General features: G+C 44.2%; 36 protein-coding genes (1 of these 36 only partly in view). 21 read left to right on the top strand and 15 right to left on the bottom strand.

The genetic code is table 11. From position 1 onward, the window contains the following. Positions 1 to 2,353, bottom strand: the 5' portion of a protein-coding gene (locus tag JV36_RS0110735; protein ID WP_152561586.1) for a PilZ domain-containing protein. The gene continues 260 nt to the left of window position 1, outside the view; the window shows 2,353 of its 2,613 coding nt (coding positions 1–2,353); it begins with the start codon at positions 2,351 to 2,353; the stop codon falls past the left edge of the window. A 184-nt stretch (positions 2,354 to 2,537) separates the two neighbouring features. On the opposite strand from JV36_RS0110735, the gene radA reads away from it, so the two are divergent. After that, entirely contained in the window at positions 2,538 to 3,908 is a 1,371-nt protein-coding gene (radA, locus tag JV36_RS0110740) for a DNA repair protein RadA (protein ID WP_032096915.1), read from the top strand. Between the two features lie 24 nt (positions 3,909 to 3,932). On the opposite strand, the gene JV36_RS0110745 is transcribed toward radA, so the two are convergent. Next, complete coding sequence (locus tag JV36_RS0110745; protein ID WP_032096916.1) at positions 3,933 to 4,340, bottom strand: PilZ domain-containing protein; 408 nt, start codon at positions 4,338 to 4,340, stop codon at positions 3,933 to 3,935. A 284-nt stretch (positions 4,341 to 4,624) separates the two neighbouring features. Further along, positions 4,625 to 6,292 (bottom strand): energy-dependent translational throttle protein EttA, encoded by a 1,668-nt coding sequence (gene ettA, locus JV36_RS0110750; protein WP_032096917.1) that lies wholly within the window; start codon positions 6,290 to 6,292, stop codon positions 4,625 to 4,627. Between the two features lie 418 nt (positions 6,293 to 6,710). On the opposite strand from ettA, the gene lpxD reads away from it, so the two are divergent. The 10 genes from lpxD (at position 6,711) to JV36_RS0110800 (ending at position 15,413) form a co-directional block, all read left to right on the top strand. Further along, positions 6,711 to 7,739, top strand: a complete 1,029-nt coding sequence (gene lpxD, locus JV36_RS0110755; protein WP_032096918.1) for a UDP-3-O-(3-hydroxymyristoyl)glucosamine N-acyltransferase — start codon at positions 6,711 to 6,713, stop codon at positions 7,737 to 7,739. A 199-nt stretch (positions 7,740 to 7,938) separates the two neighbouring features. After that, positions 7,939 to 9,195 carry a serine hydroxymethyltransferase gene (gene glyA / locus JV36_RS0110760; protein WP_032096919.1) on the top strand — a complete coding sequence of 419 codons (1,257 nt, stop codon included), beginning with the start codon at positions 7,939 to 7,941 and terminating at the stop codon, positions 9,193 to 9,195. A 99-nt stretch (positions 9,196 to 9,294) separates the two neighbouring features. Beyond that, complete coding sequence (gene nrdR / locus JV36_RS0110765; protein WP_032096920.1) at positions 9,295 to 9,744, top strand: transcriptional regulator NrdR; 450 nt, start codon at positions 9,295 to 9,297, stop codon at positions 9,742 to 9,744. 14 nt (positions 9,745 to 9,758) lie between these two features. Continuing rightward, positions 9,759 to 10,898, top strand: a complete 1,140-nt coding sequence (gene ribD, locus JV36_RS0110770) for a bifunctional diaminohydroxyphosphoribosylaminopyrimidine deaminase/5-amino-6-(5-phosphoribosylamino)uracil reductase RibD (protein WP_152561587.1) — start codon at positions 9,759 to 9,761, stop codon at positions 10,896 to 10,898. A gap of 20 nt (positions 10,899 to 10,918) precedes the next feature. Beyond that, complete coding sequence (locus JV36_RS0110775) at positions 10,919 to 11,581, top strand: riboflavin synthase (RefSeq protein WP_032096921.1); 663 nt, start codon at positions 10,919 to 10,921, stop codon at positions 11,579 to 11,581. Between the two features lie 20 nt (positions 11,582 to 11,601). Beyond that, positions 11,602 to 12,702, top strand: a complete 1,101-nt coding sequence (gene ribBA / locus JV36_RS0110780; RefSeq protein ID WP_032096922.1) for a bifunctional 3,4-dihydroxy-2-butanone-4-phosphate synthase/GTP cyclohydrolase II — start codon at positions 11,602 to 11,604, stop codon at positions 12,700 to 12,702. A gap of 276 nt (positions 12,703 to 12,978) precedes the next feature. Continuing rightward, a complete protein-coding gene (gene ribH, locus JV36_RS0110785; RefSeq protein WP_032096923.1) occupies positions 12,979 to 13,452 on the top strand; it encodes a 6,7-dimethyl-8-ribityllumazine synthase in 474 nt (157 codons plus the stop codon). A gap of 12 nt (positions 13,453 to 13,464) precedes the next feature. Then, entirely contained in the window at positions 13,465 to 13,887 is a 423-nt protein-coding gene (gene nusB, locus JV36_RS0110790; RefSeq protein WP_032096924.1) for a transcription antitermination factor NusB, read from the top strand. A 45-nt stretch (positions 13,888 to 13,932) separates the two neighbouring features. Then, positions 13,933 to 14,898, top strand: a complete 966-nt coding sequence (gene thiL, locus JV36_RS0110795; RefSeq protein ID WP_032096925.1) for a thiamine-phosphate kinase — start codon at positions 13,933 to 13,935, stop codon at positions 14,896 to 14,898. Positions 14,899 to 14,912: 14 nt separating this feature from the next. Next, entirely contained in the window at positions 14,913 to 15,413 is a 501-nt protein-coding gene (locus tag JV36_RS0110800; protein WP_032096926.1) for a phosphatidylglycerophosphatase A family protein, read from the top strand. Positions 15,414 to 15,569: 156 nt separating this feature from the next. Here JV36_RS0110800 and dxs read toward each other — a convergent pair whose 3' ends face one another. Genes dxs through xseB form a run of 3 tightly spaced genes read right to left on the bottom strand, consistent with a single transcriptional unit; the run spans position 15,570 to position 18,643 of the window. Then, positions 15,570 to 17,447, bottom strand: coding sequence for a 1-deoxy-D-xylulose-5-phosphate synthase (gene dxs / locus JV36_RS0110805; RefSeq protein WP_032096927.1), 1,878 nt, complete (start codon positions 17,445 to 17,447; stop codon positions 15,570 to 15,572). 32 nt (positions 17,448 to 17,479) lie between these two features. Beyond that, positions 17,480 to 18,370 carry a farnesyl diphosphate synthase gene (locus JV36_RS0110810; protein WP_032096928.1) on the bottom strand — a complete coding sequence of 297 codons (891 nt, stop codon included), beginning with the start codon at positions 18,368 to 18,370 and terminating at the stop codon, positions 17,480 to 17,482. A gap of 30 nt (positions 18,371 to 18,400) precedes the next feature. Continuing rightward, positions 18,401 to 18,643: an exodeoxyribonuclease VII small subunit gene (gene xseB / locus JV36_RS0110815; RefSeq protein WP_032096929.1), complete on the bottom strand. Its 243-nt coding sequence runs from the start codon at positions 18,641 to 18,643 to the stop codon at positions 18,401 to 18,403. Between the two features lie 518 nt (positions 18,644 to 19,161). Between xseB and pomA the strand changes: the two genes are divergently transcribed. Then, positions 19,162 to 19,923, top strand: a complete 762-nt coding sequence (pomA, locus tag JV36_RS0110820) for a flagellar motor protein PomA (RefSeq protein ID WP_032096930.1) — start codon at positions 19,162 to 19,164, stop codon at positions 19,921 to 19,923. Then, complete coding sequence (locus JV36_RS0110825) at positions 19,923 to 20,852, top strand: flagellar motor protein MotB (protein ID WP_032096931.1); 930 nt, start codon at positions 19,923 to 19,925, stop codon at positions 20,850 to 20,852. The genes pomA and JV36_RS0110825 overlap by 1 nt, the downstream gene beginning before the upstream one ends. Positions 20,853 to 21,116: 264 nt before the next feature. Here JV36_RS0110825 and JV36_RS0110830 read toward each other — a convergent pair whose 3' ends face one another. From JV36_RS0110830 to JV36_RS0110850, 5 genes are read right to left on the bottom strand one after another with little or no spacing between them, the layout of a single operon-like run. Then, positions 21,117 to 22,376, bottom strand: coding sequence for an SAM-dependent methyltransferase (locus tag JV36_RS0110830; RefSeq protein WP_032096932.1), 1,260 nt, complete (start codon positions 22,374 to 22,376; stop codon positions 21,117 to 21,119). 3 nt (positions 22,377 to 22,379) lie between these two features. After that, positions 22,380 to 23,126 (bottom strand): DUF1365 domain-containing protein, encoded by a 747-nt coding sequence (locus tag JV36_RS0110835; protein ID WP_081926604.1) that lies wholly within the window; start codon positions 23,124 to 23,126, stop codon positions 22,380 to 22,382. 5 nt (positions 23,127 to 23,131) lie between these two features. Next, positions 23,132 to 24,397 carry an NAD(P)/FAD-dependent oxidoreductase gene (locus tag JV36_RS0110840; RefSeq protein WP_032096933.1) on the bottom strand — a complete coding sequence of 422 codons (1,266 nt, stop codon included), beginning with the start codon at positions 24,395 to 24,397 and terminating at the stop codon, positions 23,132 to 23,134. Positions 24,398 to 24,419: 22 nt separating this feature from the next. Further along, a complete protein-coding gene (locus JV36_RS0110845; protein ID WP_032096934.1) occupies positions 24,420 to 25,139 on the bottom strand; it encodes an SDR family NAD(P)-dependent oxidoreductase in 720 nt (239 codons plus the stop codon). Then, the gene (locus JV36_RS0110850; RefSeq protein WP_442853189.1) at positions 25,136 to 25,588 is read right to left on the bottom strand and encodes a nuclear transport factor 2 family protein; all 453 of its coding nucleotides are present in this window, start codon (positions 25,586 to 25,588) and stop codon (positions 25,136 to 25,138) included. The genes JV36_RS0110845 and JV36_RS0110850 overlap by 4 nt, the downstream gene beginning before the upstream one ends. Before the next feature lie 343 nt (positions 25,589 to 25,931). Here JV36_RS0110850 and JV36_RS0110855 point away from each other — a divergent pair, with 343 nt between their 5' ends. The 3 genes from JV36_RS0110855 (at position 25,932) to JV36_RS0110865 (ending at position 27,936) form a co-directional block, all read left to right on the top strand. Then, on the top strand, positions 25,932 to 26,507 hold the full coding sequence (locus tag JV36_RS0110855; protein ID WP_032096936.1) for an LON peptidase substrate-binding domain-containing protein: 576 nt from the start codon (positions 25,932 to 25,934) through the stop codon (positions 26,505 to 26,507). A 126-nt stretch (positions 26,508 to 26,633) separates the two neighbouring features. Further along, positions 26,634 to 27,245, top strand: coding sequence for a sigma-70 family RNA polymerase sigma factor (locus JV36_RS0110860; RefSeq protein WP_032096937.1), 612 nt, complete (start codon positions 26,634 to 26,636; stop codon positions 27,243 to 27,245). Beyond that, complete coding sequence (locus JV36_RS0110865) at positions 27,238 to 27,936, top strand: ChrR family anti-sigma-E factor (protein ID WP_032096938.1); 699 nt, start codon at positions 27,238 to 27,240, stop codon at positions 27,934 to 27,936. Before JV36_RS0110860 ends, JV36_RS0110865 begins: the two co-directional genes overlap by 8 nt. 81 nt (positions 27,937 to 28,017) lie before the next feature. Here JV36_RS0110865 and JV36_RS0110870 read toward each other — a convergent pair whose 3' ends face one another. After that, a complete protein-coding gene (locus JV36_RS0110870) occupies positions 28,018 to 28,785 on the bottom strand; it encodes an outer membrane protein assembly factor BamD (protein WP_032096939.1) in 768 nt (255 codons plus the stop codon). A 185-nt stretch (positions 28,786 to 28,970) separates the two neighbouring features. Between JV36_RS0110870 and rluD the strand changes: the two genes are divergently transcribed. The 4 genes from rluD (at position 28,971) to dld (ending at position 35,388) form a co-directional block, all read left to right on the top strand. After that, positions 28,971 to 29,954: a 23S rRNA pseudouridine(1911/1915/1917) synthase RluD gene (rluD, locus tag JV36_RS0110875; RefSeq protein WP_032096962.1), complete on the top strand. Its 984-nt coding sequence runs from the start codon at positions 28,971 to 28,973 to the stop codon at positions 29,952 to 29,954. Positions 29,955 to 29,958: 4 nt separating this feature from the next. Beyond that, positions 29,959 to 30,834 (top strand): peptidoglycan editing factor PgeF, encoded by an 876-nt coding sequence (gene pgeF, locus JV36_RS19095; protein ID WP_034331607.1) that lies wholly within the window; start codon positions 29,959 to 29,961, stop codon positions 30,832 to 30,834. A 99-nt stretch (positions 30,835 to 30,933) separates the two neighbouring features. Then, positions 30,934 to 33,510 (top strand): ATP-dependent chaperone ClpB, encoded by a 2,577-nt coding sequence (gene clpB, locus JV36_RS0110885; RefSeq protein WP_032096940.1) that lies wholly within the window; start codon positions 30,934 to 30,936, stop codon positions 33,508 to 33,510. A gap of 174 nt (positions 33,511 to 33,684) precedes the next feature. Continuing rightward, complete coding sequence (gene dld, locus JV36_RS0110890; RefSeq protein ID WP_032096941.1) at positions 33,685 to 35,388, top strand: D-lactate dehydrogenase; 1,704 nt, start codon at positions 33,685 to 33,687, stop codon at positions 35,386 to 35,388. Between the two features lie 115 nt (positions 35,389 to 35,503). Here dld and prsT read toward each other — a convergent pair whose 3' ends face one another. The 3 genes from prsT to xdp1 (JV36_RS0110905) form a co-directional block, all read right to left on the bottom strand. Further along, positions 35,504 to 38,317, bottom strand: a complete 2,814-nt coding sequence (prsT, locus tag JV36_RS0110895) for an XrtA/PEP-CTERM system TPR-repeat protein PrsT (RefSeq protein ID WP_032096942.1) — start codon at positions 38,315 to 38,317, stop codon at positions 35,504 to 35,506. 102 nt (positions 38,318 to 38,419) lie between these two features. After that, the gene (gene xdp1 / locus JV36_RS0110900) at positions 38,420 to 39,259 is read right to left on the bottom strand and encodes an exosortase-dependent surface protein XDP1 (RefSeq protein WP_052010268.1); all 840 of its coding nucleotides are present in this window, start codon (positions 39,257 to 39,259) and stop codon (positions 38,420 to 38,422) included. A 168-nt stretch (positions 39,260 to 39,427) separates the two neighbouring features. Beyond that, on the bottom strand, positions 39,428 to 40,318 hold the full coding sequence (gene xdp1, locus JV36_RS0110905) for an exosortase-dependent surface protein XDP1 (protein WP_032096943.1): 891 nt from the start codon (positions 40,316 to 40,318) through the stop codon (positions 39,428 to 39,430). Positions 40,319 to 40,540: 222 nt separating this feature from the next. On the opposite strand from xdp1 (JV36_RS0110905), the gene pssA reads away from it, so the two are divergent. Next, complete coding sequence (gene pssA / locus JV36_RS0110910) at positions 40,541 to 41,350, top strand: CDP-diacylglycerol--serine O-phosphatidyltransferase (protein WP_032096944.1); 810 nt, start codon at positions 40,541 to 40,543, stop codon at positions 41,348 to 41,350. Positions 41,351 to 41,609: the final 259 nt, after the last annotated feature.

Here is a 41,609-nt window from a genome sequence, read left to right on the forward strand (position 1 = left end):
TTGCATACATAGTGACGTAATTTATTTCTGTCTGCAGCATTGATAGGTCGGGTTTGCCTGTGGTGGTAAGCATCACGTGTATGGCAATAAATTGTCCTCGATTCATTGCCTCTTTAATGAAATTTTGTCGCTGTGTGTTGCTTTCAAATTTGTGAGAGTAGCGAGGAATAATAGCCATGCGTGAGTCTTTTTGACTATTGTCAAAAGAGACAAACAGCTCTTGTCGCAACGGCATATTTTCTAGTTTTACGGTTTTTACGCCGCTTTGCACAAAGGGGGAATCTTGCTTTCGATCTCGAAATAAAAATTCCAGATTTACTTTGCCTCGCTCTGCGTACTGCGTAGTAAGAAGCGTGACTCGCTCATCTTGTTTCCCAATGATGCCCGCTTGCGGCGTATACCTAACGCCTTCTTTGCTCATAAGAAAAGAAAGAGAGGTCGCATTTCTAGCATTAATACAGCGAAGAGCTTGCCCCATACCCGGGATCTCTTCTTCGTCAGACTCCGCATGCAGGTTTGCTTTGTTTTTCTTTATAAGCTCTTCAAAAAAGCTGCGTGCCGTTTTACCTTCATCACCCGGTGCTGCTTTCAAATGCAGAATGTTCTTATCTACATTGTGATAAATGATTTCGTACTGTAACTGCATGACGTCAAACGAAGTAGTAATGGCTTGAAGGCGAGGGAATGCGACTTCAACCCGCCCCTCTAAACTACCGGCGTACTCTTTTGTTAACTCTACTCGAAGGCCTAAACCATGAACTGAGATATCTTCGCTGACACCTTTATGAACGGTGTCATCACCATTGAAACGCGCCTCTATATGAGTTCGTAATCGATAGCGACTCTCAATTCTTAACTCTTCATTTTTGAATCGCACAACTTGAATGTCAGCGGGAGGACGGTTTCGGGGGTGACCAAAGTTACGCAAGTGCGAAAGATTGTCTCGATTAAACGTAAAATCGTTGTAAGTTTCTTGCCCTGTTATCGATGTAACATCGGTAATATGGGCAAGGTAGCGCAAATTTTTAAGCTTCGACATAAGCCTGGCAGAAAGCGGGGTATTGAGCTTCTTTACTTTACTCCCAACAGAATCTGGGATGGAAAGGGGGATATGCGCCTGTTCCGGTACCATAGTGGTAAGCGCTATCTTATACACTCTCCAGCTCGCTTTTTTAGAGCCGAACCCCAAGAACACTTGTTTAAGTAGGTCTTTTTGCATTAACTCTTCAAAAGAGGCCGAATAAAAATACACTTTACTGTTTTGTAGATGGGTAAAGCTGTATACAAAGCATTCTCTTACTTCTTCAGACTTCTGCAATAGGCGTTTGAGTCGCTCTTGAGTCAGCAGAAAGTTTAATCGGCAGTTGTCTTCTTCATCCTGCCAGTATTGTAACGTTTCTCGGTTTACCTCGTTCATCATGGCAAAACGGGGCACCAAGGTTTGATTCACAACGTCGATATAAATCGGTAATGTTGGGCTGCGCGGTGAGAAATACTGTTCAGAGGTTTTACTGGTTATCGCTTCGATAGTGTTATTCATATTCACTTTATAGCGACGCTTGTTGCCGTGAATAAAACTTTCTAAAAATTGATCAAAGCTTTTGTTTGGATGGTCTGAATCTCGCTGCAATGCGAGGTAGTTTACGTCGTTTTTGGTGGAGATTTTTACCAGCTTGTACGCAATCCCGTTTTTCTTATCCATCGTGAACTCACTTTCGAGTCCTCTGAAGTAGATAAAAAGTAGTTCACCTTTCTCAAAAATGGTGTCTTTCGATAGTTTGACCTGCAGACCCTCAAGAGAAATGTCCACACTGAGGCCGCGCATTGATTCGTTATATTTATTAAATATCTCTACCGCCACAGCGAAATTCATTCGTTCTGTATTGCGCTGTCGGTAGTCTAGTAAGTTAACGGTGGGGACTTTAAATTGCTCTAGCACTGCCGAGCGTTTCTTTAATTCTGGTCGTGTTTTTTCTTCACGCTCTTGAGCAACCTCTCGTTCTTGCATTAAACGAAAGTTATTTTCAGTGCTTTGCACGGCTTCATAAACACCGTAGGTATAACGGCCAAAAATTCGTAGCTGTTCTTCAAACTTGTCGACGGCAATATCGTCCATGTAGTGATTTCTACCTTCATGAGGATATTTCTTACATTTACCGTCCACGTGTCCACGCAGGTCAATAGTGCGCATGCAAGGTTTTGCAAGACGCTTTACTTCCATTTTAATCAGGAAGCGCTTTTCTTTTGGAATGTCAGAAGCTACTTGCAGTAAAACTTGGTTGAACTCAGGCTCGTTCACCATAGGTTTTAACTGTTCGATTATGTCAGCGTACTGGGCTAAGTCTTGACTCATCTATGCGCAACTTTGTTGTTTACGTTTTTCATTTTAGTTTTTATCGGCCGTGGTAGAAAAGACCTTAACCTTTGAATTTCGCGGGTAAGTCCATTTTTCATCTTTAAATTCAAGAAGCCTTGTACTTATTCCAAAGCCGTTTAATGATAGAATACTCTTTTTAAGTTGTGGATAAAACTGGAAAATGGCAAAACGTAAAACTGCTTATGTGTGTTCAGACTGCGGTGCGGAGTTTCCTCGTTGGCAGGGACAATGCACAGAGTGTAAAGAATGGAATACCATCAGCGAGTTTGTAGTGGCTAGCGCCAAAGAAAATACGCGTCAAGTAAACGCTGGGTACGCGGGTCAAACTGCGGCAAAGATTGAAAAATTAAACGCCATTGACCTAGAAGCGCTGCCTCGTTTTTCTTCAGGTTTTAAAGAGCTGGACCGCGTTCTTGGCGGCGGTATTGTTCCAGGAGCAGCAATGCTAATTGGTGGCTCACCCGGAGCAGGAAAAAGTACGCTTTTACTTCAGGTTATGTGCCAAATGGCGAAGACTGAGAAGGCACTGTATGTGACCGGTGAGGAATCGCTACAGCAAGTTGCCATGCGCGCTAAGCGTTTGTCCTTACCCGATGACAACTTGATGATGCTAGCCGAAACCAACGTCGAAACAATTTGTGAACTAGCACTGACTGAAAAACCCAAAATAATGGTTATCGATTCGATTCAAGTTATGCACGTTGCAGACGTTCAATCAGCACCGGGTAGCGTGTCTCAAGTTCGAGAGGGAGCAGCCTATCTAACCCGCTTTGCCAAACAAAATCATATCGCCATGTTTATCGTTGGTCACGTGACAAAAGATGGCAACCTTGCAGGGCCTAAAGTGCTCGAGCACTGTATTGATAGCTCCATGATGTTGGAAGGGGAAAGCGATGGGCGTTATCGCACCTTGCGCAGCCATAAAAACCGTTTTGGTGCGGTCAATGAGCTGGGCGTTTTTGCGATGACTGAAAAAGGCTTGAAAGAGGTAAAAAATCCGTCTGCCATATTTTTAAGTCGTGACGAAAATGAAACTCCGGGCTCTAGCGTTATGGTTATCTGGGAAGGCACCCGTCCATTACTTGTAGAAATTCAAGCGCTGGTAGACTATTCACAAATGTCTAATCCAAGGCGGATTGCGGTGGGCCTTGATCAAAACAGGCTGTCGATGCTACTTGCCGTACTTCATCGCCACGGCAACGTTCAAATGAACGACCAAGATGTGTTTGTGAATGTAGTGGGGGGGGTAAGAGTAACAGAGACCGGTGCCGACTTGGCTTTGCTATTAGCAATGATTTCAAGCTTTAGAAATCGCTCGCTGCCTAACGATCTTATTGTCTTCGGCGAAGTGGGGCTAGCGGGTGAAATTAGGCCTGTTCCCAACGGCACCGAACGCATCATTGAGGCTGCAAAGCACGGATTTAAACGTGCGATAGTGCCAAAAGCTAATATGCCGAAGCAAGCCATGCAGGGCATGAAGGTAATACCGGTAGCCCGTTTGTCAGAAGCACTAGATGCGTTGGAACAGTAAGATAAGGTCTATCTAAAATTAGTGTTAATTAGCGTGTTCATAGACAGCATTGACCAACGCATTGAGATCTTTTTCATCAATGCTGTCATCTGGGCTATTTAAACTAATTAAACGTCGCAGGGCACTGACGCAATTTATGTCCATTTGTGACACCTTACATCCCAAAGACACCTTCGACTTGCGGCTATCTGAGTGTCGATAAAGCTGTTCTATATACAGAGTGATGAGAGGGCTATCCTCGTTGGCCCTAAAGTTAGCCACGTATGGGTCATGACTATCGAAAGGCAATTTAGCCAGTTCAGTTTCACTAGCGAGGAGCTTGATCCCTTGTAGGGATACGTCATGAACAATGACATCTATTTCGCTATCGTTGTGGGCAAGCTTTCCCGGAACATTTAATGCAACCCTTTGAAATTGGCGCTTATCTGTCATGCTCTCTTATCTCTTTAAGTCCTATTAACCCCAGTATTAGCGAATAACGGCGGGTTATCAACGTAAAGAAATAATAATTTGCGAGATGACGTTCATTTTGGCAGCTAGTAGGTGTGTCGTAACGCAAAAAAGGCCCTCTGTTTGAAGAGGGCCTTATCGTTACTTAAAACTGTAAAGTGTTACTTAATGCTGTTTACTGATGCTAATGAGTTAATAGCTGCGTTGTCAGCGTGCTATTAACGCACCATTACGTTTATCAGCGTTGTTCACAACGATGTTATTAACTACTTAGACATGCGCTTGTACTTCAAGCGGTGAGGTTCCACAATATCTTTACCAAACTCTTGCTTGAGCCATGTTTCATAGTCGGCATAGTTACCCTCAAAGAAGTTAATATTGCCTTCGTCACGGTAATCCATAATGTGAGTCGCTACTCTGTCTAGGAACCATCTATCGTGCGAAATAACCATCGCGCAACCAGGGAACTCCAACAAGGCATTTTCAAGTGCACGTAACGTCTCTACGTCTAGGTCATTCGTGGGCTCATCCAGTAGCAACACGTTCCCGCCAGCTTTAAGTAGCTTTGCTAAATGGACTCGGTTACGCTCACCACCTGACAAGTCTTTGATAAACTTCTGCTGGTCGTTACCTTTGAAGTTAAATCGGCTGCAGTAGGCGCGACTGGCAATTTCGAAGTTACCAATTCGAATGATGTCTTGATCATCCGAGATTTCCTTCCATACCGTGTTGTTTTCATTCATGTGGTCACGGAATTGCTCAACGGCGGCAATGTTGACAGTATCGCCCAGCTCGATGCTTCCCGCATCAGGCTGCTCTGCACCCGTTAGCATTCTGAACAGGGTAGATTTACCCGCACCGTTTGGACCAACAATCCCGACGATGGCGCCCTTTGGAACGCTGAACGATAAATCGTCAATAAGCACGCGGTCGCCATAGGACTTTTTAAGGTTTGATACATCAATAACCTTATCGCCTAAACGTTCACCAGGTGGAATGAAGAGCTCGTTTGTTTCATTTCTCTTTTGGTAATCACCCGTCGAGAGTTCTTCAAATCGCGCCATACGCGCTTTGCTCTTGGCATGGCGACCTTTAGGGTTTGAGCGAACCCATTCAAGTTCTTGTTTAATACTCTTTTGACGAGCAGATTCAATGCGTTCTTCTTGCTCTAGTCTGCTCTCTTTTTGCTCGAGCCACGATGAATAGTTGCCTTCCCATGGAATGCCTTCACCACGGTCAAGTTCTAATATCCATCCAGCTACATTATCTAAGAAGTACCTATCATGGGTAATGGCTACCACAGTGCCTTCGTAGTCGTGTAAGAAGCGCTCTAGCCAGGCTACAGATTCTGCATCCAAGTGGTTAGTGGGCTCGTCTAATAGCAGCATTTCTGGCTTTTCAAGAAGTAGGCGACATAATGCAACCCGTCGACGTTCACCACCTGATAGCTTGGTTACATCAGCATCCCACGCAGGAAGTCTTAATGCATCGGCAGCACGCTCAAGCACGTTTTCAAGGTTGTGCCCATCTTTGGTAGCAATGATCGCTTCAAGTTCACCTTGCTCTTTAGCCAAGGCATCAAAGTCGGCGTCAGCGTCTGCATAGGCAGCATACACCTCGTCAAGGCGTGTCAGTGCATGCTTAACATCGGCTACGGCCTCTTCAATATTGCCGCGAACGTCTTTGGTTTCATCAAGACGAGGCTCTTGCGATAAGTAACCTATCTTCAATCCAGGTTGAGGACGCGCTTCACCTTCAATATCGGTATCGATACCTGCCATGATACGCAAAAGTGTTGATTTACCTGCACCGTTTAGACCAAGTACGCCAATTTTTGCGCCTGGAAAAAAGCTGAGAGAGATATTTTTAAGAATTTGTTTTTTCGGTGGCACAATTTTGCCAACGCGATGCATACTATATACGTATTGAGCCATGCTCTAACCTCGTTTAAACGCGGTGAAAAATCAGATGATTATGATTTGGTGATAAAATTGGGTACTAGTGTACTCGCAACACTATAGCGTGCGCTAGTCTGTAACGCCATGGAAGTAAGCGCTTGATGCTTTTTTGCGCGTTCAGCATGCAAGTACAGAAAAAGGCATCGGAGCACCCCGGTATTTAGGATAAACTTGGTAATATATTTGCGAATTTACGATAGCTTGCAAGGTCTGCATAAGTTTACAACCCAAGCGTTTTTTTATTAAACGGTAATGAGCGAAGCATTAAACAACGATACACGGACAATATGGGTATAAAACTTCGTGAGAAAGGTGCTTGAATTAAAAAAGTGCTGATCACTCATCTTCAATCGTGTGTATTTAAATATTAAATTGTTAATAGGTAATTAAGTGTATGACAGCCATTAATAAAGGAACTTACCGTTTAGCCGAGCTTGCCAGCCATGTTGGTGGGGTTGTACAAGGAGACAGCACTACGCCTATTTCCTCAGTTGCCACGTTAGCAGGCGCTAAACATCATCAGATTTCATTTCTGACCAACCCTAAATACAAGTCTCAGTTGGCAGAAACACACGCTGGTGCGGTAATAGTGCACGATAAGGTAAAAGGCGATGTACAGTGTGCAGCGCTCATTGTAGACAACCCTCATGTTGCCTTTGCGCGTATCGCTCAGCTATTTGATACTACGCCTGCGGTAGCATCAAACATTGCTCAAACCGCTGTTATTGCGTCTTCCGCTCGACTTGGAAGCGATGTCTCTTTAGGTGAGAACGTTATTATTGAAGATAATGTAGTACTCGGAGACGGCGTGAGTATTGGCGCTAATTCCGTGGTACGCAAGGGAACCCACATCGGTCAAGGGAGTACGCTTTACCCCAACGTGACAATTTATCACGACGTGGTAATAGGCAAGCGAGTGACTATTCACAGCCAAACTGTGATTGGCTCGTCGGGCTTCGGTTACGCCAACGATAAAGGCGTGTGGCTGCCTATTCCACAATTAGGCTCGGTACGCATCGGTGACGACAGTCAAATTGGAGCAAGTACCAGTATCGACCGCGGTGCGTTAGACGATACGATACTTGGCGATAACGTAATTATTGATAATCAGGTGCAAATTGGCCATAACTGCATCATTGGCGATCATTCTTGCATCTGTGGCTCCACAGGCATTGCAGGGAGTTGCAACATCGGTAAGCACGTTATTATAGCGGGTGGCTGTGGTGTAAATGGCCATATAAGCATCTGCGATAATGTACAGGTAACTGGATTCACAATGGTGGTGCAAGATATTACTTCACCTGGAGTTTATTCATCAGGCCAGCCTGCTCAAACCAATCTTGACTGGCGTAAAAACACAGTAAGACTACAAAAAATTGGGAGCCTATTTGACCGAGTAAAAGCGCTGGAAAAACAGGTCTGATGTGCTTGTAGCCGAGGATTTACGTTAAACCTAGGCCATTTAAATTAATTTAGCCATAAAGCGGTATACAAGTGATCGAAAATGACTAGAATATGGCTCCAAAATTACGCTGTCTGAGCATGACTCATCAGGTTGAGGATTGCACTTTTTGCGCAACATTGTTTACCGTGCCATAAATAATCGCAGTTAAGGAGCCCCCATGTTTTCTCGCGAAATGAACATAGCTGACTTTGATCCAGAATTAGCCACAGCAATGGCCAATGAAGTTCAGCGTCAAGAACATCACATTGAGCTAATAGCCTCTGAAAACTACTGTAGTCCGCGTGTGATGGAAGCTCAGGGTTCTCAATTAACCAATAAATATGCTGAGGGTTATCCGGGCAAGCGCTATTACGGCGGTTGTGAGCATGTTGATGTAGTAGAGCAACTTGCCATTGATAGAGCGAAGCAGCTGTTTGGTGCTGAATACGCTAACGTCCAGCCTCACGCTGGCTCACAAGCAAACACTGCTGTTTTCATGGCATTGCTTGATGCAGGCGATACGGTATTGGGAATGAGCCTGTCTGAAGGCGGCCACCTTACTCACGGCTCACATGTAAACTTCTCTGGTAAAACGTACAATGCGGTTCAGTACGGGCTTGACAATGAAACCGGTGAAATTGATTACGCGCAAGTTGAAGCGCTAGCGAAAGAACACAAACCAAAAATGATCATTGGTGGTTTCTCTGCATACTCAGGCATTGTTGACTGGGCTAAGTTCCGCGAAATTGCAGACAGCGTAGGCGCATATCTGCTTGTGGACATGGCTCACGTAGCAGGTTTAGTTGCGGCAGGTGTTTACCCTAATCCACTTCCACATGCGCATGTGGTAACGACGACTACCCACAAAACGTTGGCCGGTCCTCGCAGTGGTCTTATTCTTTCATCATGCGGCGACGAAACGCTATACAAGAAATTCAATAGCTCAGTATTCCCAGGTAACCAAGGTGGCCCACTTTGCCACGTTATTGCAGCAAAAGCAGTTGCCTTTAAAGAAGCGCTAGAGCCTGAGTTTAAAGTATACCAACAGCAAGTAGTGGCAAATGCAAAAGCAATGGTTAAAGTGATGCAAGAGCGCGGTTACAACATCGTCTCTGGTGGCACAGATAACCACTTGTTCCTTCTTGATTTAATTGACAAAGACATCACTGGTAAAGACGCTGACGCAGCTTTAGGCTCAGCGAACATTACAGTGAACAAGAACTCCGTGCCTAACGATCCTCGTTCACCGTTTGTCACTAGTGGTCTTCGCATCGGCAGCCCTGCAATCACTCGCAGAGGTTTTAAAGAAGAACAAGCACAGCAGGTCGCTACTTGGATTTGTGACGTACTTGATAACATGGGCGATGAGTCTGTCATCAAGCGCGTGCAAGGTGAAGTAGTTGAACTATGCTCAAAGTTCCCTGTTTACTCGTAAGTAAATAGGTTTGTCTTTTATTGCGTACTTTGGTACTAATGCACTCTTGCATCTCTGCAATTTGCATCAGCCTAAGTACGCAATTATAAAGGATATTCTATGTTTTGCCCTTTTTGTTCAGCGCAAGAAACGAAAGTTATTGATTCTCGCTTAGTTGCAGAAGGGTATCAGGTACGAAGACGTAGAGAATGTGCTCAGTGCCACGAACGTTTTACTACGTTTGAGGGGGCTGAATTAGTTATGCCTCGTGTGATCAAGCGAGACGGCTCCCGCGAACCGTTCAACGAAGACAAGCTACGAGCTGGGCTGCAGCGAGCGCTAGAAAAGCGCCCGGTAAGCACAGAAAAAGTTGAACAATGTATATTATCCCTCAAATCCGAACTTCGTGCGACCGGCGAAAGAGAGGTTGAAAGCGAATTCCTTGGCACTCTCATTATGAAAGCATTGAAGGAATTAGACAAAGTTGCCTACGTACGCTTTGCTTCCGTTTATCGATCCTTTGAAGATATAAGAGAATTTGGTGAGGAAATTGCGAGGCTTGGAGACTGACCACAGGACACCACGTGCAGCAAAACACCGTTAAATCTGATTATTATTGGATGGCCAAAGCCATTCAACTTGCAAAAAAGGGCCGTTACACCACGTCGCCTAACCCGAGAGTCGGTTGCGTTATTGTTGATGAGCACAACCACTGTATTGGCCAAGGGTATCACGTAAAAGCTGGCACTCCCCATGCCGAAGTTCATGCGCTACACCAAGCTCGACAGTCCCACGAAAAATCTCTAGAAGCCGCCACTGCCTACGTCACACTTGAACCTTGCAGTCACTACGGTCGTACTCCTCCTTGTGCTGAAGCGCTTATCAATGCAAACGTTGCACGGGTGGTGATTGCGATGACAGATCCCAATCCTAATGTAAGTGGCAATGGTATCCGCAAGCTACAAGAAGCTGGCATAGAAGTGGTGAGTGACGTAATGGCTGCAGAAGCGGCTGCACTCAACCCAGGGTTTGTGAAGCGAATGCTTACCGGAAAACCCTTTGTGAGGGTGAAATTAGGCATTAGTTTAGACGGAAAAATAGCGTTAGAAAACGGCGTGAGTCAGTGGATTACGGGGCCTCATGCTAGACGAGACGTTCAGCGTCACCGTGCACAAAGCTGCTGTGTGCTCACAGGTTCTGGCACCGTCTTAGCCGATGACCCCAGTTTACTGGTTAGGCCATCTGAGGCGCAATTGAGTGACTATCCGCTGGACGAAATTAGGCAGCCTGCTCGTGTTGTTGTTGACAGCAAGGGCGTGATTAATGGTGAGTACCAATGCTTGAACGACGCGCACACCACGCTTATTGCAACATGCGAAGCGCATATGGATACGGACGCACAGCATTATCTTTCGATTAAGGAGAATCAGGGACGGGTTGATTTGCACGCGCTTATGCAAGCTTTAGGTGATAAGCAATACAATGAAGTGTGGGTTGAAGCTGGGCCGGGACTTGCCGGTGCACTTTTAGAAGCCGGGCTGGTGGACGAATTGATCTGTTATCAAGCGCCGATTTTGCTGGGCAATAAAGGAAGAAGCATGGTCACGTTGCCTAGTTTTACGGCCATTGAACAATCTATTTCGCTCTCTCTTATTGAAAATCGTCAGGTTGGTAACGATATTAAGCTTACGTACCGCCCCGACACTATGAGTCCGCGTAATTAAACGCGGCAACGAGGACAGCTATGTTTACTGGTATTATTGAAGCATTAGGCACAATTCAAAAGCTAGATAACCGGGGTAAAGATATCCGGTTAACTGTATCATCCAAGCATCTTGATATGTCTGATGTGGCCCTTGGCGATAGTATTGCCACAAATGGTGTATGCTTAACAGTAACTGACTTTGGCGATGACTACTATTGCGCAGATGTCTCTACTGAAACCATAAAACTGACTGGGTTTAAGCATTACCGCGCAGGCTCTACCGTAAACCTCGAAAAGGCAATGCGTCCTACGGATCGCTTCGGCGGTCACATTGTTTCCGGCCACGTAGATGGTGTGGGTGAAGTAAGCCAAATTATTAAGCACACCGATTACGTTGAAATTTGGGTCAAGGCTCCAGAGGCAATTGCTAAGTATATTGCACACAAAGGCAGTATCACTGTAGACGGTGTAAGCTTGACGGTAAACAAAGTGAATGGTGCAGAGTTTATGCTGTGGATCATCCCTCACACGTTAAAGGAAACAGTACTAGGCACCTATAAGGTTGGCACCGAAGTCAATTTGGAAGTTGATGTCATTGCCCGATACCTAGAGCGCCTAATGCTTGGCGATAAAGCTGCTGAGCCTGTAGAAAAAGGTATTGATATGGCGTTTTTAGCCGAGAACGGATTTTTAAAAAAATAACCCTACAAGAAGTATAAAATATGGCATTTAACACATCAGAAGAAATAATAGAAGATATCCGTCAGGGTAAGATGGTTATCTTGATGGATGATGAAGACCGCGAAAATGAAGGCGATCTAATTATGGCGGCCGAACATGTGACGCCAGAAGCCATAAATTTTATGGTAACGCATGCAAGGGGCCTTGTTTGTCTTCCTATGACGCCGGACCGCTGTCGCCGACTGAATCTTCCTCTTATGGTAGACAAAAACGAAGCTCAGTTTTCTACTAATTTCACTGTCTCTATAGAAGCGGCTACTGGCGTTACTACTGGTATTTCAGCGGCAGACCGGGCGACAACAATCAAGGCTGCGGTTGGCAAAGATGCTAAGGCGACGGATATTGTTCAGCCAGGTCATATTTTCCCGCTTATTGCTAAAGAGGGTGGTGTGTTAAATCGTGCAGGTCACACTGAGGCTGGTGTCGACTTGCCCCGTTTGGCTGGACTTGAGCCTGCAGGTGTTATCGTTGAAATTCTGAATGAAGACGGCACAATGGCCCGTCGACCAGAGCTAGAAACGTTTGCAGCGAAACACGATTTGAAAATTGGCACCATTGCCGATCTCATCGAGTACCGAAACTTGAATGAGACGACCATTGAGAAAGTGGCTCAGTGCAACATTCCTACTGAATACGGCGATTTTGAACTGCATACATTCAAAGACAGTATCGATAATCAGCTTCATTTTGCTCTCAAAAAAGGTGAGGTATCCGAAACATCGCCAACGTTGGTGCGTGTTCACCTTCACAACACTTTTAGTGATCTGCTTGGTTCTACACGGGGTATCAACCGCTCGATGACGCTCTCTCAAGGTATGCAAAAAATTGCAGACGAAGGCGGCGTATTGGTTCTACTCGGTAAAGATGAACAAATAGAAAATCAAGTAAGACGTTTCGCTGCTGAAGACAGAGGCGAACAGCCAGCCGGTGCTGACTGGCAGGGATCATCTCGTACTATCGGTGTGGGCAGTCAAATATTGGCATCGATGGGCGTACACAAGATGCGTTTATTGAGTAAACCTATAAAGTACCATGCTCTATCGGGGTATGGTCTGGAAGTTGTCGAATACGTTCACGACTAACAGGTCATTGTAGAAATAACGTGTTTTTTTAATTTTTTTATTAAAAAAACACCTTGGAGACATGACCGTTACATTAGAAACAAAAAGTGTGTTGATGCGCACTTTTTGTCTATTTACACAGGTTTCAACGACCTAGTTTAAACGCCCTAGTTTAAACGCCCTAGTTTAAATGAGACTGCGCTGCGGCGAATAAAGTCGTTGGATAAAAAAACAATCGATTCAGTTTAGGTGCAGTTGTGGTATACTTCGCGCCGCTTTTTCTCGAGGAATGAAAACATGCAAGTCATTGAAGGTAACATCCGCGCTACGGGTAAAAAATTCGCTATTGTAGTTTCACGCTTTAACAGCTTTGTTGTTGAAAGCCTATTAGAAGGCGCGCTTGATACGCTAGAGCGTCATGGTGAAGTAAGTGGCGACGACATCACGGTAGTACGTGTTCCGGGTGCCTATGAGCTACCTATCGTGGCTAAAAAACTTGCCGAGAAAAAGTCATTTGACGGCATCATTGCACTTGGCGCAGTTATTCGTGGCGGCACACCGCACTTCGATTTTGTAGCGGGTGAGTGTAATAAAGGTTTAGCGCAAGTTTCGTTAGAATACGGCGTACCTTTGTCATTTGGCGTTATCACAACAGATTCAATTGAACAGGCTATCGAGCGTTCAGGAACCAAAGCTGGCAACAAGGGTGCAGAAGCTGCACTTGGCGCGCTAGAAATGGTTAACGTTATCGATGCTGTTGAAAAGCTTTAAGGTAATTATTTAGTGAAAGTTTCAGCTCGTCGTAAAGCCCGTGAATTAGCCTTGCAAGGCATTTATTCATGGCAAATGAGTCATAACGATATTCAACAGATTGAACTGGCGTTAGCTACCAGTAATGATATGCAGAAAGTTGATATGGCATATTTCCAAGCGCTCCTAAAAGGGGTGGCACACAACGCAAGTAATTTGGATGCGACGATTAAGCCTTACCTTGGCCGATTGCCAGAAGAGTTAGACGCCATTGAAAAGGCGATTCTTCGTATAGCTACGCTGGAACTGACTGAGCGCATCGATGTGCCATATCGCGTCATCATTAATGAAGCTATTGAACTAGCTAAATCATTCGGCGCTGAAGACAGCCACAAATTCATCAATGGTGCACTCGACAAAGCAGTTAAAACGCTGCGAAAAGACGAGCGCGACTAACCTATTTCAGTGACACTGGACGTTACTTAAGGTTTCTAAATTACCGTGAAAGAATTCGACCTTATCGGCCGCTACTTTTCTGCTGGCGGTCATAAAAGACGAGACGTAGTTATTGGTATTGGTGATGATTGTGCCGTTACTATGGTGCCTGAAAATCAGCAACTCGCAGTAACTACTGATACGCTTGTAGCAGATGTCCACTTTCTAAGAGATGCACCGGCTAAGTCAGTGGCGTACAAGGCCGTTGCAGCCAATCTTAGTGACTTGGCAGCTATGGGTGCAGAGCCAGCTTGGATCAGCCTGTCCCTGTCCCTACCTGAGGTTAAGGAAGCATGGTTAAGTGACTTTGTTATCGGTCTTTACGAGCTTACCCAATATTACTCTGTACAGCTAATTGGTGGTGATACGGTTAAAGGTTCTATGGCCATGACTATCACTGCACAAGGTTTTATCCCTCCAGGTTCAGAATTGACTCGCAGTGGTGCCAAACCCGGTGACTGGGTTTACGTTACCGGTACACTGGGCGATGCAGGTGCCGGTTTAGATATCTTACAAGGTAAGCTAGACGTGGCGGGCGAGGCGAGAGACGTGCTGATAAATAGGCATTATTTCCCTACACCTCGCGTTGCGGTTGGAACAGCAATGCGCCGAATTGCATCTTCTTGTATCGACGTATCTGATGGCGTAATTTCCGACTTAAAACATATCTTAAGTGCATCTGGTTGTGGCGCTAACGTTCACGTGGATCGCCTGCCACTTTCCCGAGCACTTACAAGCGCAGTATCACAGGATGAAGCCATAGAATACGCGCTTTCTGCAGGTGATGATTACGAACTTATCTTTACCGTATCGGAAGAGCAGCGCGGTAGCCTTGAAACGTCGATAGCCAGCACGAACGTAAAAGTGACGTGTATTGGACAGCTTACTGGCCACAACGATAAGCTTTCACTGTTTAAGAATGACGAAAAGTACACGCCAAAGCAGTCTACAGGCTACGAGCATACCTTTTAATATGGACATTTAACATGCAGGCTGAGTTTCGAGCTAGAGTAAGTATGAAGAACCCAGTGCACTTCTTAGCGCTTGGGTTTGGCAGTGGCTTAGTCCCGGTTATGCCGGGTACCTTTGGCTCTCTCGCCGCTATCCCTCTGCTTTTATTGTGTATGGGTCTATCTACGCCTTCCTTTATTGCCGTTACGCTTATAGCTTCAGTTGTGGGCATTTATCTTTGCGGTAAAACTGCTGATGATATGCAGGTACACGATCATGGTTCTATCGTGTGGGACGAAATTGCAGGCATGTTTGTTACGTTTTTATTTTTACCGCTAACGGCATCAACACTCGTTTTGGGGTTTGTGTTATTTAGACTATTCGATATTCTTAAGCCTTGGCCTATTGGTGTTATCGATAAACGGTTACATGGCGGTACGGGAATAATGCTGGATGACCTACTCGCAGGTGCAATGGCATGCGCGTGCTTGCATATTTGTGTAACGCTGTATCCTGCTGTAATTACCCTGTTTTAAAAAGGCATATGTTTTATCAAGGTGTGCAACAGGGTAGTTGACGAGACTTATAGTAAAAGCCCGCATTATTGCGGGCTTTTTCGTATTTTTATCTTTTTTTAGCGCTGGAATTTATAACGCTGAAAGCCCAGTTGTTAAAAGCTCAGTAGCTAAAAGCTATGCCAAAAACTGGGTTGCACTGGCTACAATGCCTTTTGCATCCAATCCATGCTCTTCGTACATTTCTTGCTGCGTGCCTTGCAAAATGAAACTGTCAGGAAGACCAAGCATCTTAACTCGCTTCATTACACCGTGTTGCTGAAGGTGTTCGATAACCGCGCTACCAGCACCGCCCATGATACAACCGTCTTCAAGTGTCAGCAGTACATCATGCTCTTGTGCAGCCTTTAAAACAACATCGCTATCAAGGGGCTTGATAAAGCGCATATCAATAACGGTAGCGTCGATGGCTTCTGCCGCCTCAAGTGCATTCGGGAGCAAGCAGCCAAAGTTAAGAATGGCGACGCGCTGGCTTTCCTTGGCCTTACTTTCTCGACAAGTGCGTGATTTTCCTATTTCTAGTGCTGTCATTGCTTTTTCGGGCGTTACGCCCATGCCTGAGCCACGAGGGTAGCGCACGGCAGCTGGCTGGTTAGCTAAGTGGCCTGTGTATAGCATTTGGCGGCATTCGTTTTCGTCTGAGGGCGCCATTACAATGAGATTTGGAATACAGCGTAAAAACGCGATATCAAATGCGCCCTGGTGAGTAGGACCGTCAGCACCCACTATTCCGGCTCTGTCTATAGCAAAAAGCACGGGTAAATTCTGTATAGCTACATCGTGAATAAGCTGGTCGTACGCTCGCTGAAGAAACGTAGAGTAAATAGCCACAACTGCATTGAGGCCCTCTTTGGCTAAACCTGCACCAAAGGTCACGGCGTGCTGTTCTGCAATGGCAACGTCAAAGTATTGCTCGGGATATTGCTGAGAAAATGCCACCATGCCCGAGCCTTCACGCATAGCTGGCGTTACCGCCATGAGTTTAGGATCTTTGGCAGCCATATCACATAGCCACTCGCCAAATATCGCGGAGTAGGTGGGTGCGGTTGCTTTTGACTTTGGTAGCGCGTTATCGGCAGGGTTAAACTTGGGCACCGCGTGGAATTTAATTGGATCTTCTTCGGCAACCGCATAGCCCTTACCCTTTTTGGTAACAACATGAAGAAGTTGAGGGCCTTCAAATTTTCGCATATTGCGTAAGGTATCGACCACTGCGTTTACATCGTGCCCATCTATAGGACCAATGTAGTTAAAGCCAAGCTCTTCAAAGATAGTACCCGGAACAACCATTCCTTTAAGATGCTCTTCAGCTCTGCTAGCAAATTCTTTAATGGGTGGGACATTGCTTAATAGCTTCTTTCCGCCGTCGCGAATAGAGTTAAATAGGCTACCTGTTAACAGGCGCGCCAAATGGCTATTTAGGGCTCCTACGTTCTCAGAAATAGACATCTCGTTATCGTTGAGGATAACAACCATGTCTTTTTTGATATCACCTGCATGATTGAGCGCTTCAAACGCCATACCCGCCGTCATAGCACCATCGCCAATAACCGATACAATTTTGCGGCCCTTTGCTTCTTTCTCTGCAGCAACTGCCATACCCAAAGCAGCACTGATTGACGTGGAGGAGTGACCAACTGCAAATGTATCGTAGTCGCTCTCACCAGGCCAAGGGAAAGGATGCAGTCCGTCTTTTTGTCTAATGGTTGACATGCGATCTGCGCGCCCCGTAACTATTTTATGGGGATAAGCTTGGTGGCCCACATCCCATATAAGACGGTCGAACGGCGTGTTATAGATATAATGAAGCGCCACGGTTAATTCCACCGTGCCTAAACCAGAAGCAAAATGTCCGCTACTTTGACTTACACAAGTCAGAAGGTACTCGCGAAGTTCATCGGCAAGTTCGCGCAGCTTCTCTTGAGGTAACTGCCTTAATTTGTCCGGCGTCTGCGCAAGGGCAAGCGTGGGGTAATGTTGGAGGTCTAAACTCATTTATTTATTATCTTTTTCAACATGGCGCGTGGCTAGTGGTCACGTTTTACCAAAAGCTCGCTAAACGCAATTAAACTGTCTGTATTGTAAGGTAATCGGGTTAAGGGTTGTAGTGCCTTTTCATGCAGCACTGCCAATTCCTCTTTCGCACCATCTAATCCGAGCTTTGCAGGGAAGGTATTTTTTCCCTGGGCTTCATCAGAACCCGCCGGTTTCCCAAGGATCTCGTTACTACCTTCTACGTCCAAAATATCGTCTTGGACTTGAAATGCGAGGCCAATGTTACTGGCAAACACCAAAAGGTCAGCTTCTGACTGCTTGTCTAAAGTGCCGCAAACAGTGGCAATCATCTCAACACAAGCGCGAAGTAGTGCACCGGTTTTAAGCCTATGAAGCATTTTTAATGCATCAATGTTTATGGTTTGTCCAGTGCTTGCTAAATCGATGGCTTGACCGCCACACATACCGTGATAGCCCGCACATTTTGCAAGTATGCTAAGCAGCTTCGCGCGTTTAGTATCGCCAAAATCGCTAAGCTCAGCGTCGGCGAGTATACTAAACCCAAGTGTCTGAAGTGCGTCGCCTGCGAGAATCGCGGTTGCTTCGTCAAAAGCAATATGACAAGTAGGCATGCCGCGTCGCAAGTCGTCATCGTCCATAGCGGGTAAATCATCGTGCACGAGTGAATAGGCGTGCACACACTCAATAGCCATGCTAATGGCCATTTGATCTTTCTTTGGTACGTCGAGAGTGTTGCCCACAACATGCACCAGCAGTGGTCGCATGCGCTTGCCGCCCGCCAGAAGGGCATGGCGCATGGCTGCCTTCAGTTGCGGTGCATAATCGGGAAGTTCTTCGATTAGTTTCAATAAAGACGCATCAGTTTGCTGCTTAACTTGCTGATGCAGAGCAGAGAAATTCATTAAATTACCTGTAGTTAAAAAGTGAGCAGATTAGGGCTGCTCACTCTCAGGGAGCGATTGAAGTGTTTCTTCGCCTTGTTCATTAAGCAGGATTTGTACTTTCTGCTCGGCAGTTTCAAGGGACTTTTGGCCTTGTCTAGAAAGCGCTATGCCGCGCTCAAATTTTTCCAATGCTTTATTTAGCGGCAAATCGCCGTTTTCCATTTCATCGACGATCGATTCCAATTCAGCAAGCGTTTCTTCAAACGTTGCGGTATCCGTTTTTTTTGTCATAAAAGTGCTCGATAATGGGCAAAGTTACCATATGGCGCACATTAACGGACGGTAGCAGATGGGTCAAATGGTTTGTCCCAATATCGAGCATCCGGCAGAGCGTCTGACCAAATGCTTGGCCTTGTCTCTTTGAGTTAGTAAAGACCGATTTTACTCAGCGTCATTCATTCGTGTATTAGCTCTTCGCAGTGTCAACACTTGGGCCTGTCGAAGCTTGGGTAGCTTTGCACGTGCTGACCTTTGTTGCGAAAATATACAGGGAGGGTCAATACGCCCAAAATGGTATTGATATAAAAGATCACTCAACAAACATTAAACATAATGAAGTAAGGCTATACATACTATTAGCGACCTAGATAGTTATCGCTATCAACAAAGTCATTAAATATTTACTATTGCGTAAAAGACAGGAGATATTTGTGATATTTTTCAACAATGTTGTTATAGATTTTCTATACTTTGCCGATAGAATCAATGTATATCACTAGTACTAGCTGCATATTTAAGAGGAAGAGTGAGTGGATTTAGCAACCGTAATAGGCATGTTGGGAGCCATCGGCTTTATCGTAATGGCGATGTTGATGGGCGGTACCATGAGTATGTTTATCAACGTGCCTTCACTTCTTATCGTATTCGGTGGAAGCTTGTTTGTTGTTTTATCTCAGTTCACGTTGGGCCAATTCTTTGGTGCAGGTAAGGTGGCTGGTAAAGCCTTTATGTTTAAAATCGATACGCCAGAAGAGCTTATCGAGAAAATTGTAGAAATGGCTGATGCAGCCCGCAAAGGCGGTTTCTTAGCCCTAGAAGAAGCAGAAATAAGTAACGAATTTATGCAGAAGGGCGTCGACATGCTTGTTGACGGTCACGACATTGAGGTTGTGCGAGAAACGCTATCAAAAGACATTAAGATGACAACAGACCGACATGAGTTTGGGGCAACAATCTTTAAAGGTATGGGCGACGTTGCGCCAGCAATGGGAATGATAGGAACGCTTATAGGCTTGGTGGCCATGCTCTCTAACATGGACGACCCTAAATCTATCGGCCCGGCCATGGCGGTTGCACTACTTACCACTCTCTACGGAGCCTTCTTTGCTAACATTATATGCTTGCCTATCGCGGTTAAATTATCTAACCGGGCACTTGAAGAAAAACTGAATCAAAGCCTTATTCTAGACGGAATTGTAGGTATAGCCGATGGTCAAAACCCTCGCGTTATCGATGGCATCTTGAAAAATTACCTAGCGGCGAGCAAGCGCAGCACAGGTGAGGAAGAGTAATGGCTGAAGAAGAATGTCCTAAGTGCCCACCCGAAGGCCTCCCAGCGTGGATGGGGACATTTGCCGATTTAATGTCGTTGCTGATGTGCTTCTTTGTGCTGCTTCTTTCATTTTCAGAAATGGATGTTCTTAAGTTTAAGCAAATAGCAGGCTCTATGAGTTTTGCGTTTGGTGTGCAAAACAAGATAGAAGTGAAAGATATTCCAAAAGGCACCAGCGTGATTGCGATGGAGTTTAGACCGGGTAAGCCAGATCCTACTCCAATTGAAACCATTCAACAGCAAACCATTGAAATGACGCAGCAGATGCTGGAGTTTCAAGCGGGTGATGAAGATTCTGCTGGGGGCAGGCAGAAACAACGCGGCGAACAACGAGGCGGCCAAGCGCAGCAAACTGCAACAGACTCGTCCTCCTCTGCATCGCAAAGCTCAGAGGAGTCTCAAACGGCTGAGTTAATGAAAAAAGTGGCCCAGCAGCTTCAAAAACAAATTCTCGATGGCTCAATTGAGATGGAGTCGTTAGGTCAACAGCTTACCATTCGCATACGTGAAAACGGCTCGTTTTCAGCGGGCTCTGCGTTTTTACAGCCACAGTTTCAGCCTGTTATTCGTAAAATTGGAACACTGCTGGCAGATGTGCCAGGTGAGATAGCCATATCCGGCCACAGTGACGGGCAACATATTGCAAACGAACTGTACCGCTCGAACTGGGACTTGTCTGCTCAGCGAGCTGTTGCTGTTGCTGAGGCCATGCGAACTGCGCCTGGCTTCGACGAAAGCCGCATGTCGGTAGTAGGGAAGGCCGATACCAATCCTATTGTGGAAAATGCCACATCAGCATCCGATAGGGCGAGAAATAGACGGGTTGAGATTAATATAAACCAGGGCGAGCCTATGATTTCAAAACCTATTTCCGTCATCGATGATTAGGGTGACTGATGTCAGATAAGGCTCTCAAATAAGCTTTTTAATTGAGCCTTTCATTTAAGCCTTTCAATTAAGTTTGCCAAATAAGACTGATACTCATCGTTTGAATCTTCAGTCGATAAAAGCCAGATGATAAAAGCCAGATGATAAAGGCCAGCTGGTAAAAACTAGATGAAAAAATTCGTTGAGAAAAAGACAAAAAAAACGACGCAATTGCGTCGTTTTTTGTTTGCCAGGCCAGTAAAGTCGGCCTCACTCTAATTCTAATTAATTTCCGCGGGCCAATAAGTCTCTGTACTGTGGCTTTGAAATAACAAGCTGTACCGTACTAATAGTTCTCTCAAGAAAACCACCTTCGCAATACTTGAGGTAGTAGGTCCACATGCGAACAAAACGTTCATCATAGCCGTCTTGAAGCAGGTCGTCTTTTGCCGCTATAAATGCTTCATACCAGTGATTTAATGTTTTTGCATAGTCGATACCGATATCGTGCAAATCTCTGATCATCATGTCTGAATGCTTTTTAAGGTGAGCATTAAGTTGATACTGAGAAGGTAAAAATCCACCTGGGAATATGTATTTCTGAATGAAGTCTACGCTGTTCGAATAGCTTTCATAGCGTCTATCGTCAATGGTAATTGACTGTAAAAGCATAAGGCCGTTTTCTTTAAGCAACGACGAGCACTTTTCGAAGAAATTACCCAAAAACGAACGACCCACTGCTTCTATCATTTCAATCGAAACGAGTTTGTCGTACTTACCTTCTAATAATCGGTAGTCTTTTTTGAGAAGCGTCACTTTATCTTGCAGTTGTTCTCGCGCAATCCAGTCTTCTGCCCACGCATATTGCTCTTCAGATATTGTGGTCGTGGTGACTTTACAGCCATAATGCTTCGCTGCGTATACTGCTAGTCCACCCCAGCCTGTGCCAATTTCTAAAAGATGGTCATTTTCATTGAGCTTAAGTTTGTCGCATATGGTTTTAAGCTTATGATTCTGCGCTTCGTTTAACGAGGCGTTTGGGTCTGGATAAACTGCTGATGAGTACATCATTGTACCATCAAGAAAGCGGGTATAGAGTTTGTTGCCCAGGTCGTAGTGGGCTTCAATATTCTTTTTGGCTTGGCTAGTGGTGTTGCGGCGTGCAAAGTGCTGTAACTTCATCACGGGCATTGTAAGCCACTTAAACTTATTCTCCCACTCATCGAGTGTGGGCAGGTTACGTGCGAACACCTGCACCACAGCGGTCACGTCGTTACTGTCCCAATGACCATCCATGTAGGCTTCGCCGGCACCAACACTGCCACCAAGCAAAAGGCTTCGATAAGCTTTTACATCTTTAATATTAACAACAGCCGATAATTCATCCTGCTCGTTGCCAAACGTTGCAATAGTGTCGCCATTTTCTTGAATAGTAAGGTTACCAAGGGGGAGGTGCTTCAAACATTTAAGAAACAGCGTTCTACAGGTTTTGTCTACAAACGAAACCTCTGATGTAGAGAGTAATACAGATTCACCAAAAGACATTTTTTATTTTTCCTGACTTTTTTCTGGGTGTGTATATAAAGGCGTCTTTTTTATAAATAGCATAAGTGCTTGCCAATATATTCCCAATACAGTTTTCATTGTCATACTAGGTATACGTCTCATTACTTTAGTTAGATTCGCATTATCTAAAGTAAATTTGTTTAAATTTATTCCCGCACAGAATTCTTTGTCTGCTCTAACGCAATCCATTACCAATGATAGCTTATCTGAAGGTTGCGTTATGCGCCATTGATAGGTCATGTCCATTGGGTTAAATGGAGAAACATGGAAGGCTTTAGGCGTATCTTCTTGTGTCGATAAATCGACTAAGTAATAGTGTCTTTCATTCCACGGTGTATTGCTGACTTCCGCTAGCATGTGGCTAAACGAGCCGTCGCCCTGTCTGAGATAGTAAAAATTCACAGGGCTAAAGTACAGCCCCCACATGCGCAATTGTCCCAACATAAATACGTCACCATCTAGCGCGGTGTCGCCGTTTAACGATGTCATCTTCTCAAGCACTGCGTTTTTTAAAGGTTTCCCATCATCGCTTAGGTAATCACTGCGTTTAAACCGCGCTCTCGCCCACTTGCGAATTGAAAAATGTGTTAAATTCTCGGATAACGTGTTGAGTTCTGACTCGTCTAGCTTCAACCAAAACAAATAAATGTCGTAAACAAATTTGTGCTTCGTTGGCTTAAAGCGTTCGTGATAAACACTGCCTTTGTATATTGCACTTTCTATTTGCATTGCCGTCACAGTGTCTCACCGAAACGCTTACATACGTCTAAGGCGCTCACTACACCGTCTTCATGAAAGCCGTTGTACCAATACGCACCGCAAAAATGTAAATTATCAACGCCACAAATTTCAGAACGACGCTGTTGTGCATTGACCATGTCAGCACTGTATTGAGGATGAGAGTATCGATATTGCCCAAGAATTTTGCTTTTATCTATTTCGCTCGTGTTATTCAACGTGACGGAATAGGTATTTTTGGCAGTTAGGCGCTGAAGAATATTCATGTCGTAAGTGACAGACGCGGGGCGCATCTCTTCTGTTGCGTCTTCTTTAAGTCGATAATTCCAGCTAGCCCATGCTAATTTACGCTTTGGCAATTGCCCAATATCTTTGTGCATAACCACGTCATTCTCGCCGTACGGTATGTTGCCCAAAATATCTTTGTGTGAGGCCGTTGCATTATCCAGCATGGCTAATGCTTGGTCGCTGTGACAGGCAAATACCACGTCGTCAAAATGTGCCACTCCACCTTTTGCATCGGTAACAGACCATAGCTCGCCTTCTTTAGTCACTTTGTTGACACCACAAGACAGCTTTATCTTCGATTCAAACGGAGCGATTAACGGAGCAATATACTGACTAGAGCCACCAACGATGGTGTACCACTGTGGTCTGTCGGTAATGTTGAGTAGACCGTGGTTATTAAAAAACTGCAGGAAAAAGGTCAGGGGAAAGCGGCGCGTTTGCTCCAGGCTGCTCGACCAAATAGCGGCGCACATTGGCAAAATATAATAACGAGCGAAATCATCGCTCAATCCTAACTCGTCAATAATGTCTTGTAGCGTAAGGGCCGATGTATCTCTCTTTTCAGCCACCATTGACTTGCAGGCTTTATTGAACTTGAGAATATCGCGAACGATGCGCCAGAATTTAGGGCGAAGAATATTTCTGCGCTGCGCGAAAAGACTATTAATTGTGTTGCCATTATATTCAAGGTTGGCTTTTTTGCTGGTAACAGAAAAGCTCATTTCAGTTGGCTGACACTCTACGCCAAGGGTGGTCATCAATTTAATAAAGTTAGGGTACGTCCAATCATTGAAAACAATAAAACCGGTATCGATGTTGTGGGTTTCACCTTCGTCCACAATTGTCTTTGTTGCTGTGTGGCCGCCAATGTAATCATTTGCTTCATAAACAGTGATGTCGTTTTTCTTATTTAAAAGGTGAGCACATGTTAAACCTGCGATACCTGTACCCACGATTGCTACTTTTCTTGTCATTATTATATTTCTCTTAAACTACTTATTTGTCGTTGCGCATGGACAGGGACAATCGCTTTTGCAGACCAGATGGTAATACATTCATGAACCTTAATATATAGCCAAACATTTTCGGGAAAAAGATCGTACGTTTATCGCTTTCAATTCCTTTCAACATACTTTCGGCCGCTTCTTGAGCCGTTATTTTCATTGGCATATCAAAATCATTCTTTTCTGTTAACGGCGTTTCTACAAAACCAGGTGATACTGCTTGTACTTTAACGCCTCTGTCGTGCAAGTCTACTTCAAGACTTTTCGTAAAGTAGTGCAGGGCTGCTTTACTTGCGCCATAGGCCTGTGAACGAGTAAAGGGAAGCAATCTAGCCATGCTATCTACAATCACTAAGGTCTTACCCGCTTTCAGATTATGGATGAATGCATCCACGCAGTTAACTACACCGAAAAAGTTAGGTTCGAATACTCTGCGAAACATATCGGATTCAAATTTATCAATATCCACATACTCACAGGTACCCGCATTTAACACTGCAATATCAAATTGAATGTCTTTTAACGCATTTTTAGTATCATCAAGTGATGACACGTCAAATTGACATGAAGTGATGTTTTCATGGCGTGATAACTCATTGAGCGCTTCTTCATTTCTGCCACACGCAATTACGTCGTAACCCTTTTGGGCTGCGTGCTCAGCAAGTGCTTTTCCGATCCCCGATGTTGCTCCGGTAATTAGCAATGTTGTCATTTGGCGAGTCTTCCTTTTATCTTCTTAATCACAAAACCTAATAAAGGTACGTGTTCATAGACCATTTCGCCCAAATCGTAATAATCCTTGTGATAAACAATGATGTCGTCTTTCACTCCTAGTTGAGTGGTACCATCTAAAGTAATAACCTTATCGCTTCCTTTTAAGGTTAAGGTCATTGTCCAATTTGCAATATGTGTAACGTTACACTTTGAGGGCGCACATTCTAGTATGTCAGCGATATTGAATTTACAGGTGTCGGCTTGCTCAAGAAGATTGCCGAAATATGACTTCACCGCATCAAGACCCCGATGGGTGGTGATAGGGTCTATGAATACGATATTATGTGAATAAATCTCATTAAGATCCTCGGTAGATATTTTACAAATGTCTGTGTAAATTTTACAAAATCGTTGAATGACTTCCATACTAAATCCTTTGCACGCCATGGCATGTCTACTTCTTAGGTAATAGGTTCTGATTAAATAAATCAATATATAACTTATTTTATACAGCGCGTGTACCAGTATTAGTTTGCTATTAGTGCGCAAGATTCAGCGCTACTGTGTTCGTGTGTTTTCTTTATATAAAGAATGACTCGTTACAAAAGATGACACAAGCTCTTGAATTTAATTAACTCTTTCTAATATAAAAGTCGATGAAATTATAAACATTACCGCTTCTGCTAGAGATTAGATCAAGAGTAAAAAAGGCAGTGTGAAAATATTTCTCATATGGATCCAATTCATACCCACTACCGTAACTCTTTATGTATTCTTGGAAGTGTGGTGTATGAGTAATAATCGTTTTCCCTTATTCCCATTGTCTGCCCATCTGTTACCAGAAGGTAGAATGGCGTTACGAATTTTTGAGCCCAGATATGTGCGCATGGTTAAAGAGGCATGCGCCGAAAACAAAGGGTTTGTTATGTGTATGTTAAATGCCAACGGCGATAAGTCGGCGAATGAACATATACATAAAATAGGTACGTACGCCACGGTGGTCGACTTTGATATGCTTGATGATGGCTTGCTTGGCATAAAGGTTGCTGGTTCTCACCTAGTTGAGGTCGAAGACATTGCTGTCGAGCATGATGAATTGAGAACGGGAGTGTGTAATCCCATCGATTCATGGAATTGTGACCTATCAACTCAACAAATAGCGCCTATGGACGAGCGACTTAAAGAAATATTCGGAAATTATGAAGAGTTAGCATCGTTATACGATGAGCCGAAATTTGATAGCCCGAATTGGGTATTAAATAGATGGCTAGAACTATTACCGGTAGACGGTTCGCAAAAGCAGCATTTTCTTGAACAACGAGAATGCACTAACCTGCTAAAGTATCTGTCTACATTAATAGGTTAATGCGTCATTTGAACAACATGACAGCTTCATTACAAAATCGTAACGCGCAAAGTGCGATTTCTCCGAACGTTTTAAGTCAAAAAGCCGTAGTATGATGCAACCAAAACGGAAAAGCGGACGAATATTATGTTAGTTGGAATTCCATTGGAACAAAGCAATAGCACAATCAAACCAAAAGAATGTGCTACCGAAATGTCTGAATACCTTGTAGCGGTTGCTGACGCTCGCTGTAAACGCTCATTTTCTCGAGTTTTTAATTATTTTGCACCTCGCCTTCGCTCTTACGCATTAAAACAAATGGGTAACGAGGCTTTAGCGATGGAGCTAGTACAAGACACAATGTCTAATGTGTGGCAAAAAGCCCACCTTTTCAATGCTGAAAAGGGGTCGCCATCTACATGGATATTTACAATTGCACGAAACATACGTTTCGATATGCTGCGCAAGCTACAAAACAGAAAAGAAGACGTATGCTCTGATGATTTGTGGCCAGTATTATGTGAACAAACTGCTGATTTAAACGAAGCGCCCCTTGACGAGCAAGTCACGCTCGAGCAAATAGGGTATATGTTTGAAGCGTTACCGGTTAAACAAAAAGCAGTAATTGAAGCTATCTATATAGATGGCAAATCTCAGCAAGAAGTTGCAAACGAACTATCTATTCCATTAGGTACAGTGAAGTCGAGAACTCGACTAGCACTTCAACGTTTAAAAGGTATGCTGAACGACAATGATTAAGTTTCACCCAAGTCCTCAACAGATTACAGAATTCGTTGAGGGCAGTCTTACGCCAGCTGTATCGCTATTGGTGTCTGCACACTGTGATATGTGTGAGCAGTGTCAAATGCGAATTGAAAGCGAAACTGAAAGCCTTGCGGCTAACATGGTGTTAGAAATAGAAGAAAGTTTTGACGAATCTGCTCAGTTTGGCGATATGTTGTCTCAAATAACGCAGGCACCGTCGTCAATAGAATCTGATGCTAGAACGTCTAAAGAGACGAGCAGCTTCAAAGAGAAGTCGGTAACAATTGAGCTAGACGGTCGTACCTTTAAATTACCACGTACACTGCATCGCTATATCGACAAAACGGGCAATTGGTCCAGTTTGGTCGGAAAGCTTTGGCAAGCACCTGTTGATTTAGGTAATCAAGGTGTGGCTAACTTTATCTTTATGGGCAGCGGCGGAAGCGTCCCTGAGCATACCCACAGAGGTACTGAGTACACGTTGGTTATCGACGGTGAATTTAGTGATGGTTTAGCTAATTACGATACTGGCGATTTCATTTTTATGGATGGCAACAAGACCCACACCCCTAAGTCGGACACGAAGGAAGGGTGTTTGGTTTTCAGCATTGTGGATCAGCCACTACACTTCACGTCAGGTTTGGCTCGGTTGCTCAACCCGTTCAGTCATCTGTTCTTCAGATAGGCTAGAAAAAGTCCCAACAAATAAAAAACGCACCGAAGGTGCGTTTTTTTTTGCTTTGAATTGGTGGATGTTGCAACCTTATCAGCTGATAAAGTCGCTTTCTGGGAAGTTTAGCTTTAACGTCTTCATTGCGTTTAAACGCAAGTCATCCAATCCAAGTTGTTCATAACTCGACACCATTATCTCAAGGGCATCCTTTACCTGAGTTGTATCAGGAAAGTGTTCAATGACATACCGACCGCGATTCGCTGCTGCTACGTAAGCCTGGCGGCGCATGTAGAAACGAGCAATAGCAATTTCATATCTGGCTAGTCTGTCTTTAATATGCAGCATACGCTTTTTAGCATCAGGAGCGTATTTACTGTTTGGGTATTGCTCAATTAGCCGTCTGAAATCTTCAAATGCTTGACGAGATTTTGATGGGTCTCTGTCCGAGCGGTCTATTGTCAGCAGCTCTTGAAAAAGATTGCTGTCTGATTCCATATTCGTTAGCCCGCGCATATAGTACGCGTAATCTACATCTGAATGATTAGGGTTAAGGCGAATAAAGCGGTCAACTGTAGCCAATGTTTCGTCAATTTTACCCGACTTGTAATAACTATAGATAAGATCGAGTTGAACCTGGTGAGACAATGGGCCAAAAGGATAGCGAGAGTCTAGTGCGCTAAGCGTTTGGGCAGCGGCGCTAAAATTGCCCACTTCCATGCTTTCAGAAGCTCTGTCGTAAAGTTGTTGTGCACCCATGTTTGCAAGTACAATTTTTTCCTCTTCAGATTCTGAAGAGCTGCAACCTGTTAAGGTCACCATAGCACCTAGGAAAACTGGCGCTAAAAGACGAAATGATTTCATAATAATTCTATATTCCTGCTAAACAGTTTTAATACTTCGCTGTCTACGCTCATGTGTTAAACAACAACACGTTGCCCGCATTCTAACGTACTAACGATGAGAAAAACCATACAAATTCGCAAACAACGCAGTGTACAGGGTGAATACTTGTTATAATACCCTTTTTACACGCAATGTTAGGTGTTATGACGCAAGTGCCAAACACAATTCAATTAGAGGCTTCAACACAAGCCGCCCATTTTGGTTTACGTTTAGATCAGGCTTTGGCCGATTTGTTCCCTGAATATTCACGTTCAAAGTTAAAAACTTGGATTCAGGATGGCAACGTTGCAGTAAATGGCGAGGTTATCACGGTTCCACGCCATAAAATGCAAATAGACGAAGTTATTACCGTTCGCGCAGAAATGGATGTTCAGGTAACAAGTGTCGCTCAAGATATCGCTCTGAACATCGTTTTTGAAGATGAGCATATTATGGTGATAAATAAACCTGCAGACTTAGTCGTTCATCCGGGAGCCGGAAATCCAAGCGGTACCGTGCTTAACGCGCTGCTTAACCACGTGCCCGACATCGATCGCGTTCCACGTGCAGGTATTGTTCACCGCCTTGATAAGGACACAACGGGCCTGATGGTTGTTGCGAAGACCGTACCAGCGCAAACCCATTTAGTTGACCAGCTTCAGCGTCGAGAGATGAGTAGGGAATACGAAGCAATTGCAATGGGTACTATGGTTGCTGGTGGTGTGGTGGATGAACCTATTGGCCGTCATGCAACTAAGCGCACGCACATGGCGGTAAGAGAAGATGGTAAACCCGCAATTACTCACTTTAGAGTGATTGAAAAGTTTCGAGCCTACACACACATCCGCTTAAAACTAGAGACAGGTAGAACTCATCAAATTCGCGTACATATGGCGCATTTGAAGCATCCTTTGTTAGGAGATCAAACTTACGGTGGGCGCCCTCGATTACCAAAAGGCGCATCTGAAAGCTTTATCGATGCATTGAGAGGTTTCCAGCGACAGGCTCTTCACGCGGCACAGCTTTCGTTTTTCCATCCTGAAAGCGAAGAATGGATGACGTACAAAGCACCGTTGCCCAACGATATGCAGTCGCTATTAGAAGCGGTTAGACAGGATACAAAAGACAATCCGGAAGACATGATTTAGCCACATGTCATCCGCTGAGCGTTTCATCATTCAAGAGTGCTTTCCCGATAATGTAGTGGCATATACATCTACTCGATGTGGCGGTGTTAGCAATAAATCTCTAGTAGATAGCAGCGCCCAAGTAGGGAGAGCTATTCAAGGTAGAGCTACTCAAGGTAAAGCTACTCAAGGTAAAGCTATTCAGGGTAAAAGTGCTCAGGATAAAACGGCTCAAGATATAACTGCTCAAGAAAATTCGGGCACAAGAGACTATTTGGGGCTCAACGTAGGGGCGCATGTGGGCGATGACATTATCAGCGTCCGCGAAAATCGCGCGCGCTTGCCACACAGTGATAAGATAACATGGTTGGAGCAAGTACATGGCAACACAGTTGTCACGCTTCCCACGCCATTTATTGAAGCTGATGCCTCATTCTCTTCACGTTCAGCGCATTTTTGTGCGGTGATGACAGCAGACTGCGTGCCGGTATTGATAAGCGATAATAGAGGAAGGGAAGTTGCAGCTATCCATGCCGGGTGGAAGGGACTGGAAGCCACTATTATTGCTAATGCCCTAACGCACTTTTCTACAGACCCGTCACAACTCATTGCGTGGATTGGCCCTGCCATTTGTGGACAGTGTTACGAGGTTAACGAAACGCTGGCCAACAAATTCTCTTATTACAAAAACTGCGTAACGCCAAATAAGCAAGCGGGTAAGTACCTGTTAGACCTGCCTCACATAGCGAATCAGCAGTTAACACACCTTGGTATTAAACACGTCGAGCTAAGTCATTATTGTACCTATTGCCGCAGCGATTTGTTTTATTCCCATCGAAAAGCCACGCACAGCAATTACGAGGCTACAGGTCGAATTGTAAGTGTGATTGGCTTGCGCTAAATCAAGTTTTTCATCATCTTTATCATTACTCACTTGAATCGTCATTCATAAGCTCCCATAAATAGAATATAAAGAAATATTCATTTTAAGGTTGAGGTTATGAGATTAGATAGATTTACCAGTAAATTTCAGCTCGCTATATCCGATGCTCAATCACTCGCATTGGGTCGAGATCACCAATATATAGAACCTGTTCACCTAATGACGGCCATGCTTAATCAGCAAGGCGGTTCGATACGAACATTGCTTGATCAAGCAAAAGTTAACGTTAACGCGCTGCGCTCAGCGTTAAGTCAAGCTATCGAGAGGCTACCTCGTATTGAGGGGATTGGCGGCGAAGTTCAGCTTGGAAAAGACAGCGTTATTCTGCTCAATATGTGCGACAAGATTGCACAGCAGCGTAAAGACGACTACATCACTTCTGAAATTTTTGTTGTTGCCGCCATAGACGATAAAGGTCGACTCGGTGAAATTTTAAGAAGCCTTAACGTGACCAAAGATATCGTAGAGGCAGCAATTGATGATATGCGCGGCGGTCAAACAGTTACCGATCCTAACGCAGAAGATGTTCGTCAAGCACTGGAAAAATATACCACTGACCTAACAGAAAGGGCAGAGCAGGGCAAACTTGACCCAGTCATCGGCAGAGACGATGAAATTCGCCGCACTGTTCAAGTGTTGCAGCGTCGTACAAAGAATAATCCGGTATTAATTGGTGAGCCAGGTGTGGGTAAAACGGCAATTGTCGAAGGCCTTGCACAGCGAATAATTAACGGCGAAGTTCCCGAAGGGCTTAAGAATAAACGAGTTCTGTCTTTAGACATGGGAGCACTGATTGCTGGCGCTAAGTACCGCGGTGAATTTGAAGAACGTTTAAAAGCGGTTCTTAATGAACTGTCTAAGGAAGAGGGACGAGTTATCCTCTTTATTGATGAGCTTCATACCATGGTTGGAGCCGGTAAAGGCGATGGCGCCATGGATGCAGGTAATATGCTTAAACCTGCGCTCGCTCGCGGGGAACTTCATTGTGTGGGAGCGACCACTCTCAATGAGTATCGTCAATACATAGAAAAAGATGCAGCATTAGAGCGCAGATTCCAAAAGGTATTAGTGGAAGAGCCAAGTGTCGAAGACACTATTGCTATATTGCGTGGCCTTAAAGAGCGTTACGAGCTCCATCACTCTGTTGATATTACCGACCCTGCTATCGTAGCGGCTGCAAGTTTGTCTCATCGCTATATAAGCGACAGACAGCTACCTGATAAAGCCATCGATTTAATTGACGAAGCCGCATCAAGTATTCGACTTCAAATAGATTCTAAGCCTGAAGATATGGACAGGCTTGAGCGTCGAATCATTCAACTAAAGTTAGAAGAACAAGCGTTGGCTAAAGAGACGGACGATGCCAGTCATAAGCGCTTAGAAATGATAGAGCTTGAACGTGAGCAGGCGGAAACTAAATATGCGGCATTTGAAAAAGTTTGGCTTGATGAAAAAGACGCCATGCAGGGCACACAGACAATCAAGTCTGAACTAGAGCAAGCCAAGTTAGATTTAGAAATTGCCCGTCGAGCGTCAGACCTTAACCGTATGTCAGAACTTCAATACGGCCGTATTCCTGAGCTTGAAGCTAAATTAGAGCTCGCGGCCGAAAACGAAACCCTTGAAACTAAGCTGGTCAAAAACAAAGTAACAGATAACGAGATTGCAGACGTACTTTCTAAATGGACAGGTATCCCTGTCTCTAAAATGTTAGAAGGCGAGCGAGATAAGTTATTGCGCATGGAAGACGTACTTCACAAGCGTGTTGTTGGCCAAGAAGAAGCTGTACATTCGGTTTCAAATGCTATTCGTCGTTCTCGTGCCGGCTTGGCCGATCCCAACCGGCCAATAGGCTCATTTTTGTTCTTAGGGCCTACTGGTGTGGGCAAAACAGAACTCTGTAAAACGCTGGCTGGTTTTATGTTTGATACCGAAGACGCCATGATCAGAATAGATATGTCTGAATTTATGGAAAAGCATTCGGTTTCTCGCCTAGTCGGTGCACCTCCTGGTTATGTTGGCTATGAAGAAGGTGGCTATTTAACCGAAGCCGTCCGCCGTAAGCCTTATTCAGTCATACTTTTAGATGAAGTGGAGAAAGCTCATCCTGATGTATTTAATATTCTGCTTCAAGTGCTTGATGATGGTCGACTAACAGATGGCCAAGGTCGTACGGTAGATTTTAAAAATACCGTAGTGATCATGACGTCTAATCTTGGTTCAGACGTCATTCAAGATAAGCACGATGAAAGCCAGTACGATGAAATGAAGTCGATGGTGATGAATGTGGTGGGCCAGCACTTCCGCCCTGAGTTTATAAACCGTGTTGATGACATTGTTGTGTTTCATCCCTTGGGCAAAGAGCAGATAAAGGCGATTGCAAAAATACAGCTTGCATCATTAAGAGCGAGGCTTGCAGAGAAAGGGTATAAGCTCACCCTTACTGGCCGCGCAATGGACAAGCTAGCCGAAGCTGGTTTCGACCCTATCTTTGGGGCAAGGCCGCTCAAACGGGCGATTCAAATTCAAATAGAGAACCCGTTAGCGCAGCAATTGCTTTCAGGAGAGTTAGAGCCAGAGTCTACGGTTAAAATAGATGCCAACGATGAAAAATTGTTTATTGTGAATGAATAGGCAGCCGAACTTTTATTGAGTTAATGCTTTAAAAAAACAGCTAAGCTAGCGCGGTAAACAACGAGCGGGTGTTGGTTAAACACCCGCTTTTTTGTGTCCGTATTTAATGGGCATCTTTGTGCTGAGGCGGTAGTATAGGAATTCATAAACAATGAAAGTGAAAAAAGAGCGGCAGTGAAAATAAACAGTATTATTGAACAGTTTCAACGTGCGTTAGGTAGTGACAGCGTGTCTGTTAATAGCAAAGCTACCGAGCACTACAGAACGGGATGGCGTTCAGGCGGCGGTAATGCTATCGCCGTTCTTTTCCCTAAAACGCTTATGGAATATTGGGAAGCCCTTACGATTTGCGTAGCCGAAAATTGCATTATTATCATTCAGGCGGCAAACACGGGGCTTACCGAAGGGTCTACGCCAAGTGGCAGTGATTACGATAGACCTGTGGTCGTCATCAACACATTAGCGATGAACGATATCGTTCTCATTAATAATGGTCAGCAAGCCATCAGCTTTCCTGGTGCTACTCTACACAAGCTTGAAAAGAAATTAGCACCAATGGGGCGGGCGCCACACTCTGTCATTGGTTCTTCATGTTTAGGAGCCTCAATAGTTGGGGGAATAGCCAATAATTCAGGCGGTGCACTGGTTAAGCGCGGCCCTGCGTATACTGAGCTATCGCTTTACGCCCATGTAGATAACAATGGCAAACTGGGGCTGGTCAATCATCTGGGCATTGAATTGGGTGACACGCCAGAAGACATAATTGCAAACCTTTCATCGGGCAATTTTGCGAAAGATAAAATACGGACTGATAAAAAAGCATCGGCCAGTGATTATGAAGAGATAGTACGAAATACTCACGCCGATACGCCTAGCCGCTTTAACGCAGACCCATCTCGTTTATTCGAGGCCAGCGGCTGCGCTGGCAAAATAGCCATTTTCGCTGTTGTTGTTGATACTTTTGAAGTACCTCAAGAAGAGCAAACCTTCTATATTGGCACTAATGATCCGTCGGTGTTAACGCAAATCAGACGGGACATGTTAGCTCAGTTCTCGCAACTTCCCGAAGTGGGGGAGTATTTGCATAGAGATATGTTCAACATTGCAGAAAAGTATGGAAAAGACACCTGCCTGTGTATTCATCACTTAGGTACAGCAGCACTTCCCAAATTATTTGCCGCTAAAGGCCGCATTGATGCGCTGCTTCGTCGTTCAACAGTGTTTCCTAACCATTTAACCGACAAAGCAATGCAGCTGGCGGGTGGTCTTTTTCCTCGGTTTTTACCTAACTCTTTAACCCAATTTCGAGACCAGTACGAACACCATCTTATTCTTAAAATGAGTAATCAAGGAATAGAGGAAGCGAAGCGGTACTTAGGTAATCTTTTTGATACAGAGAAGAGAGAAGGTGCATTTATTATTTGCAATAAAGAGGAAGCGTCGAAAGCCTTCTTGTTGCGATTTGCTGCTGCAGGCGCAGCCATGCGTTATCAAACTCTTAATGAAGATAACGTGGGAGAAGTATTAGCCCTTGATATTGCACTTAGGCGCAACGATGAAAGCTGGCTAGAAACGTTACCTGAACACATAAGTCGGCATATCGATAAAGCCTTATACTACGGCCACTTTTTTTGCCATGTCTTTCACCAAGACTATGTGCTGAAAAGGGGGGCCGATGCTAAGAAAGTTAAGGCTGACATGCTAGCGCTGCTTGATAATCGCGGAGCGAAGTACCCAGCTGAGCATAATGTGGGTCATTTATATGATGCAGAGGATACGTTACAACGCTTTTATCAAGAATTAGACCCCACGAATACGTTTAACCCGGGGATTGGCAATATGGACAAGCACGCCCGTAACTGCGCTTGTTGCGGGTAGTGCTTGTTATATTTTTCCCTTAAATCGAGTGGCTCTTAATAGAACTTTTTTAAGCCAAGCCAAGTCAAGCCAAAGAGCTAAGGCGAGAGCTGAAAAGCGCGTAATCAGCGTTCTATTATAAACTCTCTAACAGTGCCTTGGCTTTAGGGCGCATGAAAAATGGGCGCTCTACATTTACCGCGTATTCCAACTCTTTTTTCGCTTCATCGATACGACCTAACTTGGCAAGGGTAAACCCAAGGTGATAGCGAATGTTTGGATCCTTTGCGTCTCTAGCAAAAGCGTCTCGCAACATTTGTAAGCTTTGTTCATAATCACCCCGCAGTGCTTTTATATGGCCGTAGGTATTTAAAATACTTGCTGAGTTTGGTTGTAGCTCATAGGCTTTTTGCGCATAGTTTCTCGCGGTCACCAGCGACGCTTCTATACTCATTATCGCTAATCGATTGTAAGCTTCAGCTGGGTTTAAAAGGTTAGGCTCTTTGACGAGTTCTTCATAGAGAGCCGTCGACTCCTCAAAATCACGAATAAAAAACAGATACTGCGCTAGTAAATTTTTGGCCAGTAAGTTATTAGCATTTTCTTCGACCATCTTACGTGCCGTGTTTAGAAAAACATCGACAAATTGTTCGTTAAGAGCATAGTTATAAATAGCGATAAACGCTTGGGCAAAACTTGGATCAATTGCTAATGCGCGCTTATAGGCGTTCACTGCGGACTCGCTTTTACCTAGGTTAGCATTAAGCCTACCCGTTAAAAAATGATAGACCGGACTCTGTTGCTGCTCTTTAGATATACTGCCAAGTAATCGTTTTGCTTTGTCATTGCTTTGCAAATCTAACAATAAGCTGGCATAGCGTAAGGTCACAAATGTATTGTTGTTGGCAATTTCATAGGCTCTTGCCATTGCAGCCTCTGCTGCTTCATTGTTACCTATAGCGCGAACCTGCTCCATATAAGTGATTAACTTACCGGCATCGTCGTTGATAAAGTTGCGGACAATACTCAGTGTTTTCTCTGCATCAGCTCGCTCGCTGGTTTGTATTTGTAAGGCAGCCTTGCGAAGCAGGTAGTCGGCATTATCAAAGTCGTCTTTTAGCAGAAGATCTAAATGATACAGCGCACTTTTGGTGTCGCCTTGCTGTTGGTATAAAGATGAAACTCGTTCTCTTGCCGCCATGTTTGATGGTGATAGCGTAAGAATATCCAGATAAATTTGTTTGGCGTTATCTAACTCACCCTCTTTTGACAGGTTAAATGCTTTTAGCATCAATGTTTCATTGTGCTGTGGGGATAGCGTCAATAGCTCTTCGATAAGCTCATTAGACTGCTCAACATTGCCTAATCTACTCTGCGTGGCGGCTAAATTAAATTTCGCTGGGAATAACGTAGGATTTTGTTCCAGCGCTTTTTCAATATTGGTTTTTGCTTCTTCCAGAAGTCCCTGACGGATTAAAATGCCGGCCTTCAAGTTATACACTTCAGCTTCATCCGGAAATAGGGCACCAAGAAGTTCTGCGCCACTAAGTGCTTTCTCAAATTTTTCGGCTTGTAAGTTCATTAGTGAGTAAGTAAATAAGAAGCCTGCGTTGTCACGGTACGCAGGTAGATTGTCTTCTAATATAGAAAGTGCTTCTTCTCGTTTGCCCCTTGCGGCCATCAGCTTAATTTTGAAAAGCTGTAACTTGCCTTCGTTGGGATATTTATACTCTAAGTTTTGCAATAAACGTTCTGCTTTAAACGCTTTGTTTTGGCTTATAAAAAGATTGCCAAGCATAAGCGCTGAATCGGGGTCTTCCATAAGTGCTTCTTGATGGCGTTCAAGAAGCAGTAGTGCTTGCTTATCCTGCTGCGTGGCCATATAAACTTGACTAAGCATCAATACTGCTTGCAGATCGTCAGGCTCTTTTTGCAGATAAGTGGTGAAATCCTTAGCTGCGGTTTCCATATTATTATTGAAAAAATTAGTCAGCCCACTGATATACAACAGCATTGGCTGCGAGGTAATAAGGTCTGGGTCTAACTGCGCCATAAACTCATTGAGTTCTTTTAGCTTTTCATTGTCTATTGCCTGTTTGTTGTCTCTACTTTGTAGCCAGCTATTGAGCAGAATGGCAAGAGGATCATTCGGTGTATCTTCGATAATCTCGTCAACAAACAGTTTAGCGGTGTCGTAGTCTTTAGCTTCTAAGTAAAGGTCTACAAGATTGCGCAGAGCAATTGGATCGTCCCGATTAAAGGTTAACGCTTTTTGTAAGTGCGCAGTTGCGGCATCTTTATCGCCCTGACGATAAGCGAGTTGGCCTTTCAATCGCCACGTTATAGCGTTTTTTGGCTCTACATCCATAGCTCTGTTGATGAGCGTTGACGCCTTAGTTAAATCTTCGTTTTGAAGAGCAATGGAGGCTAAACCATTTATCGCAGGCACAAAGTTGGGGGCGCGAGATAAGAGTGCGTTGTAATCTTTAAGCGCACAGGCTTCATCTTCCAAACGAATGCATGCCGTGGCGCGAATAAGCAGCCATTCTTGCTCAGAGTCCCCAGAGAGTTTATCAAGTTCACTAAAATCGACGATATCTTGGTATTTGTTCAAAAACAGCCAGGTATTTCCTAGGGGCTCAGCGACTAAATTGATATCAGCACCCATTTCTAGTGCTTCAACAAACTCTAGTTCTGCTGCGGTAAGGTAACCATTAATAAGTAGGATTTCTCCCATCAGAATTTTAGCGGCTAAATTTTCAGGGTCTTTTTGAAGGCTATTTTTAAGGTGTATATAGGCTTCGTCATACTCACTTTGATTGAACGCAGTTAACGCCTTCTCGTAATCCTCTGATGTTGTGGCAAAACCGTTCACTGTGAAAAAAGAGGTGGCGATGACAGAGAAGAGAGCGCGTTTAACAAAGCGCTTTTTATTATTAAACAAGTTCATAGTTACCTTTGGGTTTGCCTTACTCAAGCATAAAAATAGCATAAAAAAAGGTGGCCAAAGCCACCTTCTAAAGATACGTGTTTTTTAACTGTTTTAAAACAATTAAGCGCGACGTTTGCGTCTGTAAAGCACTAAACCCAAACCTAAGCTCATTAGAGCAAGAGCGCCTGGCTCGCTGACTTCGGTTGTTGTAGTAGGTGTATTATCTACAGAAAATCCAAGTGCAGATAATTTAAACCCAGAACCAGATATTTCAGTTTCGCTTGTTGTCGGGTCAAAGAAAGTGTTATACGCACCCACCAACCAATATTTGGCTTCAGTGAACGTAGTAGGGTAGGTTACCGAGTAATTTCCTTTACCATTTGTACTTGATGATATTTTAGTATGAAACACAGAAGTGATTGCATCTGAACTCGCAATGTCAGTCCAAGTTGTCTGTTTCGAGCTGGTGGCTTTAAAGATATCTGCGCTATCGAACCCAACAACAGTGAGTTGTTTTTCGTCTCCTGCACCCTTTAAGAATTTGAACGATGTGTCTGTAAGAGTCACTTCTTCGCTAAAAGAGAAAAGGACCATATCAAAATCGAATTTCCAGTCACCTCGATTGTTGTCAATAGTATGCCAGTCTTCCAAGCCATTACCGTGGTCTTTGTTCGTCATTGCGTAACCATAGTCCGCTCCTGAGTAATCAAGCCCGTTTTGCTGAATCACTCTGTCGTCATCATCATTATCAGAGTGATTGGTATCTGCCCAGGTTGAATAGGAGACAAATATGTCTGAGCCATTAACTTGAATCGCACTTGAGTTCGCGTCAATCGATCTGTATACCCCCTGACTGATCATGTCGTAGCGATATTCTTCGATGTGTGAGTCGGTGGCTGATACAAGCGTTGGAGAGCTTAGCAGAATCCCTGCTATTAATACTGAATTCAATTTATTCATTGATGAGACTACCCTGATGGTGGAGCAAAAATTTTTTATACTACTATGCTTGAATAAGCATATTCTATGCCAGGGCGTATATTGCTGAATATATTAGCTTTAATTTATTTTAGGAAATATTACGTAAAAAAAACTGACAAGTCGAACCTGCCAGTTTTATTCTAAAGTCTAAATACGGGATGCCTTACGTTTTCTACGCCACATAACAAGCAATCCTGATCCTAAGAGCAGTCCCGCAGCACTGGGTTCACTTACGGCTGTCGTTTCAGTAGTGGAAGGGGAGTCATTAACAGAGAAGCCTACGCCGGTCAGCTTAAACGCATCATCGTAAGAGTTGCCGCCAATATCTCCAAACACTGTGTTGTAAGCACCGACTAGCCAATATTTAGCGGAGGCACTCAAGCCAAATTCTGACGTATATTTGAAGTGCGAGTCGGAAGTATCATATTTTATAATGTCATACGATGACGAAACAGCGTTACTGACAATATCGCTCCAAGTGTTCGAACCAGAAGATAATGTATCTATATCGTCGAGAGCAGCAACTGATACCTGCGAATCATTTTGATTGTACACCCAAGAATAACTTGCTCCCGTAAGTGATACCGCTTCGTCGAATGAAAACAGAACAAAGTCGAAGTCTTGCCAATTTCCGTTTTTCGTATTGATATTGTCGATTGCGTGATCTGGAGAGTTTCTTGACGATTCCCAGTCGCTATTCGTTACACCATATCCATAGTAATTAGAAATTTTATAGCTATCTGCACCTACAACGATATCATCATTATACCCATAGGTATCAGACCAACCACTGATTGCGACGTTAACTCCGCCAATGGAAATTTTAGACGATGACGCGTTAGTACTTTCAAATGTCCCGTGATCCACTAAATTGTAAACATTCTCTCCTAAAGGAGAGTTACATTCACCTGAAACCCCTTTTGAAGTACTACTGCAATGTGAATAATTTTTGTTTTTGTGATTTCCTGCCATTGCAGCATTTGTTGCCAGCAGGCCTGTCGTGAGGATAGACACCTTTATTATCGAACTTAACCGCATTTCAATTTTCCTATATAAATTGATAGGGACAAGTTCTCTCTGCGCTTCGCGCGAGGAACTTCAACATGGTTTGTTTATATTAGATGTATCAAGTTGATTGTTCGGTATGCGTTCGCATACTCTGTTATCTGCAATTTAATCGCCTGCGATTTCTCTATTCCTATGCGCGGCGTGATATATATGAAATAATTAACAAATAAGTAAGCTAAATTATGAGGACCTATGTCTGAACAAAAGCGTAAAGGGATATACTTACTTCCCAATTTACTAACTACTGCGGGTCTGTTTTCGGGCTTCTTTGCGGTTGTATCATCTATGAATGGTCGATTCGAAGCTGCAGCGGTCGCTATCTTTATTGCCATGATATTTGACGGTTTAGATGGCCGAGTAGCAAGGATGACAAACACGCAAAGCGATTTTGGAGCCGAATACGACTCTATGGCTGATATGGTGTCATTTGGTATGGCGCCTGCATTAGTTGCTTACAATTGGGGATTAACTGAATTAGGAAAACTAGGTTGGCTTGCCGCATTTGTCTATGTCGCTGGTGCTGCCTTAAGGCTAGCGCGATTTAATACGCAGGTGGGTATTGCAGACAAACGGTTTTTCCAAGGTTTAGCAAGTCCAGCAGCGGCTGCGGTAGTATCGGGCTTGGTATGGGTTGGTGTTGAATACGACGTTGTCGGTAGCGACTATGGCTATGTTGTTGCTGCCGTTACCGGTCTAGCTGGGTTATTAATGGTGAGTAACTTTAAATATAACTCGTTCAAAGAAGTGAATTGGCACGGCAAGGTACCTTTCGTTGCACTATTGTTAGTGCTGCTTATATTTGTTGTGGTAGCAACAGAGCCAGCGTTGGTTCTCTTTATAGTGTTTGCGCTCTATGCACTCGCTGGTCCAATCAATACATTTAGAACGGTAGATAAAGTTACCTTAGATGATGTTGTTGGTGACCATGAAGAAGATGCCGACTTTAAAAATGAGTCTAGCAATACGAATACTCAGTCTAACGATGACGATAAGGTTACATAGACGGGCGATGTGTTTGGCGCAGTGAAAGCCGTGAAAACGTCACGGTTTGTGTTAAACATAGATGAACGGTTATCGTTATTGACAATAAATAGACAAAAAGATTAAAAAGCGACCACTTGGTCGCTTTTTTGCTTTTTATTTTAAGAAGGCTATTGACGGCGGGCTAGAGATAAGTAAAATGCGCATCCGCTTCGGGGGAAAAGCAAAACGACTTACCCAGCTCTTAGCAAGAGAAGCAAGTCATTACTAACCTCTAAGG

The organism is Alteromonas sp. LOR, from assembly GCF_000753865.1.
GTDB lineage: Bacteria > Pseudomonadota > Gammaproteobacteria > Enterobacterales > Alteromonadaceae > Alteromonas.

Excerpts from the sequence above, each read along its gene's own strand:
- radA (WP_032096915.1), top strand. The coding sequence starts at position 2,538 with ATGGCAAAACGTAAAACTGCTTATGTGTGTTCAGACTGCGGTGCGGAG.
- JV36_RS0110745 (WP_032096916.1), bottom strand. The coding sequence starts at position 4,340 with ATGACAGATAAGCGCCAATTTCAAAGGGTTGCATTAAATGTTCCGGGA.
- ettA (WP_032096917.1), bottom strand. The coding sequence starts at position 6,292 with ATGGCTCAATACGTATATAGTATGCATCGCGTTGGCAAAATTGTGCCA.
- lpxD (WP_032096918.1), top strand. The coding sequence starts at position 6,711 with ATGACAGCCATTAATAAAGGAACTTACCGTTTAGCCGAGCTTGCCAGC.
- glyA (WP_032096919.1), top strand. The coding sequence starts at position 7,939 with ATGTTTTCTCGCGAAATGAACATAGCTGACTTTGATCCAGAATTAGCC.
- nrdR (WP_032096920.1), top strand. The coding sequence starts at position 9,295 with ATGTTTTGCCCTTTTTGTTCAGCGCAAGAAACGAAAGTTATTGATTCT.
- JV36_RS0110775 (WP_032096921.1), top strand. The coding sequence starts at position 10,919 with ATGTTTACTGGTATTATTGAAGCATTAGGCACAATTCAAAAGCTAGAT.
- ribBA (WP_032096922.1), top strand. The coding sequence starts at position 11,602 with ATGGCATTTAACACATCAGAAGAAATAATAGAAGATATCCGTCAGGGT.
- ribH (WP_032096923.1), top strand. The coding sequence starts at position 12,979 with ATGCAAGTCATTGAAGGTAACATCCGCGCTACGGGTAAAAAATTCGCT.
- JV36_RS0110800 (WP_032096926.1), top strand. The coding sequence starts at position 14,913 with ATGCAGGCTGAGTTTCGAGCTAGAGTAAGTATGAAGAACCCAGTGCAC.
- dxs (WP_032096927.1), bottom strand. The coding sequence starts at position 17,447 with ATGAGTTTAGACCTCCAACATTACCCCACGCTTGCCCTTGCGCAGACG.
- JV36_RS0110810 (WP_032096928.1), bottom strand. The coding sequence starts at position 18,370 with ATGAATTTCTCTGCTCTGCATCAGCAAGTTAAGCAGCAAACTGATGCG.
- xseB (WP_032096929.1), bottom strand. The coding sequence starts at position 18,643 with ATGACAAAAAAAACGGATACCGCAACGTTTGAAGAAACGCTTGCTGAA.
- JV36_RS0110825 (WP_032096931.1), top strand. The coding sequence starts at position 19,923 with ATGGCTGAAGAAGAATGTCCTAAGTGCCCACCCGAAGGCCTCCCAGCG.
- JV36_RS0110830 (WP_032096932.1), bottom strand. The coding sequence starts at position 22,376 with ATGTCTTTTGGTGAATCTGTATTACTCTCTACATCAGAGGTTTCGTTT.
- JV36_RS0110835 (WP_081926604.1), bottom strand. The coding sequence starts at position 23,126 with ATGCAAATAGAAAGTGCAATATACAAAGGCAGTGTTTATCACGAACGC.
- JV36_RS0110840 (WP_032096933.1), bottom strand. The coding sequence starts at position 24,397 with ATGACAAGAAAAGTAGCAATCGTGGGTACAGGTATCGCAGGTTTAACA.
- JV36_RS0110845 (WP_032096934.1), bottom strand. The coding sequence starts at position 25,139 with ATGACAACATTGCTAATTACCGGAGCAACATCGGGGATCGGAAAAGCA.
- JV36_RS0110850 (WP_442853189.1), bottom strand. The coding sequence starts at position 25,588 with ATGGCGTGCAAAGGATTTAGTATGGAAGTCATTCAACGATTTTGTAAA.
- JV36_RS0110855 (WP_032096936.1), top strand. The coding sequence starts at position 25,932 with ATGAGTAATAATCGTTTTCCCTTATTCCCATTGTCTGCCCATCTGTTA.
- JV36_RS0110860 (WP_032096937.1), top strand. The coding sequence starts at position 26,634 with ATGTTAGTTGGAATTCCATTGGAACAAAGCAATAGCACAATCAAACCA.
- JV36_RS0110865 (WP_032096938.1), top strand. The coding sequence starts at position 27,238 with ATGATTAAGTTTCACCCAAGTCCTCAACAGATTACAGAATTCGTTGAG.
- JV36_RS0110870 (WP_032096939.1), bottom strand. The coding sequence starts at position 28,785 with ATGAAATCATTTCGTCTTTTAGCGCCAGTTTTCCTAGGTGCTATGGTG.
- rluD (WP_032096962.1), top strand. The coding sequence starts at position 28,971 with ATGACGCAAGTGCCAAACACAATTCAATTAGAGGCTTCAACACAAGCC.
- pgeF (WP_034331607.1), top strand. The coding sequence starts at position 29,959 with ATGTCATCCGCTGAGCGTTTCATCATTCAAGAGTGCTTTCCCGATAAT.
- clpB (WP_032096940.1), top strand. The coding sequence starts at position 30,934 with ATGAGATTAGATAGATTTACCAGTAAATTTCAGCTCGCTATATCCGAT.
- prsT (WP_032096942.1), bottom strand. The coding sequence starts at position 38,317 with ATGAACTTGTTTAATAATAAAAAGCGCTTTGTTAAACGCGCTCTCTTC.
- xdp1 (WP_052010268.1), bottom strand. The coding sequence starts at position 39,259 with ATGAATAAATTGAATTCAGTATTAATAGCAGGGATTCTGCTAAGCTCT.
- xdp1 (WP_032096943.1), bottom strand. The coding sequence starts at position 40,318 with ATGCGGTTAAGTTCGATAATAAAGGTGTCTATCCTCACGACAGGCCTG.
- pssA (WP_032096944.1), top strand. The coding sequence starts at position 40,541 with ATGTCTGAACAAAAGCGTAAAGGGATATACTTACTTCCCAATTTACTA.